Source organism: Nonomuraea polychroma (assembly GCF_004011505.1).
Taxonomy (GTDB): Bacteria; Actinomycetota; Actinomycetes; order Streptosporangiales; family Streptosporangiaceae; genus Nonomuraea; species Nonomuraea polychroma.
The window spans coordinates 9,158,283-9,215,953 of the sequence record NZ_SAUN01000001.1 but is presented as its reverse complement, the minus strand read 5'-3'; the positions used below and the strand labels follow the sequence as shown (position 1 = coordinate 9,215,953).

Genomic DNA, 57,671 nt, shown 5'->3' with positions numbered 1-57,671 from the left:
GCCGCCAGCAGCCGCCAGTCCCGCTCCGTCCACGAGCGTCCGGCGAAGCCCGCGCCGCTGAGCCGGCCGTCTCCGGCCAAGCCCTGGTCGGCACTCCGGTACTTGCCGGTGAGGAAGCCGCCGCCGAGCGGGCTCCATGCGGTGATGCCGAGTCCCAGGCTCTGTCCCATGGCGACGTGCTCCAGCTCGATCGTCCGGTCGATGAGGGAGTAGGGCAGTTGCAGGCTGACCACCGGTACGAGGGAGTTGGCCTCGGCGTGGGTCTGGGCCCGCGCGGCGTACCAGCTGGGCACGTCGGACAGCCCCGCGTAGCGGATCTTTCCGGCCCTGGTGAGGTCGTCGAAGGTCCGCATGACCTCCTCGACGGGAGTGATCCGGTCCCAGGTGTGCAGCAGGAACAGGTCAATGTAGTCGGTGCGAAGGCGGCGCAGTGACGCCTCGACTGCTCTGATCATGTGCTTGCGTCCGTTGCCCCCGGCGTTCGGATCTCCGGGGTCGACGCTGTTGGTGAACTTGGTGGTGAGCACCACCCTGTCGCGCACCTTGGCTTCCGCGATGAGGTTGCCGAGGATGGTCTCGCTCTCGCCGGCGGTGTAGAAGTCCGCGGTGTCGATGAAGTTCCCGCCCGCTTCGAGGTAGCGGCGGAAGATCGGGCGGGCTTCCTCCTCGGTCTTGCCGTACGCGGCGTGGAAACCGCCGGTGCCGAAATTCATCGTGCCCAGTGCCAGCCGGCTGACGCGCAGTCCGGAACGTCCGAGCAGGTAGTAGTGATCCAGGGACATGAGGGTGTCACCCCGTTCGCAAGCAGATTCGATGAGGCTGGGACGAACACTCGTCAGCATGCGCAGCCAAAAATGGACTGTCAAGTCCAAAAAAATGGCGCCCACCAGCTCTGCCCCTACTCCAAGGCCACTCGCGGCAACATCCCCGTCACCATCCGCGCGACCGCCGTCGCCTGACCCGCCGCCCGCCGGCGTCGTCCTGCCTCGGCGGGCTTCGCCACGGAAGGGTGGCGACAGGTCGCGTCCGTCGCCCCCGGAAGGTTAGCCCTCGGTCAAGGCGACGCAAGCTTGCCGGCGGCGCGCAGGTGGGCGATGCCCATGTCCAGGGCGGCTTCCAGATGGTCGGTCTGGCCGGTGGACATCTGGATCAGTACGCCGCCCTGGATGCCGGCGAGCAGGGCGGCCGCCGCGCGGTCGGGGTCCAGGCCCGGGTCGATCTCGCCGGCGCCCTGCATGTGGCGCACACCGGTGGCGATCTCGGCCTGCCAGCGGTGCATCAGCTCGGTGACCACGGCCTGAGCACCTGGCGTGCGGCTGCCCAGCTGGGACATGACGGAGTTGAGCGGGCACAGGCGGCCCTGCCTGCGGTACCGGTCGACGACCTTGTCGCGCCACGATTGCCAGGCGGGCCAGGAGGTGAGGTCGCCGAGCTGGGGCCGCTGGTCCTCCAGCACCCGGTCGGCCTCGAAGCGGGCCACGGCCAGCAGCAGCTCCTCCCGTCCGTCCGGGAAGTAGTGGAAGAGCTGGCTCTTGCTCGTCGCCGTCCTGGCCAGCACGTCGTCGAGCGTCATTTCGGCCACGCCGTGCTCGCGGATGTGCGCTGCGGCGCCCTCGAGAATGCGCTGCCGCGTCGCGGCCCCCTTGCGGGTAAGAGTCCGCATGACCGCCCTCCAGACTGGACTTGCCAGTCCATGGTAGCTGGGGTGCGCATCAAGCGGGGCGCTCATCGGCGAGCGGCGAACAGCAGCGGCCACGCTGACTGAGAAGGTCACGCCAGCAGGTCCGCAAGCCGGTCGATCTGCTCGATGTCATCGGACCAGCAGCTGAGCATCACCTCGTGCGCTCCGAGGTCCCGATAGGCATCGACGGTTTCCCGGATTTCCGTGGCGGTGGTCGCCATCGCCTGCAGCGACTGGGCGCCGAGCTCCGGTGCGAACGCGTAATAGTTCAGCAGTGACGCCCGCGCCTCCGCCACGGTGGACTCGGGGCCCAGCGCGACGTTGATCTGGCCGACGAGCAGCGGTTCGCCCGCCCGGCCCGCGTCCTTCCACTGCTGTCTGACGAGTTCGAACAGCGCCACCGCGTATTCAGGCGGGAGCGGGCATATGTAGCCGGTGCCCCAGCGGGCGATCCGGGCCAGCGCCGACCGTGCGAACCCGCCGAAGAGGAGCTCAGGGCCGCTCGCGCTCACCGGGGCCGGACCGACCGGCCCGAGACCCGGGGCGACCGGTTCGCCGGCCCAGATTCGGCGCATGGTCGCCAGTTGCTCGTCCATCCGCCGCCCCCGTCCGGCATGATCGGCGCCCACGGCCCGGAAGTCGTCCTCCCTCGCACCGATCCCGAGACCGAGGGTGAACCGGCCGCCGGACAACCGGTCGAGCGTGGCGCTCTGCTTGGCCAGCAGCACCGGATCGCGCAGGGGCGCGAGCAGCACTTCCGACTGCACCCGGATCCGCTCTGTCACTGCCGTCATGGCGGCCAGCATGACCATGGTCTCGGGATTGTCGTACACGATCCGGTCCGGCACGCCGATCCTGGCGTACGGACCGGCGTCCGCGCGCCGCGCCCACGCGACCAGCGCGGCAGGATCGACGAAGGGCACAGCGAGTCCGAGTGTCATGTGCGCTCAGCCTTCCGTGGCGCCGGACAGGACCGCGAGGGCGGCGTGCGCCTGGTCGCGCATCACGGGCACGAACCGCTGCGCGGGCTCCGGCAGGCCGGACAGAACGAGCGCGACCTCCTCCGGCGTGCCGACCTGGTCAAGGAATCCCACGATCAGGTGCGCCGCCGCGGACGGCGAGGTGGCGACGACTTCTCGAGAGAACGCGGTCCACTCGTCCGGCGAGATGTGCTCGCGCAACGCCGGGAACAGGATCGGCTCTTCATGCTCGAGATGCCGGTGAACCAGGGCCCGGACCGCTTCGGCTGCCCGCTGCAGCCCCGGGCGGTCACCGTCCTCGCGGCTCGGCGCGGCCTCGAGGGCGTCGAGTGCGGCGTCGAGCGCGTCGTGCTCCTCACTCAGCGCGGCCAACTGTGCCGCCGCCTCCGGCGCCACCGCCGCGATCATCGGCCACAGCTGGTGGTCTTCGGTCGCGTGATGGTGGCGCAGGTTCTGGACGAGAAACTCGCGCAGCTCGGCCAGGGCCGCGAGGGGGACTGAGGGCCGGAGGGCGGCCTCGGACAACAACGTCGTGGCGCGCCGGTGGAATGCGTGAATGAGGCGGGTCTCAGTGACGGCCACGGCCTCAGCGTTGGTCGACATGCCGGGGAGCGTAGAAGCAGCGGGAAGAGATTTCGTTGACGAACGGTTGGCGTCTGAGGTAGTGCGCGATATACGTTCCGCACACGCGGTGAAACGTCGCATCCGGGCGCGTTGGGTAGGGTCGCGGCAGGACTCGCGCGGCTGGGGGAGACAGCCGAGGACACCGAGGTAGGAGTGCCGCACCATGCCGCTTTTCGGACGGGAAGCCGAGCTGAAGGCACTGGCCGAGCTCATCGACGACCCCGGAGACCGCAGCGGCGTTCTCATTCGGGGAGAGGCCGGCATCGGGAAGTCCGCGCTCGTGGCGGAGGCCGCCTCCGCGGCGTCGGCCGCGGGCCTGCACGTGCTGACGACGATCGGCGTGGAGGCCGAGCAGAATCTCGCTTACGCCGGGTTGCACCAACTGCTGTACCCGGTCCGAGCAGGCGTGGACGCGCTGCCGGCCCCGCAGCGTGACGCCCTGCGCAGCGCGCTGGGCCTCGCCGAATCGGCCGAACCCAGCGCCTACCTTGCCGGCCTTGCCACGCTGACCCTGCTGGCCGATGCGGCCGCCGTCCGGCCGCTGCTGGTCGTCGCCGAGGACGTGCACTGGCTCGATCGCGCCAGCGCCGACGTCCTCGCCTTCGTGGCGCGCCGGATCGAGTCCGAGCCCATCGTCATGGTCGCGACGCTCCGGGAAGGCGAGCGCCCGCACATGCAGGACGCCGGGCTGTCCCCGATGCCCGTTGACCGGCTCTCCGACGAGGTCGCCGCCGAGCTCCTGGATTCGATCGCCCCCGGCCTCACCCCAGCGGTGCGGGCGCGGCTGCTGGCGGAGGCCGCCGGGAACCCGCTGGCGCTGACCGAGCTGCCGGCGGCCATGGGACGCCACGGCGGCACAGGCCCGCTGCTGTCGCTGAGCGATCGCCTGGGCGGGCTGGGGCCGGTGCTTCCGCTGAGCGAGCGTCTTGAACGCGCGTTCACCGCCCGGGTGGCCGCGCTGCCGGCTCCGGCCCGCACCGCCCTGCTGGTCGCGGCGCTCAACCAGAGCGATTCGGTCTCCGAAACGCTCGCGGCCACGGGCTTGATCCGGGGATCGACGGCCGAGCCGGAGATCCTCGCACCGGCCGCCGAGGTCCGGTTGATCGAGCTCGCCATCGGCACGGTGACGTTCCGGCATCCCCTGATGCGGTCGGCCATCGCGGCGGCTTCGACGCTCGCCGAACGCCGGCAGGCCCACCTGGCTCTCGCCGAGATGCTGCACGAACAGCCGGACCGGCGGGCCTGGCACCGGGCCGCCGCGACGGCCGGAGCCGACGAGGGCGTGGCGGCCGAGCTGGACTGCGCGGCCGACCGGGCCCGGCACCGGGGCGGGATCGCCGCCGCGATCGCGGCACTGGAGCAGGCGGCCCGGCTGAGTGAGGGACAGGCCAGGAAGGCGCTCAGGTTGCTGACAGCGGCCGAGCTCGCGGTCGAATCCGGCAGCCGCGCCACGGCCGAGCGTCTGGTGCGCGACGCACAGGCCCTCGAACTCTCGCCGCGCCGGCGTGCCACTGCCGCCTGGCTGCTCAGCGGCTTCGAGGACGGGGTGCGCGAGGACGTCTCCCGCGTGTCAGAGCTGGCCGAGCTGGCCGCGTCGGTGGCCGCCGACGGGGAGGTGGAGCCGGCTGCCCGGATCCTGTGGGGCGCCGCTATGCGCTGCTTCTGGTCCGAACCGGGTCCGGCCGCACGCCGCTCGCTGCTGGCCGTGGCCGACCGGCTGCCCGTTCCTGCCGACGATCCGCGCATGGTCGCGGTCGCCGCGTACGTCGCGCCGTTCGAGCGGGGCGGCATCGCGCTCGACCTGCTGCGCAAACTGGCCGGCGCGACCGGCGCCGCCCCGGAGACCGATCGTTACCTGGGCAGCGCGGCCCTGCAGGTCGGGGCGTTCGACCTGGCTGCCCAATTCTCCGCGGCGGCCGCGCCCGGCCTGCGCGCCCAGGGGCGGCTCGGACTGTTGCCCCGGGCGCTGGCCGTTCAGGCGTGGAGCCGGGTCCGGCTCGGCGACCTGGCCGCGGCCGTGCCGGTTGCGGCGGAGGCGGCCAAGCTCGCCCAGGAGACCGGTCAGCCGTTCATGTACGGGCTGGCCACGGCCGTCCAGGCCGAGATCGCCGCGCTGAGGGGCGACCACGGGCGGGCCAGAACACTCGCCGATGAGGCCGAACGGGTCGCACTTCCCGCCGGTGCCCGGCCCGTCCTGGCCACCGTCCAGCTCGCGCGCGGGCTCGCGGCCTTGAGCGAGGGGCGCTTCGACGACGCGTTCGCGGCCCTGAGCCGGATCCTCGATCCCGCCGACCCCGCCTACCAGCTGGCCCTGCGCGCTTACTGCCTCCCGGAGCTCACCGAGGCCGCCGTACGTGCCGGGCGGACCGACACCATGCGGGACATCCTGCACGACCTGGAGCCGCTGGCCGCATCGACGCCGTCACCGGCGCTGCACATCGGGCTGCGCTACGCGCGCGCCGTGCTCGCCCCGAACGAGGAGGCGGAAAAGCTGTTCACGGCCGCGCTACGGGCAGACCTGACCGGGTGGCCCGCCGAGCGCGGACGCCTCCATCTGGCGTTCGGCGAATGGTTGCGGCGGCAGCGCCGGGCCGCGGAATCCCGGTCGCACCTGCGCACGGCCAGGGAGACCTTCGACGCGCTCGGTATGGCCGCATGGGGCGAGCGCGCACGACAGGAGCTGCGCAGTGCGGGGGAGTCGAGCCCGAACCGGGACCCGGACGCGCGGGAGAAGCTCACCCCGCACGAGCTGAACATCGCGCAGCTGGCCGCCGAGGGGCTGACGAACCGGGAGATCGGACAACGGCTGTACCTTTCTCACCGGACCGTCAGCACCCACCTGCACCGGATCTTCCCCAAGCTCGGGGTGAGCTCTCGGGCCGATCTCGCGCGGATGCTCACGACCCTCGAGGAAAGGTCGTCCCGACAAGGGTCGTCTGTCGGCGATCACACCGCCAGACGGGGGGCCTGATCCTGCCTACGGTGTCGCTGGCGGACGGGTGCGGCCCGTGGAGTGGCTCAGACGAGTGAGGCGTCGGCCGCCGTCCTGATCCGGGCGTACATCCTCCGCAGGCCAGGACCGGGCTCCAGTCCCAGATCATCGTCCAGCAACCGGGCGATCCGGTGATAGGCCGACAGAGCTTCAACGCGGCGGCCGTCGCGGTCGAGGGCCCACATCAGCAACTCCCACAACCGCTCGCGATAAGGCTCCGCCGCCGTCGCAAGCATGAGCTCGGCGATCGCCTCGCCACAGTCGCCCTGCGCGATGTCGAGCGCCCAGCGCTCCTCCATGGCTGACGCGCGCAGCTGCTCCAGCCAGGCGCGGCGGCCCTCGAAGAAGGCTCCGCTCAGCCCCTCGAACGCCGGTCCGCGCCACAGTGCCAGCGCGCCGCGCAGCAGCCGGGAGGCCTCTGCGACCTCCCCCCGCTCGCGGGCCTCCCGCGCGGCGGCGGTGGTCTGCCGGAACACCGTCACGTCGACCGCGCCGGGGTCCACGACCAACTGGTAGCCGCCGCCCGCCGACCTGATCTCCGCCTCGGTGCCCAGCCCGGCGGCACCGCCGGCGGTCAGCACCCGGCGCAGACGGGAGACGTAGGTGCGGGTGCTCACGACGGCGCTGCGCGGCGCCTCCCGGCCCCACAACGCGCTCACGATCTCCTCAAGCGTGACCTGACGCCCCTCGCTCAGGAGCAGCAGGGCCAGCACTCCCCGCTGTTGCGGAGACCCGGCCTCCAGATCTTCCCCACCGCTCCAGACCCTGATCGGACCCAACAACCCAAAGCTCACCCCGGCCATCGAGGTTCCCCCACCCTCTCGCGTAGCGCCGCGACCCGTCACCGATGCCCCAAGCAGTGCCCGGGCGTCTGACCGACCCTACTGACGCCGCGTCGGCATTGTTGACGCATTGTCGGGCTTGTCGGTGGTCGGTACGTTTTCCGGCATCTCTGCCCCGGGACGCCGGCCATGCTGGCCCCGGAATGACGTACACGCACAGCGTCACGTGACGCTCGCGAAGGCGGTCCGGGCGAACCTACCTTCTTGGGATGTCCTACCGCAGGCCGTACGTAGGGGTCGGCCGCCGTGCACTCTCGCAAGGAAAGCGCCTTCAATCGTGATCGGACAGCCGAACGTCGTCTCGGCTCCCTGCAGGTTCACCGTTCTAGGACCGCCCGGTCTCCACTGCGGTGAGACACGGCTGGATCTTGGCGCACCGCAACAACAGGCCGTCCTCATGTTGCTACTGGCCAACAGCGGCAGCTTCGTGCGGATCGGTGAGCTGGTCGACGGCCTGTGGGGCGAGCGGGCACCGGCCACCGGCGAAGCCGTCATACGGACCTACATCTCCCGTATCCGGCGGCTGCTGTCCGAGCACGGACTGGGCTGGGCGATCAGCTCCCGGTCCGGGGGCTACATGCTCGATCCGTCGCTGTTCGCGCTGGACGCCACCGAGTTCGCCGATCTGCTCGAAACCGCCAGGCAGGAGCGCGCGAGTGGGCAGATCTCGGTGGCCGCGAATCGTATGGAGCAGGCGCTCGGCCTCTGGACGGGCACGGCGCTGGCGGGGGTCCCGGGCGAGGCCGCCGAACGTGAGCGGTTCCGGCTGGAACGACTGAAGCTGATCGCCACCCAGGAGTTGCTGCAGCTCCGCCTGGACCTGGGCGAGCACGCCGAGGTGGTTGCCGAGATCCCGCTCCTCATCGAGCAGAACCGACTCGAAGAGCCGTTGTACGAAATCTATCTGCTCGCCCTGTACCGCAGCGGGAGGCGGGCAGAGGCGCTCGAGATCTACCGGGCGGTCTACGACCTGCTGGGCAAGGAACTGGGCGTCAGCCCGGGACCGCGGCTACGGGTGATCCACGACAAGATCCTCCGGGCCGACGCAGACCACGATGACGAATTCGCCCCCGCCCCATGGGCCGAGCGGCCCGCCGCACGCTCCCCACAGGGGTCCACTTTGCCAGTGGGCACGAAGCCGGAGCGGCCTCCCGATGGGCAGTTCGTCGGCAGGGGCACGGAACGCGCCGCCTTCCAGGACCTGCTGAGGAGCCGTGGCGAACGTCTGGGTCTTGTCTTCGTCCGCGGACCTGCCGGCATCGGCAAGTCGACGCTGCTGCGTAAGCTCGCCGACGACGCGACCGCCGCCGGCCGGCAGGTATGGCACCTCCACGGCTCGGCGATCGCGGACGCGCGCGAACGCCTCGAGCGATTCGCGGAAGAGCTCGCCGGCGTCTCCGGCCCGGTTCTCCTCATCGACTCCTTCGAGAAGCTGGGAGACCTCGAACCGTGGTTTCGCCACGAATACCTCCGCAAGCTGCCCGGCAACGCGATCATCGTGGTGGCGGGCCGGACCGGGCCGAGCGCCGCCTGGCTCACCGATCCGGCCTGGTCCGGGGCGATCGTGATCCGGCACCTCGAAGCCCTCACCGCCCGGGAGGCCGCCGCGCTGCTCGAAGCCCGCGGCGTCGACCCCGGCCTCCGGAGGTCCATCGTGGACTTCGCCGTCGGCAACCCCTTCGCCCTGTCGCTCGCCGCCGAGGTCGGCAGGAGCATGTCGGCCACGGGACAGCCGTCGCGGCGTGAGGCCGTACGGTACGTGGTCGACAACGTGCTGGCTCTCGTGGCCGGTGACGTGCCGACGAATTTGCACTGGTGGGCGCTGTACGTGTGCGCGCATGCACGCCACACCACTGAAGACCTCCTCGGCGCGGTAGTGCCGGGCGACCGGGCGGCGGAGCTGTTCGACTGGCTCCGCGCGCAACCGTATGTGGAAACCGCCGCCCATGGCCTGGACGTCAACGGTGTGCTGCGCGAAGCCCTCGATCACCACCTGCGGTGGCGGGACCCCGTCGGCTATGAGCGGATGCACCGGAGGATCCGCCATTACGTCATGGACGAACTCCTGCGCGACGTGCGCGACCCGCACGCGTGCGTGGCGGTCATGCGGACGATCGGCCATCTGCGCCGGCGCGGCGGGGTCATGCGCCGGTACGTCTCGAGTGTGGGCGAGGCGGACGTGCGGGCGTCTGGGGCGACCCCCGCCGACCACGACGAACTCGTCACCATGGCGCGCGAGACCCATGGCGAGTTCACGGCCGCGTCCGTCCGGTTCTGGCTGGGCCGCCAGCCAGGGGCGTTCTCCCTGCTCCGGTGCCGCACGAGCAACCGCCTGCGTGCTTTCATGAGCTGGCTGACCCTGCGGCTGCCGGAGCGGGAAGATCTGGAGGCCGACCCCGTCGTGGGGGACATCTGGCACGACGTGAGCCGGCGCATGGCGGTGCCCCCAGGGGCGCACATCGCGATCGCGCGGCATCTGATCTGCCCGTCCTTCGAGGCCAAGCCGTCTCCCATCACGGACGTGTTCCAGGCGTGGATGATGCGCGGCTGGTTGCACGAACCCGGGTTGGCGGCCTCATACCTCGTCGTCGCGAACGGGCAGTTGTGGCGACCCTTGATGGACTATCTGGGCCAGTACGAGCTGGAGTGCGTGGGCGCGGAGTATCCGTACGCGATCTTCGGCCACGACTGGCTGGCCGACCCGCCGGAGGAATGGCGAAACCACCACCTGGACGAGGAGCTGTGGGCGGAATCGCACCCGAACCTGTTCCTCCGCCAGGACGACGCACCAATGTCTGAGGAGTGACGCAATGAACAAACGACAGGTTCGGCAGATATGACCGACCAACGACACCCGGAGGAGAGCGGCCCGCCCATCGCGCGCCGGGTGATGCTTTCCATGCTCGGCGCGGGCGCCGTCGGCCTCGCCGCGGCGCCGCTCCTGCAGAGCGGCTGGGAACGATTCCTCGGAGCCGCCTCCCGCAACGACCCCACCGGCCTCACCGGACTGCTGCCCAACCCGGGCGGCTTCCGCTACTACAGCGTCGCGGCGTCGGTGCCGAGGAAGACCGCGGCCGACTACCGGCTGGAGATCGGTGGCCTGGTCGAGCGCCCTGGGACGTACACGCTGGACGAACTGCGTGCGCTGCCCCAGGCCCGGGTCGTCGGCGACGTCCAGTGCACCGACGGCTGGCGGGTGCCGGACACGCCGTTCGCCGGGGTTCCGCTCTCGCATCTCCTCGACTTGGCAGGGGTGCGTCCCGAAGGCAAGGCCGTCCGCTTCACCTGCTTCGACGGTGTCTACACCGAGAGCTTGACGCTCGACCAGGCCCGCCGCCCTGACGTGCTGGTGGCGCTGGACATGCTGGACGCGCCGCTCACCCACGACCACGGCGGCCCCGTGCGGCTCTACGTCGCCCCGATGTACTTCTACAAGTCCGCCAAGTGGTTGTCCGGCATCTCGATCACCGACAAGGTCGTCCCGGGCTACTGGGAGGAGTATGGCTATGACATCGACGGCTGGCTCGACCAGGCGGCCTGAGCGCCTGCTGCCGCGCTTCAGCCGGGCCGAGCGCCTGGTCCACCGGGCCACCGCCGGACTCATGCTGCTGTGCATGGCGGCGGCGGCCTGCCTGTACTTCGCGCCGTTGGCGCAATTGGTGGGCCGCCGCCACCTGGTGGTCGTCGTCCACGAGTGGTCCGGGCTCCTGCTGCCCGTGCCGTTCCTGCTCGGGCTCGCTTCCCGGTCGTTCCGCGCCGACCTGCGCAGGCTCAACCGGCTGGCGCCGTACGACCGGGAGTGGTTGCGCGCGGCACGCCGGAACGCGCCGGGTCCGCGCCCGGCCGGCAAGTTCAACGCCGGGCAGAAGATCTGGGCGGGGTGGATTGCCGGGGCCGTGCCGGTGATGACGTTCACCGGCCTGCTGATGTGGTTCACCGAGATCCTGCCGGCGATCTCCCGGACGAGCGCGATCTTCGTGCACGACGTGACGGCCCTGGCGATCGCACTCGTCGTGCTCGGGCACATCCGGCTGGCGTACCGGGACCGTGAGGCGCGGCGCGGGATGCGTTCGGGCTCGGTGACGCGCGCGTGGGCCAGGAAGAACCATCCCCAATGGGTGGAAGAGATAGCTCAACGATGAGCCGACTCGTCATACCTCACGGTGAGGCGCCAGGGGAGGCGGCGGTAATGACCGGATAGTCGTCCTTGCGCCTTCTGTCACCTGTTCAAATGGTGACGACGATTGAATGACTAGGAGTCACCTGTCAAACTGGTGATGTGAAGCATGTGTTTCTCTGCGGCAATCCCGCGCTCGACCTAGCCTGCACGCTCCGCGCGCGCCGCACGGCGCCCTTTGAGACGCTCGACGCCCCGGACCGGCTCGACGCGTGGTACGTGGAGTCCGGCATCGTCGACGCCCTCTCTCCCTGCCGGGAAGCGGATCTGGTCCAGGCGGTGGTGGTGCGGGAGGCCATCTATGCGCTGGTCACCGCCCGGCTCGCCGGTGACGGATACGACGGCGAGGCGCTCGCGCTGGTGAACGAGACGGCACGCAAGCCGCCGGCGGCCCCCCAGCTCACGGCCGAAGGCCGGTGGGTCGAGGCGACCCCGGAGCAGGCGCTGTCCACGGTGGCCCGGCATGCCATCGAGCTGCTCAGTGGGCCGGAGGTGCCGCTGATGAAGGAGTGCGCCAACCCGGAGTGCACGAAGATCTTCATCGACCGGTCCCGGGGCGGGCGCCGGGAGTGGTGCGGCATGGAGTCATGCGGCAACAAGATCAAGGCGGCTGCTTACCGGGCTCGCAAGAAAGAGGCGCAGACGACCGGCGCGACCTGATCCGGACGGCTGCTATGGTAGACGTTCGTGTTCGGACTTAGGAGACCAGACGTGGCAGGTGACGACGACATCTCCGGGTGATACCGGAGGTTGATCGGCCCCGGCAGGCGCGCATGACCGCCGCCGATGTGGCCCTCGTCGTCGTTCCCCCAGTCCTGTTCCCTTGCCGGGCCCCATTCGCGCGCCCGGGTTTCGTACCGAGGTCTGTCGCATGTCCGATGCGTTCATCATTTGTTCCGGCCTGTCCTTCTCCTGGCCTGACGACACCCCCGTCTTCAACGACCTGTCCTTCACCGTGGGCGGCGGCCGTACGGGCCTCGTCGCCCCGAACGGCGCGGGCAAGAGCACGCTGCTCAAGCTGATCGCCGGCGAGCTGCGGCCCTCGGGCGGCGGCGTCGCCGTCGAGGGGCTGCTCGGCTACCTGCCGCAGAACCTGCCCCTCGTTGGCGAGCCGACCGTGGCCGAGGTGCTCGGCATCGCCCCGGTGATCGCCGCGCTGGACGCCATCGAGTCGGGTGACCCGAGCGAGGAGCACTTCACCACGATCGGCAACGACTGGGACATCGAAGAGCGCACCCGCGCCCAGCTCGACCGGCTCGGCCTCGCGGACATCGGCTTCGACCGGCGCCTGGGCACGCTCAGCGGTGGCCAGGTCATCTCGCTCGGCCTGGCCGCGCAGCTGCTCAAAAGGCCCGACGTGCTGCTGCTGGACGAGCCGACGAACAACCTGGACCTCGGTGCGCGCCGCAGGCTCTACGACGTGCTCGGCGACTGGACCGACTGCCTGCTCGTGGTCAGCCACGACCGGGGCCTGCTCGACCGGATGGACCGCATCGCCGAGCTCGACCGGGGCGAGATCCGCTTCTACGGCGGCGACTTCACCGCGTACGAGGAGGCCGTACGCGCCGAGCAGGAGGCTGCCGAACGGAACGTGCGCAGCGCCGAGCAGGAGCTCAAGCGCGAGAAACGGGAGATGCAGCAGGCCCGTGAGCGGGCCGAGCGCCGGGCGAGCAACGCCGCCCGCAACCTCAAGAACGCCGGGCTGCCGCGCATCTTCGCCGGGAACATGAAACGCGGTGCCCAGGAGTCGGCCGGGCGGGCGGGCCAGATGCACGCCTCCCGTGTCAGCGACGCCCAGGCCCGGCTCGACGAGGCCGGGCGGGCGCTGCGTGACGATCAGAGGATCACGCTGGAGCTGCCGGGGACGAACGTGCCCGCAGGACGCACGGTCTTCCTCGGCGAACGCCTGCGGGCCCGCGGCCTGTTCGCCGAGCCAGGCGTCGACCTGACCGTACGCGGCCCCGAGCGCATCGCGCTGACCGGCCCCAACGGTGCGGGCAAGTCCACCCTGCTGCGCCTGATCAGCGGCGAGCTGGAGCCGGACGCCGGCACGACCAGGCGGGCCGACGGGCGGGTCGCCTACTTGTCGCAGCGGCTCGACCTGCTCGACGTCGAGCGCACCGTGGCGGAGAACCTGGCCGCGTTCGCCCCCGGCAGGGCGGAGGCGGAGCGGATGAACCTGCTGGCCCGCTTTCTGTTCCGCGGCGCGCGTGCACACCTGCCGGTGGGAGTGCTGTCCGGCGGCGAACGGCTGCGCGCCACCCTGGCCTGCGTGTTGTGCGCCGAGCCCGCGCCTCAGCTCCTGCTGCTCGACGAGCCGACCAACAACCTCGACCTGGTCAGCGTGGCCCAGCTGGAGGGTGCGCTCGGCGCGTACCAGGGGGCGTTCGTGGTGGTCAGCCACGACGAGCGATTCCTCGCTGAGATCGGTGTACAACGGTGGCTGGAGCTGTCGGACGGTCGCCTCCTGGAAACCGGGGGCCCCGCCGGTGAGTGACGCGCTGCTTGCCCGCGATCTCGTACGGACGCTGGGCGCGCGGCGCGTGCTCGACGGCGTCTCGCTCACCGCTGCGCCCGGCGACAGGATCGGCCTGATCGGCGAGAACGGCGCCGGCAAGACCACGCTCCTGCGGCTGCTGGCCGGGCTGGACCGGCCCGACTCCGGCACCGTCGTACACCCCGCCGACCTCGGCTTCCTGCGCCAGGAGCTGCCCTTCGACAGCCGGGCCACAGTCGCCGACGTGCTCGACGACGCCCTGCGCGAGGCGCGCGCGGACCTGGCCGAGCTGGATCGGCTCGCCCGCGCGCTCGCCGCCGCTCCGGACGACGCCGCTCTGCTCGGCGCGTACGGGGCGCGGCTGGAGCAGGCTCAGGAGCGCGAGTCCTGGGACGCCGACCGGCGCGCCGGGATCGTCCTCGACCGGCTCGGCCTCGGTGGTGTGCCACACTCCCGCGCGCTCGCGTCGCTGTCGGGAGGGCAGCGCGGGCGGCTGGCCCTGTCGGCACTGCTCATCAGACGGCCCGCGGCGCTGCTGCTCGACGAGCCCACCAACCACCTGGACGACGACGCCGCGGTGTTCGTGGAGGAGCAGCTGCGCGGCATGACCGGCGTCGTGGTCGTGGCCAGCCACGACCGGGCGTTCCTGGACGCGGTCTGCACCGACCTGATCGACCTCGATCCGGCGGTGGACGGGCCCGTTCGGTATGGGGGCGGGTACGGCGCATACCTGGCCGAGAAGCGCGCGGAGCGAGAGCGCTGGGAGCGGCGGCACGCGGAGGAGCAGGCGGAGCTCGGCGAACTGCGCGCGGCCGTCGCCGTGACGGCCCGGCGGGTGGCGCACGACCGGCCGAAGCGCGACAACGAGAAGATGGGGTACGGGCACGCCGGGGGCCGTGTGCAGCACCAGATCGCGCGGCGGGTGCGCAATGCCGCCCGCCGGCTCGCCCAGCTTCAACGCGAGCAGGTTCCCGCCCCACCGCCCCCGCTCCGCTTCAGCCCCCGTACCCTGGTCGTCGATGCCGCGGAGGACGCCCACGCCACCACGAACGCCGCCGAATCCCGCGATCCCCACGACGACGCCTTGCTGTCACTGCGGGACGTGCGGGTACCGGGACGGCTCTCGATCGACCGGCTCGACGTGCCGCTCGGGGAGCGGCTGCTGGTCACCGGGCCCAACGGAGCGGGCAAGTCAACGCTCCTGGCCGTGCTGGCCGGGCTGCTGGACGCGGAGGGCGAGGTGCGGCGGCGGCCCGGCCTGACCGTCGCGCTGCTGGCCCAGGACACCGTGTTCGAGCGGCCGGACCGGACGGTGCGGGAGACGTACGAGCGGGCGCTCGGTCCGGAGCGCGCCGAGTCCGTGCCGTTGCGCTCGCTCGGCCTGATCGGCTCCCGCGACGTGGACCTGCGAGTGAGGGAGCTGTCCGTCGGTCAGCGCCGTCGGCTCGCGCTGGCGCTGCTGGTGGCCGATCCACCCGAAGTACTCCTGCTCGACGAGCCCACCAACCACCTCTCGCCCCGCCTCTCCGACGAGCTGGAAGAGGCCCTGGGCACCGATGGGCCCGGCGCGATCGTGATCGCCAGCCACGACCGGTGGTTGCGCACCCGCTGGCAGGGCCACCACATTCGTCTGCCATGAACCTTCACGTGTCACCACCACTTTGACCTGTCACAGCGGCTCCAGAAAGGGGCTGCGGGGACCGGTCGGCCAGACGCTCCATGCTCGCTGAGGACTCCGGCGTCGCCGAGGACGATGCTCGTTTCCTCGACCGCTCCCTAACCCGATCCACGACCTGGAACTACGGCGCGGTCAACGCGAGCGGCCCGAACCCCGCCTTCGTCGGCGACATTCTCGGCGACTGGCGCGAGGAGGTCGTGTACACCAACGCGGCCTACAACGAGCTGATCATCTTCACCACGAACGTGCCGTCGAGCACCAGGCTGTACACCCTGGCCCACAACCCCGCCTACCGCAACGCCATGACCCTCAAGGGGTACATGCAGTCCCACCACGTCGACTACTTCCTCGGGGCCGGCATGGCGAAGCCGCCTCGGCCGAACATCACCTACGCAGGAAGCTAAGCTCCTTTGTCTATGTCAATGCGCCTCCCAACGCCCGATGACCGACTGTCCCGCTACACCGGCTGGACCCGCGCGCATTGGGAGGCCATGGCCGATCACCTGCTCGCGTCCGTGGCGCCGTACGCCACGGACGACTTCGCCCAGTTCCGCCTGCCCGGCAGGACGAGCAGGTCGGGGCAGGTGAGCGACGGACTCGAGGGCTTCGCCCGCACGTCACGCACGCCGGGCCGCTTGGACACCTCCTTGGTCAGTCTCGGCGCGTCGCCGTCCTCGGCGACCGCGGCGACGCCACGGCTCAGATCCTGAAGGACGTACTGCTTGTCGTCCGCGCTGCGCGAGTCCTCGTAGTCGTCGGGGTCCTCGTCCTCATAGTCGCCGTACCACGCATCCTCGTCCTCGTCGGGATCGTAGGCGTCCCAGGTCTCCTGGATCTCCGCCAGGGCCAGGGTGATCTCGCAACCCGCCTGCTCCGCCGCAGCTCGCAGCAGGGCGCCCCGCGCGGCGTCGGAGCCCTTCAACCGGGACCAGCTCAGCCCGCGGGCGGTGTACTCATGGTCGAGGAGGTACGCCAGCCGCGCCGGCGGATCGCCCCTGCGATGGCTGTACGGAAGGACGACCGGGGTGGTGAAGTGCGTGTGAAGGCAGGCCGCGAGATCAGTGACCAGCGGATGCTCGGCCGCCACAGCCTGGCTGTCGCCCGTCAGGAGCAGGTTGTAGGTGAGGGTGACGCGGTTGCCCGTCTTCACGGGAAGAACCTGGTGCCGGCAGTCGGCGTAGAAGGCCACCAGCGAGACCGCGGTCTTCAGCCCTCGGTATTTTTTGGTCTGGCTCTGATGCTCGACGACGAGCTCGCCGCCGGTGTACGCGGACGGCAGCGTCACGACCAAGGTCGCGACCATCGCGTCGTCCTTCTCGGAATCCTGGTGGGCGACGAAGAACTGCCCGGTCTCGTACAGGAGCATGGAGTGCAGCTCCGGCGTGAGCTCGCAGTGCGGCGGCAGTCCCAGTTCCGCGCGCATCTCGTCGAGGGCGGCCGCGAACGCATCCGCCCATTCGACGCGCACCAGCTCCTTGGGGATCTCCCAAGTGTCGCGGACCTCCGGGTCGGTCAGCGTATGCTCGCCGCGCCCGAACCGCGCACGGCGGCCGAGCTCTTGTAGTTGGGATGCCTGCTCGTCGGAGACGGGGAACCGCAGCGGACCGACCCCATCGACCACCACCGACAGATCGGTCTTGGGAAGCTTCCGATAGACGCTGGACGCGGCCGGCTCCGCCGACGCATCAAGCAACTCGGCCAGCCGTTCACGGGCCATGCCGGGCACGGAATCCCCTTTTCTGTCGCGGAACCAAAGCTACTGCGTGGGGAGAGCGCTCCGGTGGCCGCTTTCAGGAACGCCGTTCGCTGAAGATCGCCCCTCGGCGCTTGATCTATACCCGATCATGGGAGCAGGCGGTGGGCGAGTCGTTCGGCGTTGAGTGCGCGGATGGCATCGTCGACGGCTTGCCGGTCAGTGAGGTCGATGCCGCGGTCGGTAAGGGCGTCGGCGATCTGTTTAGCGGGACCCCAGGAGGTGCGGTCATCGAACGCCTGGCGGAACTCGGGCAGGTGGGCGTCGACGGCGTCGACAACCGGGGTGATCCATCGGGGATCGACGCCGCGCCTATCAAGGGCGTAGGCCAACCACTTGCGCAGGACGTTGGGGAGGGCTGTGCGCTGGGCGGCATCGAGGATGGCTTTGCGGGGCAGCCAGTCGGTGAGCAGCAGCATGACCTCGGTCGGGCTCCAGGCCAGCGGGCCGGAGACGATGTAGCCCTCGCCATAGTCCAGGAACAGCTCGGCCAATGACCTGCTCACCTCGTCGTCCAGGTTGGTGGCGGTGGTGGTGAACTGGTGGATCAGGTGGTGGCGCTCGGACTCGGGCAGACTTTCCCGTTCGGGCCAGTCGGGCAGATGGCCGCGGCAGCGGGACCAGGCCAGCGCCCGGTTGTCGACGAAGTTCTCATCGTCGTTGCGCGGCCAGGTGATATCGGTGGTGCGCAGCGCACCGGCCAGGTCAGCGAGCACGTCGGCCACCGGAGCCTGGCTGATCGGCATGGGAACCTCGTCGGCCTCGCGTAGTTGGTTCCACTGCGCGGCGGCGCCGATTTCCAGGATCGCGATCTTGTCGATCATCAGCCCGCCGGGCTTGATGACCTAGGCCATCAGCGTGTGCGGGTGTGGGCCGTCGTAGTCGATGAACAGAACCTGTTCGCTGTCCCATACATCTACCGCTCGCCATGCCGCGACCGCGGTCCATGCCGTGTCCGCGGACATGGCGGTGTGCCAGGGCGGCAGCGGCTGGGTCTCGGCCAGGATGTCGATCGTCTCGGCCAGCATGGTGATGTCGGTGGGGGGTGCGACCCGCGCCAGCGCTGCGATCGCGGCCAAGCCGTGTGGTGAGGGTGTGGTGCATGCTCGGCCGGTCACCTCCATGCACAATCGATGCTCAGCCTCGCGTTCGCCCAGTTCCGCGGTCAACCATGCCTGACCGAGCCAACCGCTGGCCCAGGTCTCGGCCATCAGCGGGTCGGCCAGGCCGGTGAGTTGCCGGGCATCACGCAGCAGCAGGTCTGATCGGCGCGGCGGGAGGGGCGAACGACGGACCGATCTGCTGCTGGTGGTCTTGCGGCGGCCGCGGCTCTTGGGCATGCTTCAGTCCACCACAGTGGCGACCGGGTCGCATCTTGCTCAGCACCTCGAGTGGATATCCGGGTCAGGCCGCTGCAGGCTCGGCTTGATCGGTATACGCCGCGTGATCCACCCCGACGTCGATTCGAGGGGACCGCGCCGTTCGTCATCTACAGACGTAGCATGCCGCAGTTCGTCGTGTATAGACGCTCCAGCCGGTCGGCGTGGCGTCGGGGAGGTGATCGACATGGGGCCCAGCTCTTGGCGTGAGCGCTCGGCTGGGCGAGCTGGTCAGGGTTTGAGCACGTAGCGACCGCGCACCCCGCCCTTGGCCACTGCCCGGTGGGCCTCGGCGACCTGGTCCAGCGGCATGACCGCGTGCACTCGCGTCGGCAGCTCACCGGACGCGGCGCGGGCGAGCAGGTCGCCCAGTCGAGCGCCGTCGGGATGCGTAACCACGACCTGTACGGTGATCCCGCGCTCCGCGGCCGGCTTGGCGCTCGGCTGGACGCCGACGAAGTCCCCGTGGTCGCGGACCAAGGCGAGGCCCCGCTCCTGCAGTACCGCACCGTCGGCGACCGCGTCCCAGCCCGGCTCCGCGTGCGTGGTGAACTCGGCGCCGAGACCGCGGACGAACTCCTCGTCCTCGGCTCTGGCCAGACCGGTCACCTGCCAGCCGCGGTCCTGCGCGAGCGAGACGACGTACCCCCCGACCGCGCCGGCCGCCCCCGTGACCAGCAGCCGGTTGCCCTCGGCGGGCGCGTCACCGAGGAGATCGACGATCTGGGCGGCGGCCAGCCCGTTGAGCGGTACCGTCGATGCCGCGACCAGGTCCAGGCCGTCGGGAACGACGGCGAGATCGGCGGCCCGCACGATGAGCTGTTCGGCGTAGGTGCCGAAGTCACGGTCGAAGCCGTCCACCAGACCGGCGACCCGAGTGCCGGCCGCCAGATCCACACCAGGGCCGACGGCGACGACGGTCCCGGCGAAGTCCCAGCCCAGGCCGGTGCGCTCGGGCTGATTGACCAGCCCCATGGCGTGGAAGAGGCCGCGGGCGACCCCGAGGTCGACAGGGTTGACCGGCGCGGCGGCGATCTCAACCCGGACCTCGCCGGGCCCAGGCTCGACGACGGGAACGTCGATGATCTCAATCGAGTCGGGTCCGCTCGGGGTGCGGACGACGGCCGTGCGGAAAGTAGAGATGCTCATGGATTCGGTCCTCGTGGCTTGTGTCCAATGGTTGCCTGCATCACGATGGGGTAGTAACTCTCCAATGGGAAGTACGCACTTCGAAGTGCGTAGCTCACCCCCCGGTAGGAAGGAGCGGCCGATGCCGACGAGGACGGCGGCCCAGAAGCGGGCACAAGCGAAGGGGGACTACGACGCGTTCCTGGCGAAGTGCCCGAGCCGCCAGTTGCTCGACCGGATCTCCGACAAGTGGGTCGCGCTGATCCTGGCCGCGCTCGGCAGCGACGGCCCGCACCAATCCGGAGACGACTGCGGCGGTGGGCCGCGGTCGATGCGCTACTCCGAGCTGTCCCGCCGGCTGGCCGGGATCAGCCAGAAGATGCTCACCCAGACGCTGCGCTCCCTTGAGCGCGATGGGCTGGTCACCCGCACCGTGAGGCCGACGGTGCCGGTCACGGTCACGTACGAGCTGACCGACCTCGGTCTCTCGCTCAACCACGTGATGCGCGGCATCAAGGAGTGGGCCGAGGCGCACATGGATGAGGTCCTCGTCAATCGCGAGGAGTACGACACCGACATCGCCTGAACGCTCACCATCAGCGCAGCAGGGCGCCGGCGCGACCCCCATCCAGGGCGGCCTGGCCGCCGAGGGCGCCTACGTCGCCCACGTGGGCGTCCCGATCGTCCCCGGCGGAGGTGCGAAGGCGACCCCGATGCCATCGCCGACCGGCGGTTGCGCCGAAGCCTTTCGCCGAGCGCCACGGTCGCCCGATCAGAACGCCGTGCGTGTCTCGCTCCGAGGATCCCCCAGCACCATCCGGTCGTCATAGAGCCCCGCGCGTGCCAGGAGACGCCATGGCCGGGCGAGGCGAACGGACACATCAATATCCTCGTCTGTCGCGTCAAGGTCGAGATCGGCCATGGCCAGCGCCGGCCGGCCGTTCCTCGGGCAGCGCGCCAGCCAGCGACCGCCGGGTGCGACGATCCCTGAGGGCACAGTTGCGCTGAACTGGGCCGGGATGGAGTACCCGAGCCAGTAGCCGTACAGCGTGCCGTATGCCTGTGCGACAACCGCTCGGGCCGCGTCGTCGACCATCACGGACAACAGCACGCAGTGCACGTTCAGTCGCTCGTACTCAGCGAACACCTCGGGGAACTCCGCTTCGATGCACAGAGCGCACCCGAACCGGATCCCGTCGGTCGGTTCGGCGAGGTCAGTGGGTGGATCGAGCCGAAGGCCACCCAGAGGCTAAGCTCTCCGGCCAGGCTCGCGATCGACTCGGCCTCCTCGCGCAGCACGTCCCAAGGGACGCGGCTCCAGTCCGCCGCTGCCAGCGTTCCAGGCGGGCCGGAAGACATCACGTGCTTCTCGGATATGTGATCGCCCCTTCTGGGAACTGCACCAGTCGCGCACCGGCCGCGGCGGCCTCCCGCATCAGGCTGCGCACTTCCGCCCCACTCGCCCGCAGCGTCCTCGGATCGGTCGGATCCTCAGGCACCGTGCTTTGCGCGACCGCCAGCCGCAATGTCCTCGCCATCCCAGGACGATACGACAGGAGGCGAACTGCGGTCACGGCTCATGATCTGCTCCACCGCGCCTCCACATGGCAGCGCGCCGTCAGGGCGCGACTGGCCATCGACGGCTCGTAGCTCCTGGCCCTGATGGCTGAGGGACACCGTCAGGGCAGATACCGCGATCGCCGTCGTGGTTCCGCTCCGCCGGGACATCACCTGACCGCTTCGGAGGTGCCCGTGGCGAGGAAGGAGACGCGGGCGGTGGACTCGATCATCTGCCTGGCGAACTCGGCGGGGCCTAAGGCAGTGCCGACAGCGGTGGCCATCGCGTTCGCCAGTGCGCTGATGGGGATCTTGGCGCGTGGGCCGAGAGGAAGCGGGCTGAGTGCGGGTCCGGTGTCTCCCGCCGCGTTGCGCAGGGTCCTGCCGACTCTGTCGGCCGGAAAGAGCTCGACGGCGAAGTGCAACGCCTCGGGCGGCAGGTGCAGGTCCAGGCGGGCGAGCACGTCCTTGAACAGGCAGAGCATGATGGTGCCGGAGAGCCGCTCCACGCGGAGCGGGTCCAGCTTTGTTCCGGCCCCGTCGTACGCGGAGACGAGGAGCCCCGGGTAGCCGCTCACCAGGTCCGAGCGGATGATCGCGCCGGACGCTGCGGGGATCGGCACCGGCGGGGAATGCGCCAGGTCCTGTTCGGCGTCCTCCGGGGTGACGCGCCCGATGCTGTAGGCCCCGTCGACCAGCAGGGACATCCACCGTGGATCGAGCTGGAAGAAGCGGACGCTCTCCACCGGCAGCAGCCGTTCGTCGGGGACGAGATACCGCAGCGGGACTCCGCGCAGCTCGGTCAGGTCCCGGAAGAGCTTGGTCACGTCGTCCGGCGGGGCGGTCTCGATGTCCGCCACGGCGAGCGGATGGTCCTCGTCCAGGAAACGCTTGCTGCGCTGGGCGCGCCGTCGTTTCCAGGCGTGCATGGCCGAGGCGGTGCTCTGGTGGTGCAGGGCGATCAGACGGCCCAGCTGCCAGGCAGCGGCGTAGCCGGTCTCCAGCATTCCGGCGTCCGGGTGGTAACGGAGCAGCGCGTCGGACGTGCGCACCGCGGCGGGCGTCCCCACAGGCACGGGCCCGTTGACCAGCGGCCCGCGGTACCAGGACACCGTCCGGCCGCCCTGTCGCAGGACGTGGCGTACCGGCACCTGTCCCTCCCGGAGGAACACGTCGGCGCGCGGATCGCCGGATTCGGGCAGCGTCGGCTGGGCGCGGCCGGCCAGCCCGGAGGCGAGCGAGGTGAAGGTCTGCCCGCCGTCCACGCACGCGAAACGCCAGCTCGCCAGGCTGACCAGCCGCACCAGCGCGCCCGGCCGGTCCGGCCCCAGGTCGAACCCGGCCGCGGTGTAGCGTCCCTCGACCGAGACCAGATGCGCGGTGCACGTGGTCTTCCGTGCCGGAAGCCGGCAGCCGATCACCACCGCGGTGTCGTCCTGCGTGGCGCGGCGGCGTACGTGGGCGAGGTAGGGCAGATCCTCGATCGTCGGCATGATCTGGGCGAGCAGCGCGCGCGGCACGTCGATGACGGTCGCCTTGTCCCCGGCCGCCTCATGCTGGTCCAGCACGGGTGCAGGCATGTACGGAGTTCCGCCCGCCAGCGCGGACAGCGCGACGACCTTGGGCTCCGGGTTCTCCTCCCCGCAGAACAGCAGAAGCACGAGCCAAGGCGGTACGGTCCCCGTGGGGCCGCCCGCCTCGCGTTCCCAGGGCAGCGTGGCCCGGCGCAGCACGATGTGCGGGAGCACGTTCGCGTGATCGCCGAGGCTGCCCGGGGGCGGGAACATTGATTCGACCGCCTCGGGCGCCAGTGTGAACCGCTCGCCTGCCACGGTGAACGTGCGCGCGGTGGTGAACCGCTCGGCGTTCAGCCCGGTCGTCTGGGTGACGCTGATCCGGTACGCCCCGCGGGCCAGGCTGGGCCTGCGGTACGCGAGGAAGGTGAGGTTTTCAGACACGGGCGGCCACCTCGGGCGTCTCCAGGAAATGTTCGCCGGTGAAGCCCTTCAGGTCGAGGTCGGCGCCGCGTAGCACCTTACCGGCGATGGCGGCCCGGATCTCCTGGGTGCCGCTCAGATCGATGTCCGGCTGGGTCGCAGCCTGGAACGGCCGCTGCGTCCGCCAGGAGAAGGCTCCCTGCTTGGTGGTCGCCGCACCGGATGTCAGCGCGGTCAGCGGCAGGCCGGCGGAGGTGGCCGGCTCCTCCGGTGGGAGTGGCGTGATCTCGTACCCGGTGAGCACGTTCTTGACCAGTGCGGGTTTCTTCAGCGACGGTGTGAGCTCGTCTCCCCACAGCGCGGCGGGCAGGTCCTTGCCGACCGGCTTGTACCGGAAGTGCGTCTCGGCGGCGACGCCGTCCCGCAGGATGGTGATCTCGTGGGTCGAGACGACGTCACGCCGGTCCATCGGTGCCACCCCGAACGCCGCGCCGGTGCCCGCCAGCGTCGTGGCACCGGCGCGGCCGGTGCTGCTGGGCATCGCCGCGTCCGTGACCAGGCACAGCGTCAAGGGGTTGACCACGCCGAGGTCGGTGCCCGATCCGGAGTTCGGCGCCCCGCCGCGCAGCGCGATCGTCACGACGTCCTTGTCGGGAAGCTGCGTGGCGCGGAACGCGTCCCAGTCCAGCGGGCTGGGCCTGGCGTGCTTTGTCGGGCCGAAGCCGATGTCGATCGACACGAAGCTGACCTTGATCCTCGCCTCGCCGCTGAACTCCGGGCCCCAGATCCGTACGTCCGTGCCGACGTCGATTTTTATGGGGTAGCTGAAGCCGAACTTCGAGATCGTATAGGTCGCACCGACGCTCACGTGGAGCGCCGCCTCGTAGTGGTAGGGCTGCCAAGCCATCAGGAAGTCGAGCGAGGCGCTGAACCACGCGCGCAGCGCGCCGTCGTCCCAGATGATGTCGAGGCTGCCGCCCGCCATGAGCGCGCCGGGCGTCAACGCGAAGTACGCCGAGCCCTTCAGGGTGAGCTGCGGCGACTGCCGCCAGTTGAACCCGAGGCGGGGCACCGCCGGGTAGTGCGACGGTTTGTTGAACCGGGGGTGGTAGCCGCCCGCCGTGAGGACGAAGTCCCCGTGGTTCTGCTTGCCGAACCACGTGACGAAGGCGAACCCGCCGGTCAGCCGGCACGCGGGGTTCAGCAGGTAGGAGTTGGGGGCGAGCAGCGCGCGCAGCTCGAAATAGCCGTCGGCCGGGACGAAGGTCGCCTTCAACATCAGCTGGAGCTCGGCGATAGGAGTCGGCTTCTTGCCCGCCGGGATCTTCCGGTTCCTGGCGGGCAGCACCATCGTGGCGACACCGAGCACGTTCACCTCGAACTTGTGCCCGAACCCCGCGGTGACGAGCACGAACGTGTCGATCATCTGGAAGGAGGTGAAGCGGACCCCGAAGGCCAGGAAGTGGTCGCCTGGCGATACCCGGATGTGCCCCTCCAGCTTCCGCAACTCCTCGGTGAGCCCGCCCGGCGGCTTGGTCCCCGTGGCCTCGGCCACCAGGGGGAACTCCGCGACCCTCTCGACCGGCGGCGCGATCAGCCGGCGGTTGTAGCCGAAGGCGGCGGCCAGTCCGCAGACGAAGAAGAACGGAGGGCCGCCGATCGGGTAGTCGAGGTAAGCGTGCACGAACAGCGACGGGCCCTCCTCCAGCTGAATGTAGGAGCCGACGGCGCTGATCGTGAACGTGCCGGCGCCGATGACGACCTTGCCGCTGTAAGCGTCGCGCTCGACGTTCTTGTAAAGGACCTTCCCCGCGAGGAAGGCCCCGCTGATCCGCGCCGGCCCGCCGGTGTAGGACAGCCCCAGCCCTTGCAGGGCGAAGGTGGGCTTGGCCCCCGACTCCGCCAGCGTCAGCCCGGCGGACAGCCCGGTGCACGACAGCGTCAGCCCACCGGCCTTGACCGCCGCATCGACCAGTACGGCGAGCCGCGCGGGCTCGCCCGCCTTGCGCAGGTAGGACACCCCGATCCGCTCCACGTGCACCGGACCGTAGTCAGCCTGCACCTTGCGCCAGATCACGTTGTCGCCGGTCTGCGTCTCCTTGACGGTGGGCTGCGCCTGCTCGCCGGGCGTGGTGGGCAGCGTCACCGGCGCCTCCAGCGGGCCCAGCTTGAGTGTCCCGCCCAGCGTGAAGCCCGCGGAAAGATCCTGCGCCGGTAGCTTGGCGGCCCCGTCGGGGAGCATGTCGTTGACGTGATCGACCTGATCCTTGGTGATCGGCGCGGACGCGGCGATGATCCGGAGCGGGTCGAAGCCCACGATCCGCTTCCCGTCGGTGAGCCTCGGCCCGACCACGGGGAGCCCGGCCAGGTCGATGGTCGCGGTCAGGTCGATCCCGAACAGGTACGTCCCGCGGTCCGCGGTGAACAGCGCCTGTTTGAGGCCGACCTTGATGCTGTCGTCGATGTACGCCGCGGCCGACGGCGACAGCGCGCCGACCAGCGCCTTCACCGACGGCGTGGGCGCAGTGCCCTGGTGACTGCAGACGGCGGCGAACCTCGTCGTCTCTGCCTTCCTGGCGAAGTACACGGCGAAGGACAGGTTCTCGTCTTTCTCGACGGCGACCGTGAGCTGCCCGCGGACGCTCACCGCCTTCGTGTCGATCGCGACCGCCAGGGCGATGTCCTTACCGTCGATCTTCATCAGGGTCTTGCCCTGGAGGAAGAGCCTCCCCTCGCCGGTGGAGACGTCGACGCCCAGGTTCTGGACCGTCAGCTCCTTGATGGGGGCGGGCGCGGTGAGGCCTGCGTAGTCACGCGCGAGGTCGTCGATGAACCGGCCCAGGGTGATGCGCGCGTCGGGCGCGGTGTCGCCGGTGAAATGCCAGCCCTTGGTGCCCGAGGCGTAGCCCGCGCTCACCGACACCGGCACCTTGGCGACGACGAGCGTCGCCGAGGCGGTGAAGGACGTGGCCGAGCCGTGGTTCACCGCGAAGCCCACGCCGGTGAGCGTCACCTTCGGCAGGACGTCCCACGTTCCTTCCAGGTCGAGCGCGGCCGAGAAGGTGAACGGCCGCTGCTCGTGGGGCAGGGCGCCGAACAGCTCGAACCGTGTGACCCGCAGGTCGGGGAAGTCGGTGGCGTCCTGGCCCGTGAGGTCGTGGTAGACCTCACCGATCTTGAGCGGACCGTCGTCGTCGCGCAGCGTCGCGCTCACCCCGCGCTCGCCGAAGTCGGCGGCGAGCTCCAGGGTGCCGTGCTCGCCGAAGGCGACCAGCCCACTCACCACGCCGCTCAGCCTCCGCGTGGCGGAATCGGCCGGGTTCTCCACGCGGAACACGACGTCGATCGCCTGGACCTTGAACCGGTCGCTGATGTGCCACGCCTCCGCGGTCTCCACCTTCAGGGCGAAGTGGCCGATGCCCCGGTCCGGGGTGACGGACGCGGAGATGTCCGTGAGCACGACCGCCTTGGTGATGTCGAAGAAGGGCACCTTCAGCGTGCCCTCGGGCAGACCGGTGAGGGTGAGGACGTCGGACAGGCTGACCGCGCCGCTCCTGCCGAACCGCCCGCGCAGCACCACGCCGCCGGACCAATCGGCCAGTTCGGCGTACAGATACATCTCCTTGGTGACCCCACCGGCCGTGAACGGGACGGTGGCGGACATGATCAGCCGGCCGGTGACGTCGAAGTCGGCGGTGGCCTGCCTGAAGGTGGTGAGCGCGAGCAGGCCGTAGCACCGCTCGGTCAGCCGCAGCGCCCCGATGCGCAGCTCGGGGGCGTCCGGCCCGTCCAGCAGAATGGACGGCACGGTGGTCATCGGTACCTTGACCTCGGCGGGCTGCCGCAGGAGCGTGACGTCGCCGGTGAGCCGGTGCTCCACCCCGTGGAACAACAGGTCCAGCGCGGCCATCCGGGTCGTGACGTCCAGGGTTCCGGAGAAGGTGAGCGTCGGCTCCGGCGCGCCGCCGTCGAAGCGCAGCTCCGGGCGGGAGAATCTGGCCTCCTCCCACAGAGTGCCGGCGAGCCGCGGGAACGCGGTGACGAACGACCAGGGTCCGGTCCCGGTCGCGGTCACCTGCGCGGTGACGCCTGCCGCGCCCGCGGTGAACTCCGCCGTGACGGCGAGTCCTTTGAAAGGGCCGTCCTCGCCGGTGCCGGTCACCGTGACGCCTTGGGCGGTCAGCGTGCGCGCGGTCACGTCGCGCAGCACGAGCCGGCCGGTGGGCAGGAAGGCGCCGAGCCGCCCGGTCAGGTCAGGCGAGCCGAGGGTGTCCAGGGCCAGGTTCAGTCGATTGCCGTCGAGCCATACCGCGTCCTGGAGTTGTGCGGGGGTGAGTGTCATGAGGCACCACCGCCCGCAGCCGGCTTGCGGATGACGACGTACTGCGTGTCATGCGAGCCGGTCGAGTACACCGGCTGCGCGATCTCGAGAGGGGTGGGAAAGGAACGCGTCACGGTGAGGTCCCAGACCGACACCTCGTGAGGCGTTGTGTCCGCCGTGCGGCCGTTCCGGGCGAAGCGATCCACCCACCGCTGGACGATCGTCCGGCTCGGCAGGTGGTGCCGGGAGTTTCCGAAGAAGGCAGCGCTCACGACGACCCTCTCCCTGGGGCGGACGTGGTCGACGAACGACTGGCTCGAAGAGGTTTCCACGCTGCCGTGGTGGGGCGCGTTGATGTAGTCCACCCCGCTTATGCGGTTTTTCATGCCGCTGCCGATCATGTAGTCCTCGGTGTCGAACGTCGCGTCGCCGCACAGCAGGATCTTCTTGCCGTGCACCTCCACGAGGGTGACGATGGACGCCGCGTTCGTTTGCAGCTCGTTGGCGATCTCTCCTTCTGTTTCCGCGAAATCGTTATCGACGCCCGCCGCCACCAGGGTCACCGTGCAGTCGTTCTCCGCGACAACGGTGAGCCCGCCATCGGTGTCGAGCCGTTCGATCTTGTTCGTCGCGTCGGCCTTCGGGATCGCTACCCCGGCCAGCAGCGCCTTGTGCTTGCCCGACTTGTCGGGACCCAGATCCACCCGCTTGATCAGCGACTCGCGGATAACAGTGCGCCTGACCCAAGCCTGGGCGCGATGGTATTTGTCGAACTTCAGGCTGTGGTACACCGTGTGCGCTTCCACGTTGTTCGGCACGACCCGCTTGAGCTGGTTGAAGTGGTCCCTGTCGGGGTGGGTCAGGATGAGGATGTCGAGCTTGGTGGTGTTGCCGAGGAACATGCGGTCGGTGAGTATCCCCTTGACCCTCTTGACGTACGCCTCGTCGCTCTCGCGGTCGGCGGCGAGGGTGCCGCAGTCGATGAGGACAACCTTGCCCCCCGGCGTGGTCATCACTGTGCAGTCGCCCTGTCCGACCTTGACGAAGGCGAGGTAGAAGTTGCCGTCGCCGCGCCCGCCGCCCGGCGGCACCGGCACCGGAATGGCCGCGAGTCTGGCGCGCAAGGCCTCGGCGTCCCGCCGCGACCGGTCCGCCGCATCGGCTTTCTGCTTGGCCCGGTAGACGCGCATCTTCTTGCGGGGCTGCTCCAGTTCCTCTGGGGTGGTCCTGTCCGTGAGGAGGCCGAAATCCAAATCGTCATCGTCATCGTCCCGCTTGCGCTTCCGCGTCTTGGGCATCTGGTCACCTCATCCGTCGGCGGCGAGCCGTTTGAGTGCCTGCAGTTCCTTTTCACCGATCGTCACCCCGCCGATCTGCAGCCCGGTGAGTACCGCCGTCGCCGCGTGCAGATCGACCAGTACGTCCTGCGTCTCGTTGCCGTCCTTGAGGAAGAACCCGGTTTTCCTGGCCTCGATCCGATGCCAGAACTTCTCCGTGTGATGGAAGCGGATGTTCGGGAACGTGAGTTCGTCGCCCTCGGTCCTGTCCTGGAACAGTTCCAGGAAGACGATGCTGCCGCCGCCGGAGCCGGTGTCCCGCCGCAGCTGCATGTGATATCCATCGCGGCTGACGGTGGCCAGGGCGTGGTCCCACGTCGCCGCGTCTCGGATCGCGCCGACGCGCAGGCCGGTCAGCTGCGCTGTGTGCGCGGTGAACAACAGTGGGCTTCGCTCCACCCGGGCGGTCAGGGCGCCGTTCACGTAGCCGGGCACGTGCTCGTACTCGACGGTGACCTGCGCATGGCCGAGCACCGGCAGCCCGAGCACGTTCTGCAGCACCAGCTCCACGGACCCGCCCGACAGCAGCACGGTGCCCTGGGCCGGAGTGATCGTCCACCGCATCCGCCCGTCTCGCAGGCTCCCGTCGCCGACGGTCCAACCCGGAGCCGCCACCTTCAGCGTGGCCTGGGGCGCGCTCGCCGCCGAGGTGAGAGCCCACGGCTGGCTCTCACCGTCGTTCTGTACGACGAAGCCGACGGTGAAGGACGCGCCGCCGAGCTGCAGATCACCTCCGGCGCCGAGCGCGTTCGCCAGGTTCAGCCGCAGGGTGGCCGGCGTCGCCCCGTCGGAGAGCACCCGGTCGCCGCCCGCGATCCGCAGGTCCAGCGGGACCTCGTCGCGTCCCGGGTGCCGCAGGATCTCCAGGTGGCGCGTCCGGGACCCGGTGAGCTCGTCGCTCTCCCCGGTGTACTTGAGCTTGCGGTAGGCCAGCTCGATCCGGGTGAGGTGCGCCCCCTGTCCGCCGCCGGCGCGCAGGCCCGCGATCGGGAGTTCCAGCGACGCGCCGGAGGCCAGCGGCGTTGATTCCGGCCATCGCAGGCGCAGCTCGCCGGTGTCCGGATCGGCGGTCATGGTCCAGCCGGGCTTGTCCAGGGCGGGCCGCAGCCCGGCCGCGAGCGTACCGCGCCTGAACCGCAGCGTCAGGTGCTCGCCCTGCGTGGGCATGGCCTCGATGCCGTGCCTGGAGGTGTTGGTCAGCCGCAGCGTCATGGTCTGGCCGGCCGTCGCGTGCTCGACGTACAGCACGGGCTGCTCGTCGGTGTTGACGAACTCGAACTCGAGCGGGCGGGTGCCGACGTACGCCTGCAGCGCCGCCTCGTCCTCCGCCATATCCCGTTTTATCTCTACTTCAGAGAGTTCACTGTTATAAATGCGGAAATGGGCAATGCGTCCGGGGAAGAACCGGTTGCGGTACGTCGCCAGCATCAGGCTTGATTCCGCGGGCGCCCGGTCCGCGCGCGCCGTGTACTCCGCGCTCAGTGTGCCGTCCAGGTATATTCGCGCGACCTTGTCTTGATATGTGACGGCCACGTGCCGCCAGGCACCCGCGGGCAGGACGCCCGCCGCGCTCGTGTGCTCGGACTCGTCGTTGGAGAGCGGGGCGAAACGGTGCTCGATCGAGCCGTCAGAGTTGACCAGTACATGGAGATTGTCCGCGGTGAGCAGGCCGACGGCGTCCGTGCCGGAACGCGGAAGAGGCTTGACCCACGCCTCGACCGTGTACGCGGCGAAGCCCAGGGCCGGGGTGCGCTCCAGCAGCACGTAGGTGGGCGTTCCCGTGGTCCCGTTGAACTCCAGGCAGCTTCCGAAGCGTGGATCGAGGACGGTGGCGGGCTCGTCGCCGTAAATCGTTCCGTGCAGGCGGGCAGGCGAGGAGTCCAGCACCCGCTTCTCCGGGCTGACCGTGTGCAGCGGCCAGTGCAGGACCAGGCTCATGCCAGACCCTCCGCGACCGCCGGGTGCGAGCAGAGCTGCCCGCGGGCCTGCTCCTGCACGTTCCCGATCAGCTCGTACACCTGGGCGTACGGCAGGCGGCCGAGCGCCTCCAGGATCAGATTGATCTCTGGTATCGACAAGGAGAGCGTGATCTTCTCCATCAGGCGGGACCTCGTTCGGATTCTGAGGGGACGGGTCTGCGGGTCAGCCACCCCTCCCGCAGGGTGGGCAGGGCGGGAAAGCTCGTGTCGGCCGGCGCCTCGGTGAGCGGGCGGCCTGGCGTGCCGGCGCCGTCCCGCCAGAACCACCGCTCGCCCGGCTTCTGCGGCAGGGGCAGGTCCAGCCGGTCGCCGTCGGCCAGGACCGGCGCGGCGAAGAAGGACAGCCGGAGGTTGTCCATGACCGGCCGGTAGTGCTCCGGCGGGATACTGATCGACTTCGTCGGCAGGATGCCGGAGGTGACGTGGACGGGTGCCCTGGGGTCCACGAGCAGGGTGAGTCGGCGCGGCGGCATGCCGATGGAGAAGGTCAACCCAGGGTCCTCGGTCACGAGGAAGAGCGGGGCCGATTCGTCGGGCCACAGGCCCACGAGCCCGTCGTTGAGCTGGCCGTGCGCGCCGATGCGTACGGGGAAACGCACCTGGGTGAAGCGGTTGGAGTCGCGGCCCCGTCGCCCGAGGTCGCGGCGGAAGGCGTTCCAGTCCTGGTGGATCGCGGGCAACCCCATCAGCTGCAGGTCGAGTTCGGCCCGCACCACGGTCAGCGGTCGCCCGGCCAGGAGGTCGCCGTGCTGCTCCGGCTCGATCCCGTCGAGCACCCCGAACAGCGACCGAATGAGCCGGGCGAGGTGGTCCGGTCCCAGGGCCTGCATCCTCCTCGCCACCGACCGCAGGTGCGGGTTGCCGACCCGGGCCAGGGAGCCGTCCGTCCAGCGGGCGAGCCGCGGGTCGCCGGGCTGCGCCCGCGCCTCCAGCTGGCCGAGCGCGCGCCCCTGCTCGTCGTAGAACTCCACGGCCGTGTCGATGTCGTCGGGAACGATCCAGCCACAGACCGGCGACGTTTCCGGCACGTCGTTCGCCTGCCGGGAGTCGTGGTCGGAGTCGAGCCAGCGGAACGTCAGGCGGGCCGGCTGGGTGAGCCGGGGCGGCATCGCCACCCAGCCCGGGTGGCCGGGCACGCGCAACTGAGTCGTGGTCACCTGATCGCTCGTGTCCACATCGTGGGTGATCCCGAAGTTGTCGATCAGGCGCAGCCGCCTGAGCAGCAGCGTGCCGGCCCTGACCGGGTGGAAGTCGTGATGGGGCTGCGGCGTGTACCGGGTCTCGGGGCCCACCGCCCGCGCGACCCTGCCGGCGAACTCCTGGTGATCGGGAAAGCCGAGCGGATCGCCGATAGGGAGCTGGCGGCCCAGACGGCGCATGACGAGCGCGTCGTTCAGGCCGGTCAGGGCCTGGGCGAGGTTGCCGTGCTCGTGCTCGCGCAGGTGACGGCAGATCTTGACGATCGTCCGCAGGCGCTGGTCGGTCCCGTTCTCGCCGTACCAGCGAAGGACCGGGCCGGGGTCCTGGCGGAACCGCTCGGCGTCCATCTCCTGGTTGGTCGCCTCGGCGTACGGCTCCAGGATGTGCCCGGCCAGGTAGCTCAGGAGCCTTGCGGAGAGGATCGGACGCGTGGCGGAGGTCACCACGCTGGTGCCGGCGTAGACGTTGGCGCCCTTGACGCCGACGCCGGTGTCCGGCCGTGGCCGCAGCTCCACGTCGTCGGCGACCAGGGTGTAGTTGCCGGTGATGTACGTGGCGTCGTAGTTGCGGTCGGCCGGTTGGAGATTGCCGCCCGGTCCCGTGGGAAAGAACTCGACCTCCCACTGCGCCAGCAGCGGATGCCATGGCGCTCGCCGCCAGACGTGGCCGCCGACACCGAGCGCCGCTACTCGCTCGCGGAGCACGGCCGGTTCGATCGGCTCCGGGACATCGACCACTTGGCGGGCCTGCGGCTTGCCGGACGCCGCGGTGTCGTCCCGCCCGTACCTGTGGGAGGGCGTCGCGATGTCCCCGGTGAGGAGCACGACGGGTTCGCCGGGCTCGTAGTACTGCGGGGCGGCGAGGCTCTCGAGGACCAGCTCGGCGGCGATCTCCTGCGCGTTCTGGGCGTTGTAATTCGTGAGCGCCTTCTCCACCCGGGCTTTCACCTGCCGCAGGCCGTCCTCGCCCGCCAGTGCGATCGCCTCGTCGACCCGGACGATGCTGCGTTCCAAGTACTGCCGGACCTCATCTGGTTCGGGGAGGTCGTGCCGGGTGCCCGTCGCGCTTGTCGTGGGGTAGGCGCAGTGCTGGTACCTGTGCCAGTCGGCGAACAGCCGCTCGCGCATGCCGGCCAGTTCCCGGACGGCCCGATCATGGGTCTCCTGCGCAGTGTTCAGCCGGTTCAGCAGGTCACCCAGCCAGTGCGGGAGAGGCCGGCGCTCCCTGCGCTGCCGCTGGTCCGTGGTGGCGTCCGGATGGTCCTTGCGCTGGATGGTCCACACCATGCCCGCGGGCAACGGGTGGAAGGTCCGCGCGTGGCGCGCCTCGGTGAGCTTCGCGCCGACGTCCAGCGGTTTCGCCTCCAAGCGGTCGGCGAACGCAAGGGCCTCCAGGAGGTTCTCCACCTCGTCGGGCTCGTGTCCGCCGAGCACGGTCCCCAGGTGGGCCGCCAGCGCCTCGGTCGCGGTACTGCCCACGAAGACCCCGGACTCCCCATCCGCGGCAGGCCGCCTCTCGGCATCGCTCTCCGGCTCGAAGACCACCCGCGCGTAGCACACGGACCGTTCCGCCCCTCCCGCGTCGGCTCGTGCGAGGGCGTCCTTGGCCCGGTCGGCGTACCAGCCAACGACGTCGTAGGCGACGCCACGCGGCGGAGTCCCCGAGTGAGAGGGATCGTGCAGGCCGAAGACGCTGTGGCAGTTCGGATAGAAGGCGGCGAACGTGGCGTCCCCATAGCCGATCGCCGTGATCTCCGGCAGCCGGTCGTCGGCGGCGCTCTCCGTCCAGGCGTTGAGCGGCACCCGGCGGCCGAGCCGCCGGAATGGCACGTCCCGCTCCACCGGGTAGGTGATCCCGCCTCCGCGATCGCCGGGCGGGGCCAGGAAGTCGCTCTCCACCACCCACTGGGCGTCGACCACGCCGTCACGGCTCCGGGTCACCAGCCACCGGTCGGGCGCCGCCGGAACCTGCGTCACGCCGCCTTGCTGCTCCAGCCGGGTCAGCGCGTCGGGCAACGTCCAATGCAGGTGCACGCCCGGCTTCAGGCGCAGTGTCCGGTCCCGGAATGGAATCGGGACAAGTTTGTCACTTAGGTATGAAGTATCAGAATTATGGTCTTTTCCTGTTGTTTGCTCCACGTACGGCAGGCGGCTGAAATCCATTGCCCCCCGCACGACTTCGGTCTCTTTGTCAAGACATAAAGCGTCGACCCGCACCGGAACAACGAGAACTTGACTCACGATCCCCCTGACCGCAATTCGGCACCTGAAGCGAACATAAGCCACACATCTCCCCTATTCAAGAAATTGTCAACAAGCCTCGCATCGGCTACCATTACTCGCCGTGCGTGCGCGACCCCTCTCGGCGTTCACACCACCGCAGAGTCTCCGCGCCCCGAAAGGCCGTCGCTGACCTGGTCGGACATCCGTCGGCGCCTGCCGCGCCCGCCTCATCCGGCCGGCCGCACGCTGCCGTCGGCGATGACGCCGCGCGGACCGAGCTAGAAGCAGCCCCCGGCTTCATCGTGCGTCAAGCCGACTGGGAGCACCAAGTTGAGAAATAGGCAAGCAGCGAACCCTCGATGGCGCCGCTATCGCCGAATATGGCCGACCGCTCTATGACGTTATCGGAACAGCGAGTTCCTCATAGGCCGGGTGCAATGGTGCCGGATTCGGATGCCATCTGCAGATGCGTACGCGACGACTGCCGGCGCAGGTGAACGAAGCGGGCGGCGGCGATGCCCGAGAAGATCAGCCCCGGGACGCCGGGAACGAGAGCGGGAAGGCCGCGACGGTCAGGGCGACCAGGCCGACGCCCGCAAAAACGACGCCGATGATTATCAAAGGCCGGTTCGCGAGTTGATGTCCCTCTGATCGCTTGCGCTGCATGAGGAGGGCTGGTCACGGGCTCGTTGCCAGGCTATGGACGCGGCTCAGCGAACAATCCCGGCTCGATCTCCACGAGAATGCCCAGGCTGACCAGGCGCTTGAGCTGGCGCGGGTGTTCTCGATGTTCTTACGCGCCAGGGGCAGGTCCAGGGCCAAGCAGAGGTCACGCGCTCGTGAGGGCTGGCCGGTGTCGGCCATGAGGGTGAGAATCTGCTGGTAGGCGGGATGGTCGGGCACTGCGGGAGCCGGTGGTGGCGGGGAGGCCGGACGGGGCTCGCCGGCGAGGACGAGCAAGGTCTTGCGGGTGATCCGCAGATGATCGAGGTCCTGGTCGAGGTCCCGCAGGCGGGCGGTCAACTCCTCGATCTGAGCGTGGATCTGTTCGATGTGGCCGGTCAGCGCCTTCTCGCGGGCGTCGATCCGGTCCAGCAGCCACGCGCCGGGGGTCCGGGGTGCTCACGTGTCGCGCCAGGCGGGGGTGGAAGGGCCGGTCAGCCGGCGGGACATCACGTCGGTCATCGCCCAGTACACCCGTGACTCGTACCAGGCGCCGGTGCAGGGACATCGTGCCGTAGGTCTGCTCCACCCCCCATCGCTTGGGCTGAGGGACGAACCCGGCCTCGGCGGGGTTCCGCTCGACGATCTGCACGGCGACGTCGTGGGTGGCGCCGTGGGCGACGGAGTCGGTGGGGGACGCGCCGAAGCCGTTGATCTTCTGGTAGGTCTCTCGAGGGTTCACGGTGATGGTCGGTGCGGCGGGGCCGGCGGGCCGTACCCAGTTCCGCTCATCACCGGTGGTCAGCCAGACTTGGGCGACGGGCATGGGGTTGGCGTTGGCCGGGGTACGGCGATCGTGGTGCCCGGCCAGGGGCGACGCCCCTGGCGTTATGGCGCTTCCTTCAGGCTACGGTCTTCTCGATGGGGGACCCGCCGATCCGGCGCAGATCGGCGGACGGAGGGGCGGCGATCTGCTCGCCGTCGAAGCGGATCGAGGCCGAGACGGCCGATCCGAGATGGCTGTTGGTGGCCTTGACGAGGTGGTCGTCGAGCCGGCCCGCGACGACGCGCAGGACGGCCGCGCCGCCCCTGGCCGCGACGATCTCGATCTGATGGGTGCGGCCCCTGTGGCGGAGTTCCAGTTCGATCACCGGATCCGAGTCGCTTTGGACCAGGACGGTCGCATAGCAGACGTCATGGTCCGGGTGGATCCGGAGGTAGGCGTCAGCCGCGCCGGACAAGACGGTGACCCCGTCCTCCGCGGTGAGGTCGCGGGGCGCGGTGCGGTGCAGCGCGTCGGCGAGGATACTGCAGGGTTCGCCGTGCTCGTCGTGCACGGGTTCCGTGCCCTCGAGGTAGACGTGTCCACCGGCGGCCAGATGGGCGGCGAGCTTGTCTTGGACTGCACGGTGCATGAACTGCCCGCCGTGCAGAGCGATCCGGTCGTGCCCGGCCAGATCGGCGTGCTCCAGATCGACGATCCGGTAGTCGCGGCCTGCGGCGCGCATCCGGTGGTGGAAGTCCAGCAGCGGCCGTCCGCACTGCTCGGCGGCGCCGGGCGACCAGGCGCCGATCGCGGCGTAGGGGGTGTATAGGCCCCAGGTGGCGTAGGTGACGGGAGCGCATTCGAGGTACTCCGTGCCGTGGAGCGTGAAGTAGTCGGCGAGCATCTTCACGGCCGCGGCCTTGCCCGTGGGGCGGCCGTCGCCGTCGATCGGCGGGCAGTCCGGGTAGGGGGCGGACAGGACGGCGTCGAGCGCGGGTGTCCAGTCGGTGGTGGCGATCGCGGTGTAGATGTTGAATCCCGTTGCACCGGCCGCCAGGGCGAGGAGGGTCTGGTGGAAGCTGGTGGCGCCTGAGGCGTAGGCGGTGTCGTACAGCTTGGAGAAGCCCCAGTTCTCCTCCATGTTCGGTCCGGCGGCGCGTTTGGCGGCGATCACGTAGCGGGCGTGGGCCGACCGGTCGGCGGAGACCACGCCCATCCAGTTGGTGAAGCCGTACTGCAGGCCGTCCCAGGTCTCCGGCCGGACGCGGGCGAGCCAGGCGTCCAGGTCGCCGTCGTCGCCCGCGGGCGGGTTGAGGTTGAGCACGACCGGGACAGGCGGGGCGAACGCGTCGGTCCAGCGGCGCAGCACCTCGGTCAGGTAGGCGGCGTGGAAGCGACCCCAGTCGACGTGCTGGAGCGGGGTCGCCGGGCCGCGCGGTGGCTCGACCTCGGCGAAGGCGGTGTAGGCGGTGCCGTGCCGTGCGTTGTAGCCGGCGACGTCTCCGTACTCGCGGGCCAGGACGGTGCGGAAGAACTCCAGCCCGGACGCGCTGTAGTCGTATGCCGACAGTGGGCGGGCGCCGTTGGTGAACAGGCCTTCGTTCCCGATCTGGCTCCCGATGATCGGCCCTGCGGGCGTCACCAGGTCGGGGGTGAACAGGGCCCGGCCCGCCTCGCGCAGCCACCGCTCGGCGAGCGCTGCGAAGCGTGAACCGAGGGGGGCGGGAAGTGGCCAGGGGACGGCGCTGCCGTCGGCGTCGAGTTCGGATCCCGACCATGTGACGGGAGCTCCGTCGGCGCCCAGCTGCGGCTCGATCCCGGGATCGGCGAGGGGGCACACCCAGTCAGGCAGGCCGCCGTAGTTGAGCTCGGCGTGGACGAACGGGCCGGGTTTGACGATGACTTGCAGCCCGAGCTCGCCGCAGAGCCGGACGAAGGCGACCGCGTCGGTCAGGTCGGGCGGTGCGGCGGCGTCGGGCTGGTGGTGCCGCCACGGGATATAGGTGGTGACCGCTTTGACGCCGGTTGCGGCGACGAGGGTGGTCAGCCGGTCGCGCCATACCTCGGGGCGGTCGCGGAAAAACGGGTACTCGGCGGTGATGAGCAAAGGGAGGCTCCGATTACTTGAGTCCGGTGAACTGGATGCCGTCGAGGATGCGGCGCTGGAAGATGAGGAAGATGAGGATCACGGGCATGACGGCGACGACCGCTCCGGCCATGACGAGGTGCGGCTGGGCGACCCGCCCCGAGGCGAGCGCTTGAAGGGCCAGCGGCAGCGTGTAGTTGTCCTGGTCGCTGAGGATGACCAGGGGCCAGAGCAGGTCGTTCCAGTGAAAGATGAACGCGGTGATCGTCACGACCGCGAGGGCCGGCCGGGCCATGGGCAGCGCGATGCTCCAGAAGATCCGCAGCCGGCTCGCGCCGTCCATCATGGCGGCCTCCTCCACCTCCTTGGGGTGGGTCAGGAAGAACTGGCGGAGCAGGAAGATGTCGAACGCCGAGACCAGGCTCGGCACGATCAGGCCGGTCAGGCTGTCGGCCATGCCGAGCCACTGGGTGACGTAGACCTTCGGCACGAGCAGGGCAACGCTCGGCAGCATGATCGTTGCCAGCAACGCGGCGAACAGCCGGTCCCGTCCGGGAAAGGGGATGCGGGCGAAGGCGTAGGCGGCCAGTGCCGAGCAGAACACCTTGAGCGGGATCAGCACGGCGACGACCAGGACACTGTTGAGGAACGCCCCGCCGAACCCGCCCAGCTCGAAGACCTCGGTGTAGTTGGCGAGGGTGCCCGCCCAGTCGCCTTCCTCGGTGGTCGGCAGCAGGTGCGGCGTGGAGGTGAACACGTCCTGCGGCTGCTTGAACGAGGTGGCCACCATCCAGGCGAACGGGGCGAGTGCGACGAGTGAGCCGGCAGCCAGGAGCAGGAAGGCCACGACGCGCAGCGGGGCCGGGGCGCGCCGTCCCGACCGGCTCCCCGCGCGTCGGTGACCCACCGGAGGCCGGGTCCGTTCGGCGAGCAGGGTCATGAGGCGGCGTCCCTTCGGCTGAGGCGGAACTGCAGCGCGGTGATGAGCAGGGTCGCTATGAACAGCAGGAACGACATGGCGCTGGCCACGCCCATCTCGCCGTCCCGGAACCCCGACACGTACAGCTGCAGCACGTAGGTGAGGCCCGCCGACTCCGGTCCGCCGATGTCTCTGCCGAAGAGCACGTAGACGACGCCGAACATCTGCAGCGCGAAGATGACCCCGGTGACCGTCAGGTAGAAGGTGGTGGGGCGCAGCAGCGGGAGCGTCAGGCTGAACAGTTGCGCGCGCCGGTTCGCGCCGTCGATCTCGGCGGCCTCGTACAGGTTCCGCGGGATGCCTTTCATCCCGGCCAGGAAGATCAGCATCGCGGTGCCCGATTGCCAGGCGGCGATCAGCACGAGCGCCGGGACGACCATTTCCGGGATGCCGAGCCAGTCGGGCCCCTCAATCCCGATCAGGCCGAGAGCCTCGTTGATGAGGCCGAACTGCGGGTCGTACAACCATCGCCAGATCGCGGCGACGGCGGCTTCGGCCGTCACGACCGGCAGGTAGAACGCGAGCCGGAAGAAGCCCTGCCCGCGCCGGACCGTGTCGATCAGGTAGGCCTGGACGAATCCGGTGAACAGCGCTGCCGGGACGGCCAGGACCGCGTAGAGAAGGGTCACCCGGACCGAGATCCAAAAGTCGGGGTAGAGGTCGCGGTCGAAGAGGATCTCCTGGTAATTCCGCAGGCCGGTCCAGCGGGGTGCGGAGGTCATGTCCCATTCGGTGAAGCTGAGGAACAGCGCGCCCGCGGCGGGAACCGCCATGAAGACGATCGTGTGCAGGATGGCCGGGGTGACGAACAGCCAGCCTACGAACGTGTCGGGGCGGGCGCCTTTTCGGGCGCCCGCCTGCCGTATCAGCTCCATCCGAGGACCTTGGTGGCCCGGGTGGCGGCGGCGTTCAATGCCTCAGCCGGCGATGTGTCACCGTCCACGCCCTCTTCGATGGCCTTGGCCAAGACGTCGTCGTTGACCTTGATCCACTCGGTGAGCGCGGGACGGGGACGTGCCGACTCCAGTTGCTGGATGACGATCTTCATGTCGGGGTCGCCGGCCAGCGCCGAGGTGGCGGCGGCCTTCTTGTTGACGGGGAAGTTGCCGGTGATGTCGGCGTACTGCGCGTTGTGCTCAGCGCTGGACAGGAACTTCAGCCACTTCCAGGCGGCGTCGGGGTTGTCGGCCTTGCTGAAGACGACGCCGTTGTCGCCGCCGATCGTGGAGGCCTCCTCCAGCTTCTTCGGCAGCAGGGAGACGCCGAACTTCAGCTGGGGGAACTGCTCGCGGATGCCCAGGACGTCCCAGGGGCCGGAGAAGGTCATGGCGGCCAGGCCCTTCTGGAACGCCTGGTCGGTGTTGGTGATCTTCCTCGGGGAGCTCGTCAGCAGGGTGCGCCACAGGCCCAGCGCCTCCTGGCCTTGAGGACCGTTGAAAGTGATCTTCTTGGCGGCCTCGTCGACCATCGTTCCGCCGGCCGAGGCGACGAAGGCGGGGAAGATCCAAGCGCCGAAGCCGTCACCCTTGGGCAGGGAGACCCCGGCGACGTTCGGGTGCTCGCGGTGAACCTTCTCGGACGCGGCGATCAGCTCGGCCCAGGTGGTCGGCGGGGTCTGGATGTACTTCTTGTTGTAGAACAGCACGACCGTGGTCTGCTGGAGGGGGATGCCCATCAGCTTGCCCGCGACCTTGTTGGTGCCGAGGGCACCGGGGTAGTAATCGGCCTCCTCGATCGTCCCGGCCGGGACCTCGGCGAGCTGTCCGCCGCCCGCGAACCTGGCCATCTGGGGCTGGTCGAGGTAGCCGGCGTCGGGGGCGCCGCTGCCGTTGAGCGCGGTGGCGAGCTTGGTGTTGTAGTCGTCCTTGGGGATCTCGGTCAGCTTGATCTTGATGCCGGGGTTGGCGGACTCGAAGTCCTTGGCCAGTTGCTTGACCTTGACGGCCTGGTCGGGCGTCGGCTGGTAGTACCAGAAGTCGACCGTCCGCGTCGCTGTGGCCTCCTGGGCGCCTTCGCCTCCACAGGCAGTCGCCGCAAGGGCGACCGCGAACAGGGCTGCGGCCATTCTCATCGGTGTTCTCATCTGGATTCCTGTGGTTCGGGGGCGGATCAGGAGTACAGGTTGAGCTCGTGGATGGACCACCAGTTGCCGGCCGAGCCGGTCTGGACGATCCGCAGGTAGCGCTTGGTCTGCGTGGGGAAGGACACCGTGGTCGTGGCGGTTCCGGTGCCGGAGGCGATCGCCGTACCCCACGATCGGGGGTTGTCGGAGGCGTAGACCTGGAAGCCGCGGGGCTCATCGCCGCCCGCGGAGGTGATGCGCAGGGTGGAGAAAGTGCGGGCCTGGCCGAGGTCGACCTGGAACCACTGACCGTTCGCCTGGGCCTGGCCCGTCGACCAGCGGGTCGACTCGTCGCCGTCCAGCGCACGAGCGGGAGCCTCCCCGGCCGCCGACACCGAAGCGGTGGCCGTCCAGCCGGTCCGGCTGAGCACGCCGCCGGGGGTACCGGACGGAGCGGGCCAGGTGTAGGTGGCCATAGAGCGCGCCGGGAGGCTGGAGGCGAAGGTACGGTCGTTCTCCGTGACGGAGAAGGGCTGCGCCGAAGTGGTGGTGTTGAGGGCGACGAGGACACGGAAACCGTCCGGGTTGACGAAGGCGACGTTCTGGACCTCGGCGGAGCTGGTGGAGCCGACCCTGACCGCGCCCGGCTTCACGAACCTCGCGGCGTGGGAGAGGACGTAGTACTCGGCGTTGCGGGTGTACCTTGAGCCGTTGATCTCGACGACGCCGTTGCAGCGGTTGGAGCAATGACCCTGGTGCGGGCCGCCCGACGGGTTCAGGGCCAGGTTCCAGGTGATGGTGGACTCCCCGCCGTTGCGGGCGTTCTGGATGAACAGGTTCTCCGCATGCCACATCAGCGTGTCGGCGAACGTGGCGGCACTGTCGGCGCTGTCAGTGCCGCTGCACTCGGTGAACATGACCCGCTTGCCGGCGTTGACGACCTGCTGCTGGGCGGAGACCTGTCCGCCGTAGCAGTGGAAGGCGGCACCGACCAGGCGGGAGACGTCTCCGGCCCTCGAGAACACGTCGAGGGGGTAGTCGGGGCGGTCCCAGTTGTGGTCGTAGGCCCAGATCCGGGTGTTGAGCCCCGCTGCGGTGAGCTTGGCATCGAGCTGCTTGATCAGATCGGCCTGCTGCTCGGACGACATGACCATCGACGGGTAGCTGGTGGGGAACAGCGGCTCGTTCTGGACCGTCAGGTCGTCGACCGGGACGCCCGCGGCCCCGTACGCCTGCACGAACTTCACCAGGTAGTCGGCGTAGGTGGCGACATATTCGCTCTTGAGCGAGCCGCCGTTGAGGTTGTTCGAGTCCTTCATCCAGGCCGGTGCGCTCCATGCGGAGCCCATCACCTTGAGCGCCGGGTTGAGCTGCCTGGCCTGGCGGACGAGCGGCAGGATGTTCTCGGTCTCGTCCCGCTGGACGCTGAACCGCGACAGGGTCGGGTCGGCGGCGCCGTCATCATAGGTGTAGAAGTCGGCGGTTCGGTTGAAGTCGGTCGCGCCGATCGGCTGGCGCAGGTAGTTGAGGCCAGCCGTCTGAAACAGATCGGCCATCAACGCGTTACGTCGGGCCTTCGGCATGGCCGCGATCAGTGAGGCGGAGGCGCCGGTGATGGAGGCGCCAAAGCCCGTCATGGTCTGGTGGGTCTCGGCGGGGGACACAGTCACGTTGCGCGCCAAAGTGGTGGCGCCGAACGCGGTGTCGGGCTGTCGGACCAGTTTGGCGGACCCGTCGGCCGTGGTCAGCCAGATTTGGACGGACGGCGCCGCCTGAGCCGACGTGGTGTGGAGGGTGAGGGTGCCTGCTAGCACACAGCCGAGGGCCGTGGCCGTGGCGAGGCTTCGGCGGAGATGCATGATGCTCCTCCTTCGATGGGGGGTGGGGGAGAACATCGATGAAACAAAATGAAACGTTCCTGTAAAATTTTTCGTGTCACATGAGTACTCGGACGGCTCCGCCTTGTCAAGAGTTCCCTGCACACAGCCCTGGAGATCGAATAACGGTATGCTGTGTCTGTGAAACGAAGTGATGTAACTTATGGCTAGGCGGCGCAGCGGCAAGGTCACCGTCCGAGCCATCGCCACCGAGGCGGGCGTGTCGATCGCGACCGTTTCGCGGGTCATGAACGGCCATGATTACGTCGCGCCAGAAACCCGTGCTCTGGTACAGGAGGCTCTGGACAGGCTCGGAAGCACCGCCGTGATCCCCGGCTCTGCTTCGGAGGACCGCCCCGCAGGCGCCGTCTACGTACGCTGCCCCTACCTGCTGACCGACTACTTCGGGATGATCGTCTCCTCGGTCGCCGAGACCCTCGACCTGCACGGCCGCCGCCTCATCCTCAGCGCAGGCGACGCGGCCCGCGAAGCGAGCGTCATCTCCGGGCTCCCCGACGACCCGGACATCGCCGGAGCGATCTTCATCGTCCCCTCGGAGACCAACGAGGAACTGGAGGAGCTACGTGCCCAGGGATTCCCGTTCGTCGTGATCGATCCGCGTCTCCAGCCGCCGCGCGACATCGCCTCGGTGGCGGCCTCCCATTTCGCCGGCGCCCGGAACCTCACCGCCCACCTCATCGAACTCGGGCACCGCCGCATCGGCGTCATCGGCGGCCCTCAGGAGTGGCTGGCCAGCGAATACCGCCTCGCCGGCCATGCCTCAGCCCTCGCCGATGCCGGACTCCTCACCTCCCCCGAGCTCATCGTCCGCAACCGCGAACCGGTCACCGACTGGGGCTACGACTCCGCCCGCCGCCTTCTCGACCTTCCCGAACGCCCCACCGCCATCGTCGCCTTCAACGACAAGTCCGCCGTCGGCGCTCTGCGCGCCGCCTTCGAACACGGCCTCCGCGTCCCCGAAGACCTCTCCATCACCGGGTTCGACGACCTCTACCTCAGCCTCAGCACCCTTCCCAGGCTCACCACCGTCCGCCAGCCCCTCGAAGAGATGGGCCGCATGGCCGTCACCCTCCTCATGCGTCTCATCGCCGGTCACACCGTCGAAGCCCTCCACATCGAACTCGCCACCCACCTCGTCATCCGCGACTCCACCGGCCCCGCCCCCGCCCCGCGGTAGAAAAAAAGGCCCTGAGAGCGGCGACGACGAGGCGGCCAAGCTCGACGGGGCCGGTTACTGGCGGATCTACTTGCGCATCCTGTTGCCGATCTCGGTGCCGGCTCTGGCCACAACGGCGATCTTCACGTTCATCTGGACCTGGAACGACTTCTTCAGCCAGCTGATCTATTTGACCAAGCCTGAGGTTCAGACCGCTCCTGTCGCGCTGCGCAACTACGTCGATGCCACGAGCGGGGCGTCGTGGGGGTCGATGTTCGCCATGTCCATCGTTACGTTGATACCTGTCTTCATCGTGTTTCTCGTCGGTCAGCGTTACCTCGTCAAGGGGGTCGCCACCACGGGTCTGAAGTAGCAAGGACGAACCGACCATGACCCTTGACCACGTGCGTCCGCTCGGCGCTACCGGTCTTCTTGTGAGCGCGATCAGCCTGGGCACCTCGACGCTCGGTGATCCCGCCCAGCCGGACGGCTCTCCCGCGCCGGAGTCGGTGAAGCTGGCGCGGACGTTGCTCTCGGCGCCGTACGCGGTCATCGACACCTCGAACAACTACGCCCAAGGCCGCAGCGAGACCGCCCTCGGGCAGGCCCTCGCGGCGTACGGGCTGCCGGCCGGGCGCACCATCGTCTCCAAAACCGACGCCGACCCCGAGACCGGACGCTTCGACCGGGATCGCGTCTGGCGATCCTTCGAGGAGACGGCGGCGCGGCTCGGACTGGAGAGGTTGCCTCTGCTGCACCTGCACGACCCGTACACGATCACCGTCGAGGAGGCCTTCGCACGTGGCGGGGCGGTGCAGGGCATGATCGAGCTTCGCGAGCAAGGGCTGGCCGGCGCCATCGGCATCGCCGCCGGCGAGATCCAGCTGATGACCCGGTACGTGACCAGCGGCGCGTTCGACGTCCTGCTCACGCACAACCGCTACACCTTGGTCGACCGGCGCGCCGAGGAGCTGATGACCGAGGCGGCGGCGCGCGGTATGGGCATCTTCAACGCCGCTCCCTTCGGCGGCGGGCTGCTGGCCGGCCGCGGCACCCGCTACGCCTACCGCGAGGCGTCGCCGGAGCTGCTGGACTGGGTCGGCCGTGCCCGCGAGCTGTGCCACGCGTACTCGATCGAGCTGGCCGCCGCGGCGCTGCACTTCTCACTGCGCAGCCCGCTGATCCACTCCACGGTGGTCGGCGTAGGCCGGCCGGAACGGATCACGCAGCTCGAGGAGCTGCACCGGACCACGATTCCCGACGACTTCTGGCCCGCATTGGAGGCGCTGGGAACGCCGCCCTCCACCATCGACGACTGATCGGGCACTGGACTCGGTCAAAGGGATATCGCGCCCGAGAACAGGGCGGCGGGCGCATCCCTCACGATCACATCGACGGTGTCGCGGCCGAGCCGGCGTTCGAGGCGGGGCAGGAAGACCCGACCGAGGACGTCCATTCACCGGTCCTTCGCCGTACGCGCGGAGCATGGAGCGGCGGCCGGCATCCGTGCCGAGGCAGATGTGATCGACCAGGTAGGCGCCGCGTGCCGCAAGCTCGCGGTGCAGCTCCAGGTCGGCGTTGCGGTCGGTGTGGCACAGGAGGGTACGGTCATGGGCGGGCGCTGGCGATATCGGGAAGATGTGGTGCGGATGACCGCCGCGCTGCGCCCGGCCCTGCAAGCCCGCGGCATCCCATCGGCGATCTACATCGACAACGGCGCCGCCTACGTCGATGCCTGAGTGTTGCGGGCATGCGCCTGCCTGGGCATCAAGCTGATCCACTCCACCCCACACCGGCCAGAGACAAGGGCAAGATCGAGAGGTTTTGGCGCTCGATGCGCGCTCAGTTCCTGGTCGAGATCGACGCACCTCCAGCACGGGCGGCACGGCCGTGGCCGACCTGGCCGACCTGGCCGACCTGGCCGAGCTGAGCAAGCTGTTCGTTGCGTGGGTGGAGACCTCCTACCGCCAGCAGATCCACTCCGAGACCGGCGCCAAGCCCCTGGCCCGCTGGCAGCAAGGACTCCCCGGGCCGCTGGTGGTTCCCTCCCCGGCCCAACCGGCCGAAGCATTCTTGTGGACCGAACGCCGCAAAGCGTCCAAGGTCGGCACCGTCACCCTGCACCACAACGCCTACGAAGTCGGCCACGAGCTGGCCGGCCGCTACGTCGAGCCGGCCTTCGACCCCTTCGACCTGACCCGGATCGAAGTACGGGTGAACGGCAAGCCGGTCGCGGCGGCCAGAGCGTTCACGATCGGGCGGCACGCCCATCCCAAGGCACGCCCCGAGCTGCGCGGCGACACCGACACCTCACCGCCGGCACCGCTGACCAGCATCGACTACTTACGGCTCGTTGACGCCGAAACCAAGCTGGACCGGATCGAGGAGGTCACCAGCCAGCCTCAGACGCCCATCGGGCTCGATGCCGGGGGGCGACGAAGGAGGCCTGCGGCGGCGATCGCTCAGCCCGTCCCGAAGCCCAGCCACCCCCAGCGATCGTCACGGTCGTACCCGGTCCTCGAATGGATGTCCAGAGAACGTTTCGACCGAAACGTTCCTGCCTGGGTCTAGCGTGTTTTGGTCTAAACACGCTAGACCCACGTTCAAGGCGCCATGCCGCATCACTGTCAGCCGACGGCGTAGGCGCGGGTGATCGTCTGGGTCAGTCCGAGGCCCGCCGCGTCGGTCACCACCGCGCGGAGCGAGACGAACCCGGCCGTACCCGGGTTGGGCACCATGGCGGACCAGCCCGAACCGGTGCGGGCGACCGGGATCTTGCGCCAGTTCGCGCCGTCGTCCACGGACATCTCCAGCCGGACCGACGTCGCCTGCACCGGCGCGGACCCGGGGTTGCGCTCGATCCGGACGGGCAGGCGGGTCACGCTGCCCGGCTTGGCGCGGTTCGAGTCGTCCAGGCCCTCGGGGCTGTAACGGACCGCGGTCAGCGGCAGCGGCTGCGCCTTGGCGGTGGTTGCGGACGGGAACGTCCACACGGACTCCACGCCGGTGGACAGCGCCGAGTGCGGGACCTGCCTGCGCATCGACGCGGTCAGCGTGTACGAGCTGCGCCCGGAGGGAAGGTCGGCGCGCAGCTCGCACCCTCGCGGCTCGTAGACCGAGCAGCCGGCGAGGTCGGCGGTGGCCAGCACCTGCCCGTCCTTGGCGAGGGTGGCGGTGCCGGTGGCGGCGGTGTCCGACCCCGTCCTGCCCGCGCCCCCGTCGGCGAACAGCCCCACTCCGGAGAAGGTCAGCTTGTCGCCGGTACGGTTGCCGCCCGGCAGCAGGAACGACGGCCCGGTGACCGCGGTGTTCCAGACCTCGCGGGTCTGGCCGCGCTTCATGAGCCTGCCGCCGTCGAACATCAGCGAGGTGCCGGCCTCGAACCCGCTCTCGTAGGTCAGCCCCGGGGTGCGGTAGTGGATGAGCGTGCCGGGCAAAGTGATGTCGCCGACCAGCGGCCCCAGGGTCGAGCCGGGGAAATCAGGGTCGTGCAGTCCGGCCAGCGGAGTGCCCGTGGCCGCCACTCCTGAGGCCCGGTAGGTCGCGGTGACCTTCGCCAGATCCTTCTGCCTGGCGTTGTAGGCAGGATCCTCGGGGAGGCCGTCCCTGCGTTGGTCGACGAGGTCGTAGATGTACGGGCTGGGGGACACGTCCTTGCTGAGCCACTTGGTCCCGAGACTGTAGGTAAGACCCGGCACGCGGGCGGGAATGACGAAGAATTCGGAGTTGACGTCCGCGCGGAATGCCATGGTCCAGGTGTTCCATGCGCCATGGACAAGCCCGGTCTGGTATCCGTTCTCCAACAGGGCGCTGGGGTCGTCAAGCGTGACCGTGGTCGCCTTGCCCTGCCGCGCATCCACCGTGAGCCGCTGGTCGCCGCCGTCGATCGTCAGCGTGGAAACAGCGATCGTCCTGGGGAATTTCCCGTCGATTTTCTCCACAATGTCGCTGTAGAGGCTCCAGTCGCCCTTGGGCAGCCGGACTCGCGCCACGCCGTCGCGGAAGACCGGCGAATGGACAGTCCCGGTCTTCGCATCATAAATCTGGCCGATCCTGGGGGTGACCGGAAGGCCCTGCCTCCCGAGGACGGTGAGGGTGACGTCATACGACTCCAGCTCGACGTAGGCGCCGGCCAGCGTGCGGACCACCATCTCGCCCGATCTGGCGGTGACCGTTCCCGGGTAGTCGCCCGGCGCCTTGCCGCCGGCGTCGATGGTGAGCGTGATCGAGGCCTCGCCCTTGGCCGGGACCGTGACCTGATCGGCCGGCAGGTTCAGCACCTCGCCCTGAGCCGACAGGTCCAGGATGACCGGAGCGTCGCTCGCGTTGGCGTACGTGATCGTTTTGGTCGTCACCCGCTCGCCGGTGGCGTTCCAGGGAAAGGCCGCCCAGGCGTTGCCCTGCACGGCCACGACCTGCTGCTTCAGCGCGCGTACCAGGTCGATCAGCCCGGCTCCCTGCTGATAGAGCGTCGCGCCCTCAGCGGGCGCGGCGCTGCCGATCAGCGCGGCCTTGAGCTGCGCGCCCGTCCACTCCGGATGGCGCTGGGCCAGGATCGCCGCCGCCCCCGCCACGTGCGGGCTGGCCATCGAGGTGCCGCTCAACGACTGGTGAGGGCCGTCGGCGGTGCCCGCGGCGGCCGCGGCCACGATGTCCACGCCCGGCGCGGTCACCTCGGGTTTGATCGCGTGGTCGCTCACTCGCGGCCCCGGGCTGGAGAAGTCGGCCAGCCGGCCCTGCTTGTCCACCGCGCCCACGGTCAGCGCCGCCTCAGCGCTACCGGGGCTCGACACCCTGCCGCCGGCTCCGTCGTTTCCCGCCGCCGCGACGAACAGCGTGCCGGTACGCTCCGACAGCGTGTTGACCGCCTGCTCCAGCGGGTCCAGATCGGGGCCGTCCGTGTCGCCGAAGCTCATGTTGACGACCTTGGCCTTGATCTCGACGGCCGCCCACTCCATGCCGGCGAGGATGGCCGATTCGGTCGGGCCTGCGGCGCCGCCCACCTTCCCGATGGCCAGCTTCGCCTCCGGCGCCACACCCCGGTACTTCCCATCCCTGCCCGCCACGATCGAGGCGACATGGGTGCCGTGGCCGAGAGTGTCGCGAATGTCGGGATCGTCGCTGAAATTGCGCTCCTGCGCCACCGCGTCCTTCAGGTCCGGATGATCGGGGTCGTAGCCGGAGTCGAGGACCGCGACGGTAACGCCCTTGCCTGTCATGCCCTGCGGCCACGCCTGCGGGGCGCCGATCTGCTTGACGCTCTGGTCCAGCGAGAACGACCTGCGGCCGTCCAGCCACAGCTTGGTACGCCCCGCCGCCAGGGCGCGGGCGCCGCCCGCCACCTCCTTCCACGTCTGAGCCGCGCTGCCCTTGGGCAGGCGAAGCGTGGTCATGCCGAGGCCGGCGAGCTGCCGGGTACCCTGCGCGCCCCGGAGCGCAGGGGCCGGGCCCGATGCCGACTGCATGATCAGCGGGATGTCGCGGGTGTCGGCGTCGCCGTATCGCCACTGCAGCAGCTGGGTGACGTCGAACAGCCGTCCGTCGAGCACCCCCTGAGTGACCAAGGTCTGGGCGTCGGACGGAATCACGTACAGGTGCCCGTCACGTACCTGGCTCGTGAAGCCGACGTCCTGCCGGCCGGGTCCGGGATCCACCCGGTGCCCGCGGTCGGCGACGACGACACGGTCACCGGTGATCAGAGTCACCCCGTTCGCCCGTTGGGCGGGAGCCTGTGCTTCCGGTGCCGGCGTCGGCGTGTTGCCCACGATCGTTCCCGCCAGGACAGCGGCAAGAAGCGACTTACCTAAAATCATGATCTACCTTGTGTGCGAAGGGACGTGGTCTCTTCCTGCGGGGTGGCGGGGAGCCGCCCCCGGCCCCTACTGGGGCGGCTGGTCCGTCCAACCGGTGGTCACCGAGATGAATCCGTTGGGGTCCCCCGCCAGGCTCCCGTCGTCGGCGAGGAGATAGTTGGTGCGCATCACGCGAGAGGTGTCGGGATCGACGACCAGTTTGATCTCCGGCTCGCCGTCAGCATCAGCGATCAGCAGCTCCTCCCCGTCGTCGACCGTGCCCGTCCTCTTGACTTCCGGCATCGTGGCCAGGGCCCGGAACGCCGCGGAACGGACCTGCGAAGGCGCCGGCAGCTCCGTGATCAGCGCGATCAGAGAGAGGACGTCGTCACTTCGCTGCTCGGATGCGGCCATGTCGCTGTCACGCCCCGGAAGCTCGGCGATCCGCGCTTTCAACGCCTCCGGATCCGCCGGCAGCTTGTCAAGGTCTTCGAAGTCCACCTCAGCGCCCTTGAGCATGAGCGGGGCCGGGTCTGTGACGGCGGCGTCGGGAGAGTCGCCCGGCTCACCCTTTGACCAGCGCCGACCGTCGCGGCCGGTCCAGCTCTCCTCTCGCGGCATGTCCGGGTTGCTCCACTGACGTGTGACGTGCCAATAGGCTCCGGAACCTTCAGGCGTACGTGCCGCACTGACAGCGGCCATGAGCAGAACCTCCCTGCCCGAGGCCGGTGCGCCGGCGGGCGTGGTCACGCCCGTGGTGATCACGGCCACTGCCGCGGCGGCAGTGGCCAGACTGAGTCCTGGCGCCAGCCATCCGATCCGCCGCCGAGCCCGACGACCTCGCATCCTGTCCTGGAGCCGGCCCCTGCTGCGATTGATCGCCTCGGCGGGCGGCTCCGGCTTGGCCAGCAGAGTGGCGAGCGTGTTGTCCAGGTCATCCATGGACGTTCTCCTTGTTGATGAGGGCGTGGATCTTCGCGCGGGCCCGGCTGAGCCTGGAGCCCACCGTGCCGGTGGAGATGCCGAGCGCCAGGGCCACTTCGTCGTAGCTGAGCTGGCCCAGGGCAACCAGCAGCAGAGCGTCGCGCTCGCCGCTGGACAGCGCGGCAAGCGCCTTGGCCAGGTGCGGCTGCATGCGCTGAGCGGCGACAGAGGAGACGACCCGGTCCTCGTGGCCTTCCATGACGGGATCCGGATCAAGCCGGGCCAGCGCCCTGTAGTGGCGGATCTCCTTGCGCCGGTGCCTGGCGATCAGGTTGGTGGCGAAGCCGAACAGCCAGGGCCGCAGGCTCCCGCGTTCCGGGTCGAACCGGTTGCGCCGATCGAAGGCCAGCAGGAACGTCTCAGCCGTGATGTCCTCGGCGATCTGCGTGTCCAGCCGACCGGCCACGTACAGGAAAATGTCGCGGTAGTAACGGTCGTGCACGACGGTGAACAGGTCAGGGTTCCGCCGCAACCGGGCGGCTAGGCCAGCCTCGGTCACCTGTTCGCCCGCTTCGACGATCAAATTCTTGTCTCCGACATAAGCCTGCCTTCCAGGGCGGTGATTACTCTCACTCATCCTTCGCCGCAAGCCGAGATCGTCTTCCTTCGAGTGCACTACGGCCGGCGCGAGGCCATCGAGGGACGCCGTGCACCGACCCGAAGCGCGTCGCCTCACATTCCCAGCGGTTATCCGATGGCAGCCGCCACCCGCCCCTGATCGGCCAGCCGAACGGCGGCGTACCGGATTGCGAGCTCAGCCAAACACCAAGACACGCCCGCGAGGCAAGATGCCTTCAACGCCAGCCGACGTGCCTTACGCACCTGAAAAGATCATCTCGCCCTGACCTGTGAGAAGAGACCAAGAGTTCAAGCTAACGAGGTGGCCGGGGCGCTGGGGTCGATCGGCTGCCCGCCTACAGATCAGAGCAGGGCGGGTCCTCCCCGTTGACGGGGACGTACAGGTTCTGATCAGGGCCGAGCCGCCAGCCCAGCAGGTGCAGCAGCTTGCGGACCTGCTGCGGTTGGCCTGCTGGCCCTGCTTGCCGGGATGACCGCCTTGATGCCGCGCTGGCGCAGGCAGCGGCGGTTGGCGTGAGTGGAGTACGCCTTGTCGGCCAGCACCCGCACCGGGCGCGTACGCGGCAGGCCCAGTCCCCTGCGCGGGATCTGGATGGACTCCAGCAGCGGGATGAGTCGTGGCAGTTGGAATGCTGGCCCGGGGAGGTGAGCCGGGCGATCGGACGACACCGCCGATCGGAGACCGGGCGGATCTTGGTGGACAGGCCACCGCGCGACCGGCCAAGCGCCTCCCGGCCCGCTGTCACCGGTTTGTGTGATCTCCTGCGGCCCCTTTCGACAGGATGTCAGCGGCCGAGGCGTGCCTGGCCTCGGCCGCGTGCTGGCGCGCGCCACGGTGGAGCCCGCGCTGACCGTCCAGTCCTCGCCTTCGGCCTGGTCGCTCCCGCGCGCAGTCCATCGAGGTTCTTCTCCCGCATCCCGTCCAGCGACCAGAGGCGATGCCGGTTGTAGACCGCCTTCCACTTGCCGTAACACTCCGTACCGGCTCGCAATGGCGAGCCGGTACGGATGCGTCAGAAGATCCCGTTGATGACCGTGCGGTGGTCATTCCACCGTGCGCCCCAGCCCGTGTTCACCCGTAGCAACAGCTCCAGTTGGGCTCACTCCTCATCCATCAGGTGGTGACGTTTTAGACGCTCCTCATCCACATGGATGATGCGTCGCCTCGCCGGATAGGCCAGGCAGTGGCCGAGCCGTTCGAACACCGCCCAGGGCGCGCCCGCGACGGCGGCAGTCACGCAGCAGGTCGGACCAAGACTCGGTGGATTCGCGGTTGCCATCGGCGGGCGCGACCAGTCCCTTGCTGCCGTCAGGGGGACTCCGACGACGATCAGTACACACAGCCGGTCCTCGCCCAGGCACATGTTGAAGTGCCGACAAAGTCAGTGATGTCGGGCGGTAGCTGGCTATCGCTTGTTCGGCGCATCGGGGCTTGTTCACGAGTCGAACACCACACGCGTCAGACTTCATCTCGTCCTTGTCACGGATGTGGGCTGAACGGTGACGGCTCGTGTAGGGCGCGGCCGAGGAAGACATCCACATGTTTCCTCGGCCACCGCCCAGATGGTGTCAGGGGCCGCCCTCCACCGGGTCGCGGTCGAGTCGTTCCTCGGTCACGAGCAGGCGGATCACGCCTTCGGCGTTCTCCTCGGCCTCCCAGACGATCCAGTGGCCGCCGACGGGTTCCTCCTGGGTGCGTACCTCGCCGTATCCTCCGCGGTTTCCCGGCGGGACGTCGATGAGGGTGAAGAGCACCTTCTTGTGCCGCTTGTCCAGCTCCGGCAGGACTTCGGCGACCGTCTTGCCGTCCACCTGCAGCCCTTCCAGCGAACGGCCCTCACGGGTCGCCGACCGGAACTCCGACCTCGTGAAACTCGGAGTCGGCGCCGGCACCGGCTCGCACGGTGACACCGGCCCCTGCAGGAGTTCGCTGCTGGTGAAGGTGCCGCGTCCGTCGTTGAACGTGCTGATCGTCCAGACCCAGGTCTGGCCGGGCCGGAACAGCTTGGTGTTGACGCGCATCTGCCAGCCCCGTTCCTCGCCGGGGATGTTCTCCGGCTCGCTGAACATGCCGTACGGGATGTCCTTGTCCTCGACCCTCTGGCCGCGCGGGCGGCACTGCATGCCGTACGGCACGTAGTCCACCTTCGCGGGCACACCGAGCTCCCGCAACCGCTGCTCCATCCCGGCCGCGTCGCGGAAGTCGCGCACCCGTACCTCGATGGTGACCATGCCGTCGTCCATCGTGACGGCGTACGAGCTGGACACCCCGTCCTGCAGCAGCACCGGGACCGTCACCACGCCCGCGGCCAGCACGACCGCCGCCGCCAGCCCGAACGCCAGCCGCCCGCGCGCCCACCGTCGGGGCCTGCTCACCGTGTCCACCCGCGCTGTGCCAGCCTCCTGCGTCTTGATCGCGGCCAGCAACGCCCGCGCGCCTTCCCCCATCGGATCGCCGCCGCTGCCTCCGGGCTCGATCCGGGCCAGCGGCTTGATCGCCTCGATCTCCTCGATGTTCCTCACAGCGACTCCTCCGCCGGCACCAGCCGGCTTTCCGGCGTGAAATGGACGCCCGCCTCGGCGAGCGTCCGAGACAAGCGCCTGCGGGCGCGATACAGCCGGATGCGCACAGCGTTGCGGGACAGCCCCAGCGCCTTGGCGATCTCCTCCCGGCTCAGCTGTTCCCAGGCCAGCAGCGACAACAGTTCCCGATCGTCGTCCGGCAGCGCCCGGAACACCGTGGCGATGGCCGCCAGCTCCACCTCGGTGTCGGGCGAGTGCCCGTACAGGTCGGCCATCTCGGTGTCGAGCTCGGCGGTACGCGCCCGCCGCCGGTTGTCCCCCCGGAAATGGTTGGCCAGCACCTTGCGCGCCACCCCGTACAGCCACAACACGGCATCCTCGCCCTCGGGCAGCTCATCCACCCGCCGCCAGGCGACGGTGAAGGTCTCCGCCACCACGTCGGCGGCGTCCTGCGGAGAGTCGCAACGGCGCGTGGCGTAGGCGGTGATCGGGCTGTAGGCCCGATGGTAGGCAGCCTCGAATCTCGCCACGCGTTCCTCATCCACGGGCGATTCCCATGGCAGGTCTCCTATCGGCTGAAATACTCGGACAACCTTGCCTATGTACGGAGAACCACCGATCATTTCCGGCACTTGCCGCGATCCTCCCGAACATGCCGCGCCAGGACGAGCGGGCCGAGAGTCTGATCGAGTTCGACCCGCCGGAGCACACGCGGCGGCGCCGGATGCTGACGAGCTGCTCGACCGCCTCACCGTCGCTCAGCAATGCTCGCGGCCGGTCCGCGTTCCACAACCCGTAGGTGTGCCGGATGCAGTACGCGCAGCCGAGTGGGCAGCCCTGCACGTGATTGAGGGACAACCCCGACTTCCGGTACTCGACGACCTCGCGGGCCCGCTCCGGAAGCGCGGCCACGGCTGCCCTGGGCAGCAGGGGAACGAACGCTGAACTCACGACAATCTCCAGGTCAGGACCGTCGATGGCGTTGTCAGCGTGGCACGGGCGCGAGGAGAACGGCGAGGAATGTTCTAGAGATTTCTCGAATCTTGCCAGCAGGCGGAGACGGGGAGAAACATCGAGCTACGCCGTCGCGGCGCTTTCGTCATCATCGTCGGGCAGCGCCGATCGGAGTTCCTCCATCACCTGGGTGATGACTGCGCGGGCGCTGGCGCCGTAGGCCGCGACGGAGGCCATCGCCCCGAAGACCTTCTCGTGCAGGTCGATCTCCTGGGCCTGGGTCAACGTCAGCTCGGCCGAGAAGATCTCCACGAGCACCTGGCGGTCATCGAAGATCCAGAAGCCGCATCCGGGGGCGATGACGAACGGCGTACCGAACGGGATGACGCCGAGCCGTACGTTAGGCAGCGTCGAGGCGGCCACCAGCCGATCGAGCTGAGGCAACATTAGCTCCGGCGGGCACAGCCGGTACCGGAGGACGGCCTCGGTGATCACGAAGTGGAAGCGCTTCCGAGGGTCGTAGAGGATCTCCTGCCGGGCCAGCCGGGCGCGGACGGCGTCGTCGATGTCGTTCGTGATGCCGAACACCGTGATGGCCTGAGCCAGCCGGTGACGGGCGTACCCTGCCGTCTGGAGCAGCCCGGGAACGAAGGCGGGCTCGAAGACCCGCAGACGGGTGGCGCGCCGTTCCATGTCGGCCCAGGTGCCCTGATGATGCCGGGTGCCCCCGCTCAGAAGGCGCTGCCACTCCGCGTGCGCCGACTCCATCGTGCGCAGCATGGCTAGCACCGAGGCGCTGTCTTGCTCGTCGCTGGTCGTCGCGCCGACCCAGCCGGTGACGTCGGCCTCGGTGGGGGTCTGCTTCCCCGTCTCCAACTTGGAAATCTTGGAGGCAGGCCAGGAGAGGCGGTCGGCAAGCTCACGGCCGGTCAGGCCGGCGGACGCACGCAGGGTGCGCAGCTTGTTGCCGAGCGCCTCTCGGGCTTGCTGGACGCTGGTCACGCCCCCTTTTCTACTCAGCCGTCCGACTCCCGTGCCAGGTCGGCGAGGAACTGTTCGCGGGTGATCGCCCGATGCCAGGCGTCGTCCCGAGCCGCCGCCAACTCGACCACGGTGGCCGGGTCGGTGACGATCTCGGCGCCGAGCAGCACGTCATCCTCGTCGAACTTCAGCCGAGCGGCCCACTTGGAGTCGAACAGCCAGTAGTCCAGCTCCGGCAGACCGGCCGCCTGCGCCCGGTCCAGGTAGCGGATGTCCTCCCCGGCCTGGATAGCGAACTCCGCACACCACAGTCCGAAGCGGGAGTAATCCGACAGCGGGACGGAGACGACCCGCACACGATGGACGAACTTCCCCTTGGCCGCATGTTCGGCCATGAGATCGAGCCACGGCCGATTCCACGCCAGGTCGTCGGGCTCGCCGGCGAGGAATCGGCGGAGCGGCTCGTCCTCGCCCGGGGAGTTGTAGCGCTCCCTCGGCTCCAGCCGGAACGCGGTGTGCTCGAACGACCTGAACAGATCCCCGAACGCGTCGCCGGAAACCAGGGTCAACGCCCCTCCTCGGCGCTTTCGCTGGCCGCCGCCGTCGTGGCGGCGTCGGCGACGATGGTAGGGGCCTGGTAGAACCTCAGCAGTTCCAGCGGGATTTCGATGTCGGCCTCACCGGAAGGCACCTCGCCCAGGTCGGCGAGTGCCTGCGAGTCGGTGACGCGGTAGCCGCGCACCACGAGGCTGCCCCGATCGGTGGCCCAAAGTGTGGGCGAGCCGCCGTTCTGCGAGGTCGAACCGAGGAACGTAACCCTCATACCTGCCTCCGGTGGAGAAGAATTCGAGAACATTCACCACGAGGGGACTACGGCTCGGCGTAGGCGTCAACCCATCCGACGTGATTGCTCTAGGGCGTCATGCATTGCTATACGGGGAGTCAACTCCAACCATCAGGCGAGTCACGATGGCGCCACCGGGCGCTGACCGACCTGCACCCGTGTTGAGGTCCTCGGCTCGTCTTCTCCGGCTTCTGGAGGCTCGGCAGAGGCGCGAGAAGCCACCTTAGGTGATCAGGGTCCAGTCCGGCGTTCGCTCCCCTGATTGACGGTCTCAGAGCCCCACACCGCGCATCGGGTTGCCTCGCCACTTGTTGTGGGCATCCACCGTCGTACGCAGCGCCCATCCCCGTGGAGGAGTACCGCGGCATCACCTAGCCCTGGAAGCGCTCCTGACCTCCAAGGGGCCCGATGCCCCGCTATGACACGTCGAGATCGGGAAGCCACAAAGGGACGGGGGCAGGGGCATCCTGGGGCTGGTCGAGATGGTATTTACATCTGCCGCCGCCCGTGGGCACGACGCAGACCTTCCCCTTTCTCGTCGTGCCGCCGCACTGCACCTCGGGGTCGTGAACATGACACAGCCCTGAGGGCGCGCGTCGATGGAGCACGGCTGGCCTTCCTTGGTCGTGGCCCGACACCGAGCGGCAGGAGCAACCTCCTGAACTGCCGCGACCGCGTTCTCGGGCGCCGGGGGCGGTTGCAGAGCCACGGCCATTTTGGAGTACAGCCGCCGTCCGGTCGGTCCTGCCAGCCGGTAGGGGGTGACGATCTCGACCAGGGCCACCGGCGCCGGAACGGGGCGGGTGCCGGGCTCACCCCAGCGCACCCAGACGGGCACCACGCCGGCTCCGGCCTCGGCCAGTAACTTGCGCAGCGACCACGGCTTGTCCTGCTGGTCGATTTCGATGGCGATCGGCGGGCCGTCCAGGCGCTCGCAGACGACGTCCAGATACCCCGGCCGGTCCGGGTGCGCGCCGGGCAGCCCGGCCAGGCTAGGTACCTCGCAACGCACCCGCCATCGGTGATTGACACCCCAGGCGACGATGGCCCGCGTCAACTCGGAAGTGACCCGGGCCGCAGACCAGTCGGTGAAGGCCAGCGGTGCCAGCCAGCGCGACAG

Annotated in this window: 46 protein-coding genes and 3 pseudogenes (2 of these 49 cut by a window edge); 16 read left to right on the top strand and 33 right to left on the bottom strand. The window is 69.4% G+C overall.

Translation table 11 applies throughout. The features are described 5' to 3' along the window. The 4 genes from EDD27_RS42360 to EDD27_RS42340 form a co-directional block, all read right to left on the bottom strand. Positions 1-782: the 5' portion of an aldo/keto reductase gene (locus EDD27_RS42360; protein WP_127937531.1), read on the bottom strand. The gene continues 328 nt to the left of window position 1, outside the view; the window shows 782 of its 1,110 coding nt (coding positions 1-782); the start codon lies at positions 780-782; the stop codon falls past the left edge of the window. Positions 783-1,054: 272 nt separating this feature from the next. Further along, positions 1,055-1,663 carry a TetR/AcrR family transcriptional regulator gene (locus tag EDD27_RS42350; protein WP_127937529.1) on the bottom strand — a complete coding sequence of 203 codons (609 nt, stop codon included), beginning with the start codon at positions 1,661-1,663 and terminating at the stop codon, positions 1,055-1,057. Positions 1,664-1,770: 107 nt separating this feature from the next. Beyond that, positions 1,771-2,622, bottom strand: a complete 852-nt coding sequence (locus EDD27_RS42345; protein ID WP_127937527.1) for an LLM class flavin-dependent oxidoreductase — start codon at positions 2,620-2,622, stop codon at positions 1,771-1,773. Between the two features lie 6 nt (positions 2,623-2,628). Next, positions 2,629-3,264, bottom strand: a complete 636-nt coding sequence (locus EDD27_RS42340; RefSeq protein ID WP_127937525.1) for a hemerythrin domain-containing protein — start codon at positions 3,262-3,264, stop codon at positions 2,629-2,631. A gap of 184 nt (positions 3,265-3,448) precedes the next feature. Here EDD27_RS42340 and EDD27_RS42335 point away from each other — a divergent pair, with 184 nt between their 5' ends. Then, positions 3,449-6,256 (top strand): ATP-binding protein, encoded by a 2,808-nt coding sequence (locus EDD27_RS42335; RefSeq protein WP_127937523.1) that lies wholly within the window; start codon positions 3,449-3,451, stop codon positions 6,254-6,256. 47 nt (positions 6,257-6,303) lie between these two features. Here EDD27_RS42335 and EDD27_RS42330 read toward each other — a convergent pair whose 3' ends face one another. Next, the gene (locus EDD27_RS42330) at positions 6,304-7,056 is read right to left on the bottom strand and encodes an AfsR/SARP family transcriptional regulator (RefSeq protein WP_206641898.1); all 753 of its coding nucleotides are present in this window, start codon (positions 7,054-7,056) and stop codon (positions 6,304-6,306) included. Positions 7,057-7,204: 148 nt separating this feature from the next. Here EDD27_RS42330 and EDD27_RS42325 point away from each other — a divergent pair, with 148 nt between their 5' ends. The 8 genes and pseudogenes from EDD27_RS42325 to EDD27_RS58455 all read left to right on the top strand — a co-directional run. Next, a complete protein-coding gene (locus EDD27_RS42325; protein WP_338324690.1) occupies positions 7,205-9,925 on the top strand; it encodes a BTAD domain-containing putative transcriptional regulator in 2,721 nt (906 codons plus the stop codon). Positions 9,926-9,955: 30 nt separating this feature from the next. Then, entirely contained in the window at positions 9,956-10,660 is a 705-nt protein-coding gene (locus EDD27_RS42320) for a molybdopterin-dependent oxidoreductase (protein WP_206641896.1), read from the top strand. Further along, on the top strand, positions 10,626-11,261 hold the full coding sequence (locus EDD27_RS42315; protein WP_127937519.1) for a cytochrome b/b6 domain-containing protein: 636 nt from the start codon (positions 10,626-10,628) through the stop codon (positions 11,259-11,261). The genes EDD27_RS42320 and EDD27_RS42315 overlap by 35 nt, the downstream gene beginning before the upstream one ends. A 137-nt stretch (positions 11,262-11,398) precedes the next feature. Next, on the top strand, positions 11,399-11,956 hold the full coding sequence (locus EDD27_RS42310) for a CGNR zinc finger domain-containing protein (protein ID WP_127937517.1): 558 nt from the start codon (positions 11,399-11,401) through the stop codon (positions 11,954-11,956). 211 nt (positions 11,957-12,167) lie between these two features. Next, positions 12,168-13,793 (top strand): ABC-F family ATP-binding cassette domain-containing protein, encoded by a 1,626-nt coding sequence (locus EDD27_RS42305; RefSeq protein ID WP_127937515.1) that lies wholly within the window; start codon positions 12,168-12,170, stop codon positions 13,791-13,793. Next, positions 13,786-15,432, top strand: a complete 1,647-nt coding sequence (locus tag EDD27_RS42300; RefSeq protein WP_127937513.1) for an ABC-F family ATP-binding cassette domain-containing protein — start codon at positions 13,786-13,788, stop codon at positions 15,430-15,432. The genes EDD27_RS42305 and EDD27_RS42300 overlap by 8 nt, the downstream gene beginning before the upstream one ends. An 80-nt stretch (positions 15,433-15,512) precedes the next feature. After that, positions 15,513-15,875, top strand: a complete 363-nt coding sequence (locus EDD27_RS42295; RefSeq protein ID WP_206641895.1) for a rhamnogalacturonan lyase family protein — start codon at positions 15,513-15,515, stop codon at positions 15,873-15,875. A 12-nt stretch (positions 15,876-15,887) separates the two neighbouring features. Next, a pseudogene (locus EDD27_RS58455) lies at positions 15,888-16,028 on the top strand (hypothetical protein); the annotation flags it as partial. Here the strand turns inward: EDD27_RS58455 and EDD27_RS58450 are convergent. The 4 genes from EDD27_RS58450 to EDD27_RS42275 all read right to left on the bottom strand — a co-directional run bounded on the left by EDD27_RS58450 (position 15,971) and on the right by EDD27_RS42275 (position 19,752). Continuing rightward, positions 15,971-16,837 (bottom strand): 2OG-Fe(II) oxygenase, encoded by an 867-nt coding sequence (locus EDD27_RS58450; protein ID WP_338324771.1) that lies wholly within the window; start codon positions 16,835-16,837, stop codon positions 15,971-15,973. The pseudogene EDD27_RS58455 and the gene EDD27_RS58450 overlap by 58 nt on opposite strands. A gap of 476 nt (positions 16,838-17,313) precedes the next feature. Next, complete coding sequence (locus tag EDD27_RS56010; RefSeq protein WP_206641894.1) at positions 17,314-18,048, bottom strand: hypothetical protein; 735 nt, start codon at positions 18,046-18,048, stop codon at positions 17,314-17,316. 21 nt (positions 18,049-18,069) lie between these two features. After that, positions 18,070-18,564, bottom strand: coding sequence for a hypothetical protein (locus EDD27_RS56005; RefSeq protein ID WP_206641893.1), 495 nt, complete (start codon positions 18,562-18,564; stop codon positions 18,070-18,072). 270 nt (positions 18,565-18,834) lie between these two features. Further along, positions 18,835-19,752 (bottom strand): NADP-dependent oxidoreductase, encoded by a 918-nt coding sequence (locus EDD27_RS42275; RefSeq protein WP_127937511.1) that lies wholly within the window; start codon positions 19,750-19,752, stop codon positions 18,835-18,837. 121 nt (positions 19,753-19,873) lie between these two features. On the opposite strand from EDD27_RS42275, the gene EDD27_RS42270 reads away from it, so the two are divergent. Next, positions 19,874-20,317, top strand: a complete 444-nt coding sequence (locus EDD27_RS42270) for a winged helix-turn-helix transcriptional regulator (protein ID WP_127937509.1) — start codon at positions 19,874-19,876, stop codon at positions 20,315-20,317. A 186-nt stretch (positions 20,318-20,503) separates the two neighbouring features. Here EDD27_RS42270 and EDD27_RS56000 read toward each other — a convergent pair whose 3' ends face one another. From EDD27_RS56000 to EDD27_RS42210, 13 genes are all read right to left on the bottom strand, one after another. Further along, entirely contained in the window at positions 20,504-20,878 is a 375-nt protein-coding gene (locus EDD27_RS56000) for a hypothetical protein (RefSeq protein ID WP_206641892.1), read from the bottom strand. Positions 20,879-21,458: 580 nt separating this feature from the next. Then, positions 21,459-23,246, bottom strand: coding sequence for a hypothetical protein (locus EDD27_RS42260; RefSeq protein WP_127937507.1), 1,788 nt, complete (start codon positions 23,244-23,246; stop codon positions 21,459-21,461). Beyond that, on the bottom strand, positions 23,239-27,567 hold the full coding sequence (locus tag EDD27_RS42255) for a DUF6603 domain-containing protein (protein ID WP_127937505.1): 4,329 nt from the start codon (positions 27,565-27,567) through the stop codon (positions 23,239-23,241). The genes EDD27_RS42260 and EDD27_RS42255 overlap by 8 nt, the downstream gene beginning before the upstream one ends. Beyond that, on the bottom strand, positions 27,564-28,844 hold the full coding sequence (locus tag EDD27_RS42250; RefSeq protein ID WP_127937503.1) for a ComEC/Rec2 family competence protein: 1,281 nt from the start codon (positions 28,842-28,844) through the stop codon (positions 27,564-27,566). Before EDD27_RS42250 ends, EDD27_RS42255 begins: the two co-directional genes overlap by 4 nt. A gap of 9 nt (positions 28,845-28,853) precedes the next feature. Continuing rightward, positions 28,854-30,821 carry a LamG domain-containing protein gene (locus EDD27_RS42245; protein WP_127937501.1) on the bottom strand — a complete coding sequence of 656 codons (1,968 nt, stop codon included), beginning with the start codon at positions 30,819-30,821 and terminating at the stop codon, positions 28,854-28,856. Next, the gene (locus EDD27_RS54945) at positions 30,818-30,982 is read right to left on the bottom strand and encodes a hypothetical protein (RefSeq protein ID WP_164904032.1); all 165 of its coding nucleotides are present in this window, start codon (positions 30,980-30,982) and stop codon (positions 30,818-30,820) included. Before EDD27_RS54945 ends, EDD27_RS42245 begins: the two co-directional genes overlap by 4 nt. Continuing rightward, on the bottom strand, positions 30,982-34,095 hold the full coding sequence (locus EDD27_RS42240; protein ID WP_127937499.1) for a hypothetical protein: 3,114 nt from the start codon (positions 34,093-34,095) through the stop codon (positions 30,982-30,984). The genes EDD27_RS54945 and EDD27_RS42240 overlap by 1 nt, the downstream gene beginning before the upstream one ends. 867 nt (positions 34,096-34,962) lie before the next feature. Beyond that, positions 34,963-35,307 (bottom strand): hypothetical protein, encoded by a 345-nt coding sequence (locus EDD27_RS42235; protein WP_206641891.1) that lies wholly within the window; start codon positions 35,305-35,307, stop codon positions 34,963-34,965. Positions 35,308-35,849: 542 nt separating this feature from the next. Beyond that, a complete protein-coding gene (locus EDD27_RS42230; RefSeq protein WP_127937497.1) occupies positions 35,850-37,820 on the bottom strand; it encodes a beta-galactosidase in 1,971 nt (656 codons plus the stop codon). 13 nt (positions 37,821-37,833) lie between these two features. Then, the gene (locus EDD27_RS42225) at positions 37,834-38,739 is read right to left on the bottom strand and encodes a carbohydrate ABC transporter permease (protein ID WP_127937495.1); all 906 of its coding nucleotides are present in this window, start codon (positions 38,737-38,739) and stop codon (positions 37,834-37,836) included. Continuing rightward, positions 38,736-39,653 (bottom strand): carbohydrate ABC transporter permease, encoded by a 918-nt coding sequence (locus EDD27_RS42220; protein WP_127937494.1) that lies wholly within the window; start codon positions 39,651-39,653, stop codon positions 38,736-38,738. The genes EDD27_RS42225 and EDD27_RS42220 overlap by 4 nt, the downstream gene beginning before the upstream one ends. After that, positions 39,644-40,849: an ABC transporter substrate-binding protein gene (locus EDD27_RS42215; RefSeq protein ID WP_164904031.1), complete on the bottom strand. Its 1,206-nt coding sequence runs from the start codon at positions 40,847-40,849 to the stop codon at positions 39,644-39,646. Before EDD27_RS42215 ends, EDD27_RS42220 begins: the two co-directional genes overlap by 10 nt. A gap of 38 nt (positions 40,850-40,887) precedes the next feature. Further along, entirely contained in the window at positions 40,888-42,699 is a 1,812-nt protein-coding gene (locus tag EDD27_RS42210) for a discoidin domain-containing protein (RefSeq protein WP_164904030.1), read from the bottom strand. Between the two features lie 181 nt (positions 42,700-42,880). On the opposite strand from EDD27_RS42210, the gene EDD27_RS42205 reads away from it, so the two are divergent. The 5 genes and pseudogenes from EDD27_RS42205 (at position 42,881) to EDD27_RS42185 (ending at position 46,465) form a co-directional block, all read left to right on the top strand. Continuing rightward, positions 42,881-43,915, top strand: coding sequence for a LacI family DNA-binding transcriptional regulator (locus EDD27_RS42205; RefSeq protein ID WP_127937490.1), 1,035 nt, complete (start codon positions 42,881-42,883; stop codon positions 43,913-43,915). 25 nt (positions 43,916-43,940) lie between these two features. Then, positions 43,941-44,267: pseudogene (locus tag EDD27_RS42200) on the top strand (carbohydrate ABC transporter permease); the annotation flags it as partial. A 16-nt stretch (positions 44,268-44,283) separates the two neighbouring features. Further along, positions 44,284-45,213: an aldo/keto reductase gene (locus EDD27_RS42195; protein ID WP_127937488.1), complete on the top strand. Its 930-nt coding sequence runs from the start codon at positions 44,284-44,286 to the stop codon at positions 45,211-45,213. A gap of 201 nt (positions 45,214-45,414) precedes the next feature. After that, a complete protein-coding gene (locus tag EDD27_RS42190; protein WP_127937486.1) occupies positions 45,415-45,633 on the top strand; it encodes a hypothetical protein in 219 nt (72 codons plus the stop codon). 151 nt (positions 45,634-45,784) lie between these two features. Further along, positions 45,785-46,465 carry a Mu transposase C-terminal domain-containing protein gene (locus EDD27_RS42185; protein WP_164904029.1) on the top strand — a complete coding sequence of 227 codons (681 nt, stop codon included), beginning with the start codon at positions 45,785-45,787 and terminating at the stop codon, positions 46,463-46,465. Between the two features lie 56 nt (positions 46,466-46,521). On the opposite strand, the gene EDD27_RS42180 is transcribed toward EDD27_RS42185, so the two are convergent. The 7 genes and pseudogenes from EDD27_RS42180 to EDD27_RS42155 all read right to left on the bottom strand — a co-directional run bounded on the left by EDD27_RS42180 (position 46,522) and on the right by EDD27_RS42155 (position 54,302). Then, positions 46,522-49,707 (bottom strand): S8 family serine peptidase, encoded by a 3,186-nt coding sequence (locus EDD27_RS42180; RefSeq protein ID WP_127937482.1) that lies wholly within the window; start codon positions 49,705-49,707, stop codon positions 46,522-46,524. Positions 49,708-49,773: 66 nt separating this feature from the next. Then, positions 49,774-50,628: a CU044_5270 family protein gene (locus tag EDD27_RS42175; RefSeq protein WP_127937480.1), complete on the bottom strand. Its 855-nt coding sequence runs from the start codon at positions 50,626-50,628 to the stop codon at positions 49,774-49,776. Further along, complete coding sequence (locus EDD27_RS42170; RefSeq protein WP_127937478.1) at positions 50,621-51,193, bottom strand: RNA polymerase sigma factor; 573 nt, start codon at positions 51,191-51,193, stop codon at positions 50,621-50,623. Before EDD27_RS42170 ends, EDD27_RS42175 begins: the two co-directional genes overlap by 8 nt. Before the next feature lie 1,156 nt (positions 51,194-52,349). Next, on the bottom strand, positions 52,350-52,487 hold the full coding sequence (locus EDD27_RS54940; protein ID WP_164904027.1) for a hypothetical protein: 138 nt from the start codon (positions 52,485-52,487) through the stop codon (positions 52,350-52,352). Then, positions 52,468-52,592, bottom strand: a pseudogene (locus EDD27_RS57315) (transposase); the annotation flags it as partial. The pseudogene EDD27_RS57315 and the gene EDD27_RS54940, both read right to left, overlap by 20 nt. A gap of 226 nt (positions 52,593-52,818) precedes the next feature. Further along, positions 52,819-53,772, bottom strand: a complete 954-nt coding sequence (locus EDD27_RS42160; protein ID WP_127937476.1) for a hypothetical protein — start codon at positions 53,770-53,772, stop codon at positions 52,819-52,821. Then, on the bottom strand, positions 53,769-54,302 hold the full coding sequence (locus EDD27_RS42155) for an RNA polymerase sigma factor (RefSeq protein WP_241564539.1): 534 nt from the start codon (positions 54,300-54,302) through the stop codon (positions 53,769-53,771). Before EDD27_RS42155 ends, EDD27_RS42160 begins: the two co-directional genes overlap by 4 nt. A 122-nt stretch (positions 54,303-54,424) precedes the next feature. On the opposite strand from EDD27_RS42155, the gene EDD27_RS54935 reads away from it, so the two are divergent. Then, positions 54,425-54,571 carry a hypothetical protein gene (locus EDD27_RS54935; RefSeq protein ID WP_164904026.1) on the top strand — a complete coding sequence of 49 codons (147 nt, stop codon included), beginning with the start codon at positions 54,425-54,427 and terminating at the stop codon, positions 54,569-54,571. Positions 54,572-54,849: 278 nt separating this feature from the next. On the opposite strand, the gene EDD27_RS42145 is transcribed toward EDD27_RS54935, so the two are convergent. From EDD27_RS42145 to EDD27_RS42130, 4 genes are all read right to left on the bottom strand, one after another. Continuing rightward, the gene (locus EDD27_RS42145; RefSeq protein WP_206641890.1) at positions 54,850-55,728 is read right to left on the bottom strand and encodes a helix-turn-helix domain-containing protein; all 879 of its coding nucleotides are present in this window, start codon (positions 55,726-55,728) and stop codon (positions 54,850-54,852) included. Between the two features lie 14 nt (positions 55,729-55,742). Beyond that, on the bottom strand, positions 55,743-56,276 hold the full coding sequence (locus EDD27_RS42140; protein ID WP_127937470.1) for a DUF6879 family protein: 534 nt from the start codon (positions 56,274-56,276) through the stop codon (positions 55,743-55,745). Continuing rightward, positions 56,273-56,530: a hypothetical protein gene (locus EDD27_RS42135; RefSeq protein ID WP_127937468.1), complete on the bottom strand. Its 258-nt coding sequence runs from the start codon at positions 56,528-56,530 to the stop codon at positions 56,273-56,275. Before EDD27_RS42135 ends, EDD27_RS42140 begins: the two co-directional genes overlap by 4 nt. A 388-nt stretch (positions 56,531-56,918) precedes the next feature. Then, positions 56,919-57,671, bottom strand: the 3' portion of a protein-coding gene (locus tag EDD27_RS42130; RefSeq protein WP_127937466.1) for a hypothetical protein. 39 nt of this gene lie beyond the right edge of the window; only the last 753 of its 792 coding nucleotides appear in the window; its start codon lies off the right edge, out of view — the gene reads right to left on this strand; its stop codon occupies positions 56,919-56,921.

Coding starts and splice junctions, on each gene's coding strand:
- EDD27_RS42350 (WP_127937529.1), bottom strand. CDS start 1,663: ATGCGGACTCTTACCCGCAAGGGGGCCGCGACGCGGCAGCGCATTCTC.
- EDD27_RS42345 (WP_127937527.1), bottom strand. CDS start 2,622: ATGACACTCGGACTCGCTGTGCCCTTCGTCGATCCTGCCGCGCTGGTC.
- EDD27_RS42340 (WP_127937525.1), bottom strand. CDS start 3,264: ATGTCGACCAACGCTGAGGCCGTGGCCGTCACTGAGACCCGCCTCATT.
- EDD27_RS42335 (WP_127937523.1), top strand. CDS start 3,449: ATGCCGCTTTTCGGACGGGAAGCCGAGCTGAAGGCACTGGCCGAGCTC.
- EDD27_RS42320 (WP_206641896.1), top strand. CDS start 9,956: ATGACCGACCAACGACACCCGGAGGAGAGCGGCCCGCCCATCGCGCGC.
- EDD27_RS42315 (WP_127937519.1), top strand. CDS start 10,626: ATGACATCGACGGCTGGCTCGACCAGGCGGCCTGAGCGCCTGCTGCCG.
- EDD27_RS42305 (WP_127937515.1), top strand. CDS start 12,168: ATGTCCGATGCGTTCATCATTTGTTCCGGCCTGTCCTTCTCCTGGCCT.
- EDD27_RS42295 (WP_206641895.1), top strand. CDS start 15,513: ATGCTCGCTGAGGACTCCGGCGTCGCCGAGGACGATGCTCGTTTCCTC.
- EDD27_RS58450 (WP_338324771.1), bottom strand. CDS start 16,837: ATGCTCCTGTACGAGACCGGGCAGTTCTTCGTCGCCCACCAGGATTCC.
- EDD27_RS56010 (WP_206641894.1), bottom strand. CDS start 18,048: ATGATCGACAAGATCGCGATCCTGGAAATCGGCGCCGCCGCGCAGTGG.
- EDD27_RS56005 (WP_206641893.1), bottom strand. CDS start 18,564: ATGCCCAAGAGCCGCGGCCGCCGCAAGACCACCAGCAGCAGATCGGTC.
- EDD27_RS42275 (WP_127937511.1), bottom strand. CDS start 19,752: ATGAGCATCTCTACTTTCCGCACGGCCGTCGTCCGCACCCCGAGCGGA.
- EDD27_RS42270 (WP_127937509.1), top strand. CDS start 19,874: ATGCCGACGAGGACGGCGGCCCAGAAGCGGGCACAAGCGAAGGGGGAC.
- EDD27_RS42255 (WP_127937505.1), bottom strand. CDS start 27,567: ATGACACTCACCCCCGCACAACTCCAGGACGCGGTATGGCTCGACGGC.
- EDD27_RS42250 (WP_127937503.1), bottom strand. CDS start 28,844: ATGCCCAAGACGCGGAAGCGCAAGCGGGACGATGACGATGACGATTTG.
- EDD27_RS42245 (WP_127937501.1), bottom strand. CDS start 30,821: ATGAGCCTGGTCCTGCACTGGCCGCTGCACACGGTCAGCCCGGAGAAG.
- EDD27_RS54945 (WP_164904032.1), bottom strand. CDS start 30,982: ATGGAGAAGATCACGCTCTCCTTGTCGATACCAGAGATCAATCTGATC.
- EDD27_RS42225 (WP_127937495.1), bottom strand. CDS start 38,739: ATGACCCTGCTCGCCGAACGGACCCGGCCTCCGGTGGGTCACCGACGC.
- EDD27_RS42220 (WP_127937494.1), bottom strand. CDS start 39,653: ATGGAGCTGATACGGCAGGCGGGCGCCCGAAAAGGCGCCCGCCCCGAC.
- EDD27_RS42215 (WP_164904031.1), bottom strand. CDS start 40,849: ATGAGAATGGCCGCAGCCCTGTTCGCGGTCGCCCTTGCGGCGACTGCC.
- EDD27_RS42210 (WP_164904030.1), bottom strand. CDS start 42,699: ATGCATCTCCGCCGAAGCCTCGCCACGGCCACGGCCCTCGGCTGTGTG.
- EDD27_RS42205 (WP_127937490.1), top strand. CDS start 42,881: ATGGCTAGGCGGCGCAGCGGCAAGGTCACCGTCCGAGCCATCGCCACC.
- EDD27_RS42195 (WP_127937488.1), top strand. CDS start 44,284: ATGACCCTTGACCACGTGCGTCCGCTCGGCGCTACCGGTCTTCTTGTG.
- EDD27_RS42180 (WP_127937482.1), bottom strand. CDS start 49,707: ATGATTTTAGGTAAGTCGCTTCTTGCCGCTGTCCTGGCGGGAACGATC.
- EDD27_RS42175 (WP_127937480.1), bottom strand. CDS start 50,628: ATGGATGACCTGGACAACACGCTCGCCACTCTGCTGGCCAAGCCGGAG.
- EDD27_RS54935 (WP_164904026.1), top strand. CDS start 54,425: ATGCCGCGCCAGGACGAGCGGGCCGAGAGTCTGATCGAGTTCGACCCG.
- EDD27_RS42135 (WP_127937468.1), bottom strand. CDS start 56,530: ATGAGGGTTACGTTCCTCGGTTCGACCTCGCAGAACGGCGGCTCGCCC.